Raw genomic sequence first — 55,763 nt, 5'->3', positions numbered from 1 at the left:
GGGGCTCTACCATTGAGCTACACCCGCGAGGTGCCCGGACAGCCTAACGGCCCGCATCCCGGCCCGTGCGCGAGCCACCGGATCGCTAGCGTGCGGGCGTGACCGACACCACGTGGCTGGACGCCACCGCGCAGGCCGAGCTGGTCCGGACCGGGGAGGCAAGCCCCGCGGAGCTGGTCGAGGCCGCGATCGAGCGGATCGAGCGGGTGAACCCGCAGCTCGACGCCGTCGTCCGGGACCGCTTCGAGCAGGCGCGGGTGGACGCGACGGGCGGGCTGCCCCACGGTCCCTTCCGGGGGGTACCGATGCTCCTCAAGGACATCGGGTGCCACGTCGCCGGCGAGTCGACCCACTACGGCACCTCCTTCCTGCGCGACGCCGCGTGGCGCTGGCCGTCGGAGAGCTACCTGGCCCGCCACTTCCGGGCCGCCGGCTTCGTGTTCCTCGGCCGCACCAACGTCCCGGAGTTCGGCACGACGGTCACCACCGAGGCGACGGCGAACGGCCCGGCCCGGAACCCCTACGACGTCTCCCGCTCGACCGGTGGGTCCAGCGGCGGCTCGGCCGCCGCCGTCGCCGCGGGGCTCGTGCCGGTGGCTCACGCCAACGACGGCGGCGGGTCGATCCGCATCCCGGCCAGCGAGTGCGGGCTGGTCGGGCTGAAGCCGACGCGGGCGCGGGTGAGCCAGGGCCCCGACGTCGGGGAGAGCTGGGCCGGGGCCACGATCGACGGCGTCGTCAGCCGGTCGGTCCGCGACACCGCCGCCGTCCTCGACGCCATCGGCCGGCCGATGCCGGGCGACCCCTACGTCGCCCCGCCGCTCGTGCGCCCGCTCGCCGAGGAGGTCGGCGCACCGCTCGGCCGGCTCCGCGTCGCCGTGCTGGACGGCGATCCGGGGGAGGCCTACCTCGACCACCCGCAGTGCCGCGCCGCCGTCGACCACGCAGGGCGGCTGCTGGAGGAGCTCGGCTGCTCCGTCGAGATGGGCACCCCCGACGGCATGTTCGACCCGCGGTTCGGGCGGTTCTTCACCGCGACCATCGCCGGCGACACCGCGCTGACGATCTCCGCACTCGAGCGGGCGCTCGGCCGCCCGGTGCGCGACGACGAGCTCGAGCCCAGGAACGCCGCCTACCGGGCCGCCGGGAAGCGGATGACCGCGGAGGACTACCTGGGCGCTCGGGCCGTCCTCGGCGGATGGACCAGGAGGGTGGCCCGCTTCTGGGCGCCGGCCGACCTCGACGGCCAGGGCTTCGACCTGCTGGTCACGCCGACCGTGGGTGCTCCGCCGCCCGAGCTCGGCTGGTTCACCGCAGGCGGCCCCGAGCAGGAGGGACGGCGGATCAACAGCTTCATCCCCTACACCGCGCAGTTCAACGTCACGGGCCAGCCGGCGATCAGCCTGCCGCTGCACTGGACGGCGGAGGGGCTGCCGGTCGGCGTCCAGCTGGTGGCCGCCTACGGCCGGGAGGACGTGCTCGTCCGCGTCGCCGGGGCGCTGGAGCAGGCCGCCCCGTGGGCCGATCGCCGTCCGGCCGTCTCCGCCTGAGCGCCCGCGCCTAGACTCGGGCGGCCGCGGGGTGTGGCGCAGCTTGGTAGCGCACCTGCTTTGGGAGCAGGGGGCCGCAGGTTCAAATCCTGTCACCCCGACGTCGGGCGATGCGGGGCAGCGATCCCGCCGCCCCGCCGTTCCCCACGACGTCCGTAGACTCGGGGGTCGACCGGCGTCGTCCGATCTGCCCGACGCCCTCCCACTGTCTGTACCGAGGAGCACTGCGCTGTGAAGAGCACCATCGAGGAACTCGGCCCCACGCGGGTCCGGATGGCGATCGAGGTGCCCTGGGGGGACCTGGACCACGCCTTCGGTGAGGTCTACAAGGAGCTCGGCAAGCAGGTCCGGGTCCCGGGCTTCCGCCCGGGCAAGGTCCCCAACCGTGTGCTCGACCAGCGGATCGGGCGCCCCGTCGTCCTGGAGCAGGTCGTCCAGCACGCGATCCCCGAGGTCTACTCCGAGGTCGTCCGCGAGAACCAGGTGCGCGTGCTCGGCCAGCCCGACATCGAGGTCACCCGCCTCGACGACAACGACACCCTCGCCTTCACCGCCGAGGTCGACGTCGCCCCGCAGCTCGAGCTGCCGGCGCTGGAGAGCCTCGCGGTCACCGTCGACGACGTCGAGGTCACCGACGAGGAGATCGACAAGCAGGTCGACGTCATGCGGGAGCGCTTCGGCATGCTCACCGGCGTCGAGCGCGCGGCCCAGGACGGCGACTTCGTCTCCATCGACCTCGAGGCGAAGCTGGGCGACGAGGTGCTCGAGGACGGCTCGACCACCGGCATGTCCTACGAGGTGGGCTCCGGCAACCTCATGGAGGGCCTGGACGACGCCGTGCGCGGCCTGTCCGCCGACGAGACGAAGACCTTCTCCACCGCCCTGCTCTCCGGCCCGAACGCCGGTCAGGACGCCGAGGTCACCGTCACCGTCCGCTCGGTGAAGACCAAGGACCTGCCCGAGCTGGACGACGAGTTCGCCCAGACCGCCAGCGAGTTCGACACCCTCGCCGAGCTGCGCGAGGACGTCCGCACCCGGCTGGCCCGCACCAAGACGCTCAGCCAGGGTGCCCAGGCCCGCGACAAGATCGTCGAGCACCTCATCGAGACGGTCGAGGTGCCCATGCCCGAGAACCTCGTCGAGCGCGAGATCGAGTGGCGCAACCAGGCCTTCCAGCAGGAGCTGCAGCAGGCCGGCATGGACTGGGACAGCTTCCTGCAGATGTCTGGCGGGCAGAGCCGCGAGGAGTACGACGCCGACCAGCGGAAGAACGTCGAGCAGGCGGTCAAGACGCAGTTCATCCTCGACGCGATCGCCGACGCCCGTGAGGTCACCGTCGACAACGAAGACCTCTCCGCGCAGATCATGGCGCAGGCCCAGCGCAGCCGGATGAGCCCGGAGCAGTACGCCCAGCAGCTGCAGCAGGGCGGCAACATCCAGGAGTTCGTCGCCGACGTCCGCCGCACCAAGACGCTGGCGCAGCTGCTGGAGGAGGCGACGATCACCGACGCCTCCGGCAACGTCGTCGACCTCGAGGCGCTCCGTCCGCAGACGGTCCGCCCGGCGCAGACCTCGGACGAGGAGGCCCCGGCCGAGGACGCCTCCACCGACGAGCCGGCAACCGACGAGGCCACCGACCAGGGCACCGACGAGGCCGGGGACGACGCCAAGGCCTGATCCGCCGCACGAACACGACGCCGTCCTGCCCACCCGGGCAGGGCGGCGTCGCGTGCGTTTCTGCGGCCTTTCGCTGCGCCGTCGGCGAACACTGCCCCGACGGGGACTTCGTGGTCGGGGGTCCGCGTTAGGGTCGACAGGACTCAGGCGATCGCCGGGGGGTACCGCCTCCCGGAGGGCCGTTCTGGCCTGCACCACCCAGCAATCCAGCCCACCGAGACCTAGAGCACGGCGAGTCCTACGGAGGTCACCGCACCCGTGAGCACCACCCACCCCCTCGCGAGCGCACCCATGATGCGCGGCGCCAGCGGAATGATGAACCTCGGCGACTCGGTCTACGAGCGGCTGCTGCGCGAGCGCATCATCTTCCTCGGCAGCCAGGTCGACGACGTCATCGCCAACCAGCTGGCCGCGCAGATGCTGCTGCTCTCCGCCGAGGACCCCAAGCAGGACATCCACCTGTACATCAACTCGCCCGGCGGCTCCGTCACCGCGGGCATGGCCATCTACGACACGATGCAGTTCATCGACTGCGACGTCGCCACCTACGGCATGGGCCTGGCCGCATCGATGGGCCAGTTCCTCCTGACGGCCGGCACGTCGGGCAAGCGCTACGCCCTGCCGCACGCGCGGATCCTGATGCACCAGCCGTCGGCCGGCGTCGGCGGGACGGCCTCGGACATCCAGATCCAGGCCGACCTGTTCCGGCGGACCAAGAAGGAGCTCAACGAGCTCCAGGCGCTGCACACCGGTCAGACGCCGGAGCAGATCGAGAAGGACTCCGACCGCGACCGCTGGTTCACGGCGCAGGAGGCCCTCGAGTACGGGTTCGTCGACCACGTGGTGAGCAAGGCCGCCATGACCGACAGCACCAACCCGGTCTCGGACAACTGACGGTTCGGAGGAACTGACCCATGAGCTTCGAGATGCCCTCCAGCCGGTACATCCTGCCCTCCTTCGTGGAGCGCACGAGCTACGGCATGAAGGAGTCCAACCCCTACAACAAGCTCTTCGAGGAGCGCATCATCTTCCTCGGGGTGCAGGTCGACGACGCCTCGGCCAACGACGTGATGGCCCAGCTGATCACGCTGGAGTCCGCCGACCCCGACCGTGACATCACGATCTACATCAACTCGCCCGGTGGCTCGTTCACGTCGCTGATGGCCATCTACGACACCATGATGTTCGTCCGTCCCGACATCCAGACGGTCTGCATGGGCCAGGCCGCCTCGGCGGCCGCCGTCCTGCTCGCGGCCGGGACGCCGGGGAAGCGCCTGGCCCTGCCGTACTCCCGCGTGCTGATCCACCAGCCCTCGGGCGAGTCCGGCGGTCAGGTCTCCGACCTGGAGATCCACGCGGCGGAGATCCAGCGGGTCCGCGTGCAGATGGAGGAGATCCTCGCCCGGCACACGGGTCAGACGATCGACCAGATCCGCACCGACATCGAGCGCGACAAGATCCTCACGGCCCAGGACGCGAAGGCCTACGGGATCGTCGACGAGGTCATCCAGAGCCGGAAGCTGAACGCGCTTCCCGCGGTCTGATCCGGTTCGGCACGGTTCGGGGGCGCGCGTGTCGCGCCCCCGGCCCGTACCGTCTCCGGGGTCGGGATCCGAGGGGCTCACGGGCCTCGCGGGGACAGATGTGGGACGGCGCCGGAACCGGGTGAGTCATTGCCCGGGGACGTCGGCAGTGGGGGTTACGGTCTGCGGACACCCGATCCCCTGGCACGAGAAGCCGGGAGGGCAGCCTCGCGGCAGGGCCGCGGAAGTCGGCCTCGAAACATGAGGCCGATCAGGGGCTGAGCAGTCAGAATCACTACGCAGGCTCCTGTTCCAGGACCGGCGATTCACAGGTGGAGGTCAGCAGGTGGCACGAATCGGTGAGAGCGGTGACCTGCTCAAGTGCTCCTTCTGCGGGAAGAGCCAGAAGCAGGTCAAGAAGCTCATCGCGGGCCCCGGGGTCTACATCTGCGACGAGTGCATCGATCTCTGCAACGAGATCATCGAGGAAGAGCTCTCCGAGTCCTCGGACCTGAAGTTCGACGAGCTGCCGAAGCCGAAGGAGATCCACGACTTCCTCGAGCAGTACGTCATCGGCCAGGACAAGGCCAAGCGCACGCTCTCGGTGGCCGTCTACAACCACTACAAGCGGATCCAGGCCGGCGGTGACCGTCGGGACGAGGGCGTGGAGCTCGCCAAGTCCAACATCCTGCTGATGGGCCCGACCGGGTGCGGCAAGACCCACCTGGCGCAGACCCTCGCGCGGATGCTGAACGTGCCCTTCGCGATCGCCGACGCCACGGCGCTGACCGAGGCGGGCTACGTCGGCGAGGACGTCGAGAACATCCTGCTGAAGCTGATCCAGGCCGCCGACTACGACGTCAAGCGGGCCGAGACCGGCATCATCTACATCGACGAGGTCGACAAGATCGCCCGCAAGAGCGAGAACCCGTCGATCACCCGCGACGTCTCGGGCGAGGGTGTCCAGCAGGCGCTGCTGAAGATCCTCGAGGGGACGACGGCGTCGGTTCCCCCGCAGGGCGGCCGCAAGCACCCGCACCAGGAGTTCATCCAGATCGACACGACGAACGTGCTGTTCATCGTGGGTGGCGCGTTCGCCGGCCTGGAGAAGGTCATCGAGCAGCGGACCAGCAAGCAGGGCATCGGCTTCGCCGCCGAGATCCGCGGCAAGGCCGAGATCGCCGAGGCCAACGCCTTCGCCGAGGTCATGCCCGAGGACCTGCTGAAGTTCGGGATGATCCCGGAGTTCATCGGCCGTCTCCCGGTCATCACCAGCGTGCAGAAGCTGGACCGCGAGGCGCTGATCAACATCCTCACCGAGCCGAAGAACGCCCTGGTGCGCCAGTACCGGAAGCTGTTCGAGCTCGACGGGGTCGACCTGGAGTTCACCGACGACGCCCTCGAGGCGATCGCCGACCAGGCCATCCTCCGTGGCACCGGCGCCCGCGGGCTCCGCGCGATCATGGAGGAGGTGCTCCAGTCGGTCATGTACGACATCCCCAGCCGCGAGGACGTCGCCTCCGTCGTCATCACCAAGGAGGTCGTCCTGGAGCACGTGAACCCGACGATCGTCCCGCGCAAGCCCACCCGCGAGCGCCGCGAGAAGTCCGCCTGACCTGAGCTGCCGCAACGGCCCGTTCCCGATCCGGGGGCGGGCCGTTCCGCGTTCGCGGTCAGTCCGGCTCCCAGCCATGTCCATCATCCGGACATTCCCGGCCGCAGTATGTCCGGTGACGGGACAGCGCTCAGGCGGTGCCGGTAGACGGCGGCAATCTGACGGCGGCAACCCTCGGGATCCCGCCTGATCCGGCGGTAGCTGAACCGCAGGACCAGCCAGCCCAGGGCGGCCAGTGCCGCGTCGCGACGGAGGTCCCGCTCGCGCGCCTGCCGGCTGCCGTGGAAGGCGGCGCCATCGAGCTCCACGCCGAGCTTCACCGCCGGCCACGCGGCGTCGAGGAAGACCGGCCCGTCCGGGAGCAGGACCCGGTGCTGCTGTCGAGGTGCCGGGAGGCCAGGGATCGACAGGACGTGCTGGACGGCGAAGAGCTCCAGTTCGCTCTGGCTGCCCGCCGCGATCAGCCGCAGCAGCTCGAGCAGCTCGGCGCGGCCAGGAAGATTGGGGCGCCGGGACAGCTCGGGAGCGAGCTCCACCGGCCGGACCCGCCGCTCACGGGTCGCGCGGAGCAGCGCGCCGCGGGCCACGCTGTCGAAACCGCGTACCGCTGCGGCGCGGTGGGCGTCCGCCCAGGTGTCGACGAGGGACCGCGCGATCGTCGTCGCGGGCAGCCCCCGCGCGATCACCAGAGCGGGTGGGCGGGGGAGCGGTGGACCCTGAGCCATCGCGACGTCCGCACCCGGCAGTCGCCGCCGACCGTGACGTCCAGCCGGGTCACCTCGTGGTCCACGACCCCGTGCACGGCCAGGGCGCTCATGTGGCTGAGGGGCCCGCCGGCGTATCCGGTGGCGGCGAACGCGCGCACGGTCCAGTCGTCCGCGAGCGCCGGCACCGTCACCCATCCCGGGTGCAGGCGCACCAGCTTCCCGGACGCCAGCCATCGACCGATCGTCCGAGGGGTCACCTGGGTCGACAACGCCGCCGTGGGCGCCGCTCGGGCCGGTCCGAGCAGTTCGAGGAGGTCATGCACCGGCACAGCCTCGGTCGCGACGCCCCGCTCAGGGGCGCATCCGCAGAAAGCTGTGGACAGCCGCCGGAGCGCTGTCCCTCAGCTGGACACTTCGGTAGGGAAGATGTCCGGCTGGGGGACAGTGCCTCCGGCGGGGGCCGAGTCGGGCGGGGGTCAGGCGTCGGGGACGGGGGCCAGGACGACGTCGACGGTGAGCGGGCCGCTGCCGGCCACCACCGAGAGCGTCGCGATGCGACCGGCGTCGGACAGGTCCGACCGCGCGGCCTCCACCAGCGCCACCTGCGCCTCCGGAGCGGTGACCGTCGCCGTCTCGACGTCGGCACGCATTGACTGCTTGGCGTCGGACTTCGCCTTGCGCACCCCGGCGAGCGCCTCCGCCGTCGCCGTCACCACGGCCGGGTTACCGCCGGCCGGCAGCTCGGACGCGACCGGCCACGGAGCGCGGTGCACCGAACCGGACTGCCACCACGACCAGACCTCCTCGGTCACGAACGGCAGCACCGGCGCGAACAGCCGCAGTTGCACCGCGAGCGCCAGGGCCAGCGTGGCCTGAGCCGACTCGGCCCCGGCGTCGGAGCGGTAGGCCCGCGACTTGACCAGCTCGACGTAGTCGTCGCAGAACGACCAGAAGAACGTCTCGGCGACCTCGAGGGCGCGGGTGTAGTTGTAGGCCTCCATCGCCGCCGTCGCCTCGTCCACGACGTCGGCCAGCCCGGCGAGCAGCCCCTGGTCGATCGGCTCGGTGATCCGGTCGGCGGCCGAGGCGAGGTCGACCGAGCCGGCGCCCAGGCCGAGGACGAACTTGCCGACGTTGAGGATCTTCATGGCCAGCCGGCGGCCGACCTTCATCTGCGTCTCGTCGAACGGCGAGTCGGCGCCCGGGCGGGCACCGGCGGCCCGCCAGCGGACGGCGTCCGTCCCGTACCGCTCCAGCACGTCGATCGGCGTCGTCGCGTTGCCCTTGGACTTCGACATCTTCTTGCGGTCGGGGTCGACGACGAACCCGGAGATGGTGGCGTGCGTCCACGGCACGGTGCCGTGCTCGAAGTGCGCGCGGACGACGGTGGAGAACAGCCAGGTCCGGATGATGTCGTGCGCCTGCGGGCGCTGGTCCATCGGGAAGACCTTGGCGAACAGCTCGGGGTCGGTGTCCCAGCCCGAGGACACCTGCGGCGACAGCGAGGACGTCGCCCAGGTGTCCATGACGTCGGGGTCGGCCATGAAGCCGCCGGGCTCGCCGCGCTGCGACTCGTCGAAGCCCTCCGGCACGTCGGACGACGGGTCGACCGGCAGCGACGCCTCGGGCGCGAGCAGCGGCGCCGAGTAGTCCGGCTCGCCCTCGTCGTCCAGCCGGTACCAGACCGGGAACGGGACCCCGAAGAAGCGCTGGCGGCTGATCAGCCAGTCACCGTTGAGCCCCTCGACCCAGTTGTCGTACCGGTGCCGCATGTGCTCGGGGACCCACTGGATCTCCTTGCCGCGGGCGACCAGGGCGTCGCGCAGCTCGGCGTCGCGGCCGCCGTTGCGGATGTACCACTGGCGCGTGGTGACGATCTCCAGCGGGCGCTCGCCCTTCTCGAAGAACTTCACCGGGTGGGTGATCGGCTTCGGGTCGCCCTCCAGGTCGCCGGACTCGCGCAGCAGCTCGACGATCCGCTGCTGGGCGCTGAACACGGTCTTGCCGGCCAGCTCGTCGTAGGGCGAGGCGCCCACGCCGGGCGGGGGGTCGGCCAGCAGCCGGCCGTCCCAGCCGACGATCGCCCGGGTCGGCAGCTGCAGCTCGCGCCACCAGGTGACGTCGTTGAGGTCGCCGAAGGTGCAGATCATCGCGATGCCCGAGCCCTTGTCGATCTCGGCGAGGCGGTGGGCCACGACCGGGACCTCGACGCCGAACAGCGGCGTCCGGACGGTCTTCCCGAACAACGGCTGGTAGCGCTCGTCGTCGGGGTGGGCGACCAGGGCGACGCAGGCCGGCAGCAGCTCGGGGCGGGTGGTCTCGATGTGGACCGGGCCGGTGGGGCCGGCGAAGGCGATCCGGTGATAGGCGCCCGGGCGCTCCCGGTCCTCGAGCTCGGCCTGGGCGACGGCGGTGCGGAAGGTGACGTCCCAGAGGGTCGGCGCCTCCTGCGCGTAGGCCTCACCCCGGGCCAGGTTGTTGAGGAACATCCGCTGGGCGGTCGCGCGGGAGGTCTCCGAGATCGTCCGGTAGACGTTCGACCAGTCGACCGAGAGCCCGACGCGGCGCCAGAGCTTCTCGAACTCGGCCTCGTCCTCCGCGGTGAGCTGCATGCACAGCTCGACGAAGTTGCGCCGGGAGATCGGCAGCTGGTCCTTCGACGGCTTCTCCGGCGGGGTGAACGACGGGTCGTAGGGCAGGGCCGGGTCGCACCGGACGCCGTAGTAGTTCTGCACCCGGCGCTCGGTCGGCAGGCCGTTGTCGTCCCAGCCCATCGGGTAGAAGACGTGCTTGCCGCGCATGCGCTGGTAGCGGGCGACGAAGTCCGTGTGCGTGTAGCTGAAGACGTGACCGACGTGCAGGGAGCCGCTCGCCGTGGGCGGTGGGGTGTCGATGGAGTAGATGCGCTCGCGCGGGGCCTCCATCGCGGCCGCGCGGTCGAAGGCGTACGTGTCGTCGGCGGCCCAGCGGGCGACCCACTTCTCCTCGAGCCCGTCGATCGACGGCTTCTCGGGAACGCCGACGGTGGCTCCCGGGGCAGAGGTGTCCGGGGTCGCGAAGTCGGGGGCCATGGGCCTCAGTCTAGGAACACGGCGGCCGGCGACGGCCCCGGGAGCACCGACGGCGAGGAGCGGAACGGGGCGCGGAGCCGGCCAGGGGTGATGGCTGGCATCCTGAGCAGGATGAGCAGCAGCAGTACCGGTGACATGGCCCGGGTGGAGAGGGAGCTGCTGGCCCGCTGGCCGGAGAGCCGGCTGGAGCCGTCGCTCACCCGCATCACGGCGCTCGTGGACCTCCTCGGGTCCCCCCACCGTGCGATGCCCGTCATCCAGGTCGCGGGCACCAACGGCAAGACGACGACCGCCCGGATGATCGACGAGCTCCTGCGCGGGTTCGGCCTGCGGGTCGGACGGTTCACCAGCCCGCACCTGGAGGAGATCAGGGAGCGGATCGTCCTGGACGGCGAACCGGTGAGCGCCGAGCGGTTCGTCGAGACCTACGACGACATCGCCCCCTACGTGCAGATGGTGGACGCCGCCGGCGAGCACCCGCTGAGCTTCTTCGAGGTGATGGTCGGGATGGCGTACGCGCTGTTCGCCGACACCCCGGTCGACGTCGCGGTCATCGAGGTCGGCATGGGTGGGAGCTGGGACGCGACCAACGTGGCCGACGCGCGGGTCGCCGTCGTCACGCCCGTGGCCCTGGACCACGCCGAGTACCTCGGTCCGGACGTCACGACGATCGCGGGGGAGAAGGCCGGGATCATCAAGGCCGACGCCATCGCGGTGCTCGCCCACCAGGAGCCGGGCGCGCTGGACTCCCTGGTCCGCCGCGCCGTCGAGGTCGAGGCCGTCGTCGCGCGGGAGGGCACCGAGTTCGGCGTCCTGGAGCGCCGGGTGGCCGTGGGCGGTCAGCAGGTCCGCCTGCAGGGTCTGGGCGGCGAGTACGAGGAGGTCTTCCTCCCGCTGTTCGGCGCCCACCAGGCGCAGAACGCCGTCACCGCCCTGGCCGCGGTCGAGGCGTTCCTCGGCGCGGGCGCCGCGACCGGACCGATCGAGCAGGAGACGGTGCGGGCGGCCTTCGCCGGCGTCCGCTCGCCGGGGCGGCTGGAGCGGGTGCGCACGTCGCCGACCGTCCTGGTCGACGCCGCCCACAACCCTGCGGGGATGGCCGCGACCGTCGACGCCCTCAAGGAGTCCTTCGACTTCACCCGGCTGGTCGGGGTGGTGGCCTGCGTGGCGGGCAAGGACGTCAGCGGCATCCTGGCCGCTCTCGAGGACGTCTGCGCCGAGCTCGTCGTGACCCAGAACGGCTCGCCGCGGGCCATGCCGGCCGACGAGCTGGGCGCCCTGGCGGTCGACGTCTTCGGCGCCGACCGGGTGAGCGTCTCGCCGCAGCTCGCCGAGGCGATCTCCGAGGCGATCGAGCTCGCGGAGGCGGGTCCGGACGACGCGCTCGGCGGGTCGGGCGTCCTCGTGACCGGCAGCGTCGTCACCGCCGGCGAGGCCCGCACGCTGCTCGCCCGGCGGGGCGCATGACGGCCCCGGACCCGGTCCGGGCAGGACGGGCGCTCGGCGGTGCGGCCGCGGGCATCCTGGTGCTCGAGGGCCTGGCCACGCTGTTCGTCCCGCGCGGCATCGCCCAGGACGGCGACGGGCTGGCCGGCGGGGAGCTCGCCTACCTGCTGACGCTGGCCGTCGTGCTCGTCCTGGCCGGCGGCATCCAGCGCCGCGAGCGGGGCGTGCTGATCGGGACGGCCCTGCAGATTCCGCTGCTCCTCACCGGCCTGCTGAACAGCGTGATGTGGTTCGTCGCCGGCGCGTTCGTGCTCATCTGGCTGTACCTGCTGCAGATCCGCAAGGAGTTGCTCGGCTCCCCGTTCGGGGCGCCCCGGGCAGCGGTTCCGGACGACGGTGACGGCGGAGCGGCGACCACCCCGTAGGCTGCCGCCCCGTGACTGAACGCACTCTCGTCCTGGTCAAGCCCGACGGCGTCGCCCGTGGTCTCGTGGGCGAGGTGATCACCCGGCTGGAGCGCAAGGGCCTGCGCCTGGTGGCCGCCGAGCTGCGCACCCTGACCCGCGAGGTCGCCGAGACCCACTACGCCGAGCACAGCGAGCGGCCCTTCTTCGCCGACCTCGTCGAGTTCATCACCGGTGGCCCGCTGGTGGCCCTGGTGGTCGAGGGGCCGCGCGCCATCGAGGCGTTCCGCGCGCTCGCCGGCGCCACCGACCCGGTGAAGGCTGCGCCCGGCACCATCCGGGGCGACTTCGCGCTCGAGGTGCAGAACAACATCGTGCACGGCTCGGACTCGCCCGAGTCCGCCGCGCGCGAGGTGAAGCTCTTCTTCCCCGACCTGGGCTGAAAGAGGGCCCCCTCGCCCCCCACCACTCGCACGCTCGTGGCGGGCCCCTACGAGGGGGCCGTCACGAGCGTGGGGTGACTCGTCACAGGTCGATGTCGGCGGGCTCCTCGGGCGAGGTCCAGGCCAGGTGCCAGTAGGTCAGCAGGCCGCCGGCGAACCACAGCAGGAAGCCGAGGCACAGCGCGAGCGCGACGTGCTCGGTGAGGGCGAGGACGGCGACCGCGCCCGTGAACGCCGCGAAGCCCAGGGCCGCGCTCGGCCAGCCCATGGCGCTGTGCGACTGCTCGCCGAGGCGTCGCTGGTGCTCGTCGAGCGACCGGCTGTCGCGGTCGAGGACGCCGCGGATGCCGAGGTTGAGGACCGAGTGCAGCGGGATGAACGCCACCATGCCGGCGGTCCAGGTCACGAAGAACCAGGTCGTCCACCCCTCGTCGGTGGACGCCGCGGCCAGGGTCGCGGCCACGAGCGCGACGAGGAGCGCCGCCTCGGCGATGACCGCGCGCCGGCGCACCCGCGGGTGCCGGGCCCACGCGTAGCGGCCGTCGTCGAAGGTGCGGGCGAGGTAGGTCCGGTCGGGGGAGATGCTCACGACGTCCTCCTGAGGATTTCCTGGCTGATCGAGGGCAGCGGGTCGAGCGAGAACACGGCTTCGACGGGCAGGCCGAAGAAGCGGGCGATCCGCAGCGCGAGCGCCAGCGACGGGCTGTACTCCCCGCGCTCCACGTAGCCGATCGTCTGGGGGTGCACCCCGACGGCGTCCGCGAGTTCCTTCCGGCTCACGCCGCGGTCGGCCCGGAGCACGGCGATGCGGTCGTGGACCTTGTCCGCGTCCGACTTCGGCTGTCGTCCCATGCGATGAACCGTAGCATTATTGCTATGGCCGGCACCATAGCTGTGCATCCGGCGCCAGGCCCGCGGATCGTCGAGTGAGCAGTTGAGGTCGCCGACACGCCGGGACACGCCGAAGCGGACGACCGCAACTGCTCACTCGCGCCCGGAGGGGGCCGGACCGGCGGCGGCTACCCTGAGGTGGTCATGACTGCTGAACTCCGCGCCTCCGCAGGCGAGTCGCTGTACCCCCGCCTCGAGCCCCTGCTGGCTCAGATCCAGAAGCCGATCCAGTACGTCGGCGGTGAACTGAACTCGCAGGTGAAGCCCTGGGAGGACGCCGCCGTCCACTGGGCGCTGATGTACCCCGACGCCTACGAGGTGGGGCTGCCCAACCAGGGGCTGATGATCCTGTACGAGGTGCTGAACGAGCGCCCGGACGCCCTGGCCGAGCGCACCTACTCCGTCTGGCCCGACCTCGCCGCCCTGATGCGCGAGAACGGCGTCCCGCAGTTCACCGTCGACGGCCACCGCTCCGTCAAGGACTTCGACCTCCTCGGCGTCAGCTTCGCCACCGAGCTCGGCTACACCAACCTCCTCGAGGCCCTCGACCTCGCCGGCGTCCCGATCCACGCCGTCGACCGCGACGAGAGCCACCCCGTCGTCGTCGCCGGCGGGCATGCGGCCTTCAACCCTGAGCCGGTCGCCGACTTCGTCGACTGCGCGGTCCTGGGTGACGGCGAGCAGGTCGTCGGCGACATCACCGACGTCGTGAAGGCATGGAAGGCGCAGGGGCGGCCCGGTGGCCGCGTCGAGCTGCTGGCCCGCCTGGCCCGCGTCGAGGGCGTCTACGTCCCCGGCTTCTACGCCGTCACCTACGGGGCCGACGGCGCCATCGCCGAGGTGCTCCGCCTGCGGGACGACGTCCCGGCGAAGGTCGCCAAGCGCACGGTCATGGACCTCGACGAGTGGCCGTACCCGAAGACGCCGATCGTGCCGCTCGCGGAATCGGTCCACGAGCGGATGAGCGTCGAGATCTTCCGGGGCTGCACCCGCGGCTGCCGGTTCTGCCAGGCCGGGATGATCACCCGCCCCGTGCGCGAGCGGACCATCACGGGCATCGGCTCCATGGTCGAGCAGGGCCTCAAGGCGACCGGTTACGAGGAGGTCGGGCTGCTCAGCCTGAGCTCCGCCGACCACTCCGAGATCGGCCAGCTCGCGAAGGAGCTCGCCGACCGCTACGAGGACTCCAAGGTCAGCCTCAGCCTGCCGTCCACCCGCGTCGACGCGTTCAACGTGACGCTGGCCAACGAGCTGTCCCGCAACGGACGGCGATCCGGGCTCACCTTCGCACCCGAGGGCGGGAGCGAGCGGATCCGCCGGGTGATCAACAAGACGGTGTCCAAGGAGGACCTCGTCCGCACGGTCACCACCGCGTACGCCAACGGCTGGACGCAGGTGAAGCTCTACTTCATGTGCGGGCTCCCGACGGAGACCGACGAGGACGTCCTCGAGATCGCCGAGCTCGCGGTGGAGGTCATCCGGGCCGGCCGTGAGGCCAGTGGCCGCAAGGACATCCGCTGCACCGTCTCCATCGGTGGCTTCGTGCCCAAGCCGCACACGCCGTTCCAGTGGGCGAGCCAGGCCAGCGCGGAGACCATCGACCACCGGTTGAGGGTGCTGCGCCAGGCGATCAACGCCGACCGCCGCATCGGCCGCTCCATCGGCCTGCGCTACCACGACGGCAAGCCCGGCGTGATCGAAGGACTGCTCTCCCGCGGCGACCGCCGCGTGGGCCGGGTCATCGAGCGGGTCTGGCGCGAGGGTGGCCGGTTCGACGGCTGGAGCGAGCACTTCTCCTTCGACCGCTGGACGCAGGCGGCCGCCGAGGAGCTGGCGCCGTACGGCGTCGACCTCGACTGGTACACCACCCGCGAGCGCACCGAGCACGAGATCCTCCCGTGGGACCACCTGGACTCCGGTCTGGACAAGGAGTGGCTCTGGGAGGACTGGCAGGAGGCCCTGTCGGAGGAGGAGGTCGCCGACTGCCGGTGGACCCCCTGCTACGACTGCGGCGTCTGCCCCACCATGGGCACGGAGATCCAGATCGGCCCGACCGGGCGCAGCCTGCTGCCGCTCACCGTCGTCTGATGGGCCGCCAGCCCGACGGGCCGCCCCCGCCGCCCACGGTCCAGAAGCTCCGCATCCGCTACGCCAAGCGCGGGCGGCTCCGCTTCGCCAGCCACCGCGACCTCGCCCGGACACTGGAGCGGGCGCTGCGCCGCGCCGGCGTGCCGATGGCGTTCTCGGCCGGCTTCAGCCCGCACCCGAAGATCTCCTACCTCGGTGCCGCCCCCACGGGTGCCGCCAGCGAGGCCGAGTACTGCGAGATCGGGGTGTCGGTGCGCTGCGACCCCGAGGCGGTCCGGGCGGGTCTGGACGCCTCGCTGCCGGAGGAGCTGGCGATCCTGGAGTGCGTGGAGGCGGGGGAGGGGACCGGCTCGCTGGCCGACCGGATCGACACCTCCGTCTGGCGGGTCGAGCTGCCGGGATTGTCCGTGGACGAGCTCCGCCCCGCGCTGGAGGAGTTCCTCGCGCGCGACGTCGTCACCGTCGCGAAGCGGACCAAGAACGGCCTGAAGGACATCGACGCACGCCCGTCGGTCGCCAGTGCGTCGGCGGGCGAGGGGGCCGGTTGTGCCATACTGCACATGGTCGTCCGGCAGGGAACGCCCGCCGTACGACCGGACGACGTGTTGGCCGCCCTGGCTGCCGTCGCCGACCTGCACCCGCCGTTGCCCCCCCGGGCCGTGCGTGAGGCGCAGGGCCGGCTCGACGACACCGGGACCGTGGCCGATCCGCTCGGTCCGGACCGCGCGGCGCGTCTCCTCCGGGAGCACGCAGCGATCTGACCGGTGGATCCCCGGGGCCCGCGCGACGTCGAGCGCCACGGCTGCCAGGCGTGACGCACCCCGATCCGGGCCAGCCGGCCCGGACCACGCAGACCCTCGCACCACCGCACGACCAGCACCACCCGCAGTGCGGCCACCGCCGCGGCAACCGCCGCGCGGCGGCCGACATCAGACTTCCGCAGGACGAGCCACACCCGCCGTACCCCGTGCGACGGCCCGTCCCGCCCAACCCGTGCTCCTGCGCGGCCGCCAGTCATCCGATCGGCGCCCGGGAGCACATGAGGAGACGAGCCCTCGTGGCCGATACCGACAGCACCAGCACCGAGACGACCGACGAGACCGCGACCGGGCCCGGCCCGGACGGCGAGGTCGCCGAGGCCCCCACCGTGTCCGAGGACTCCTCGGTCCCGGAGGACGCGGAGGAGGAGACGGACGAGGCCGTCGCCCCGGAGCCCGCCCCGGAGCCCGTCGCCGAGGAGCCCGTCGCCGAGCCGGAGCCCGAGCACGAGCTCCCGCGCTTCGCGACCGCCTTCAGCTCGCCCGAGCCGACCGCCGTCGTCGCCCGCCCGCGTCGGCGCGCGACCCGCTCGGTCATCGCCGCGGACCCCGATTCCGTCGAGGCGCCGGCACCCGCACCCGCACTCCCCGCGTTCGTCAGCTTCGTGGCCCCCAGCGAGGCCGACGCCCCGCCGCCCCCGCGGCGGCGCAGCCGCCGTCCCGTCGAGGCCGCCGAGCCCGAGGTCGCCGACGAGGTCACCCCGGACGAGGACGAGGCCGGGGTCGAGGCCGGTCCTACGCGGCCGCGCCGCAGCCGCTCCCGCCGCCGTCCGGTGGAGCAGGTGGACCCCGAGGACACCACGGACGACGTCGAGGACGACACCGACGCCGACACCGACGACACCGAGTCCGAGGACACCGAGGACCGCGACGAGGGCGGCACCGGCAGCCGGCGTCGCCGGCGTGGGCGCCGTGGCCGCGGCCGCGGCCGCACCGGTGAGGACGCGGGCGACGAGGACGCCGTCGAGGAGATCTCCGACGCGGAGTCCGACGACGAGGAGGACGCCGAGTCCACCGACGACGCCGGTGAGGCCGACTCCGACGAGGCCGAGGGCGGGTCGAGCACCCGCCGCCGTCGCCGTCGTCGTCGCCGCAGCGGGAGCGGCGGAGGGGGCGAGGCAGCCACCGAGGACGTCGACGACGACGACCGCCCGGAGCGCGCCGGCCGCAACGGCCGGCTCACCAGCGACGACGACGTGCGCGGGGTCGCCGGGTCCACCCGGCTCGAGGCCAAGCGCCAGCGCCGCCGGGACGGCCGGGACACCGGTCGCCGTCGCGCGCCGATCCTGACCGAGAGCGAGTTCCTCGCCCGCCGCGAGGCGGTCGACCGGAAGATGGTCATCCGCCAGCGGGGCGAGCGCACCCAGATCGCCGTCCTCGAGGACGACGTGCTCGTCGAGCACTACGTGACCCAGGCCCAGGCCACATCGTTCGCGGGGAACGTCTACCTCGGCCGCGTGCAGAACGTGCTGCCCTCCATGGAGGCGGCGTTCGTCGACATCGGCAAGGGACGCAACGCCGTCCTCTACGCCGGTGAGGTGAACTGGGACGCCGCCGGCCTGTCGGGCAAGCAGCGCTCCATCGAGACCGCGATGAAGTCCGGCGACAAGGTCCTCGTGCAGGTCACCAAGGACCCGATCGGCCACAAGGGCGCGCGGCTGACCCAGCAGATCAACCTGCCGGGCCGCTTCCTGGTGTTCGTGCCCGGCGGCTCGATGACCGGGATCAGCCGCAAGCTGCCGGACACCGAGCGCCAGCGCCTCAAGGACATCCTCAAGAAGATCGTGCCCGAGGACGCCGGCGTGATCATCCGGACCGCCGCGGAGGGCGCCTCCGAGGAGGAGCTCACCCGCGACGTCAACCGGCTGACCGCGCAGTGGGACGTCATCCAGAAGAAGGCCGAGTCGACGTCGAACGCGCCGACGCTGCTCTACGGCGAGCCCGACCTGGCGATCCGGGTCATCCGCGACGTCTTCAACGAGGACTTCAAGGACCTGGTCGTCCAGGGCGACGACGCCTGGGACACCGTGGAGGCCTACGTCGCGCACGTCTCCCCGGAGCTCACCGGACGGCTGTCCCGGTACACCGGCCAGGGCGACGTCTTCCACGACCTGCGCATCGACGAGCAGCTCGCCAAGGCCCTCGACCGCAAGGTGTGGCTGCCCTCGGGCGGCTCGCTGGTGATCGACCGCACCGAGGCCATGACCGTCGTCGACGTCAACACCGGCAAGTTCGTCGGCTCCGGCGGCAACCTCGAGCAGACCGTCACGCGCAACAACATGGAGGCGGCGGAGGAGATCGTCCGCCAGCTCCGGCTGCGCGACATCGGCGGCATCATCGTCATCGACTTCATCGACATGGTCCTCGAGAGCAACCGCGACCTCGTGCTGCGGCGGCTCACCGAGTGCCTGGGCCGCGACCGCACCAAGCACCAGGTCGCCGAGGTGACCTCGCTGGGCCTGGTCCAGATGACCCGCAAGCGCGTCGGGCAGGGCCTGCTCGAGGTGTTCTCCGAGCCGTGCGACCACTGCCGCGGCCGGGGCATCCTGGTCAGCACCGACCCGGTGGACGAGAAGCGCCGCAGCGGCGGGAACGCCGGCGGCGGCGGGAACGCCGGCGGCAACGGCGGCGGCGGGAACGCCGGCGGCAACGGGGGTGGCGGCAACGGCCGTCGCGACCGTTCCGGCGGGCGTGACACCGCGAAGGAGGCCACCGCCGAGGTCACCGAGACGACCGAGGAGCCGGCGTCGGAGGCTGCCGAGACGGACGCTTCCGAGGGCGGTCGCAGCGGCGGGCGCCGGAACCGCGGTCGGCGCAACCGGGGCCAGTCGGGGGAGGAGCGCGCCGCCGAGGACGCCGCCGTCCTGGCCGGCACCTCCGACGACGACGCTGCCGAGCCCGGCACCGACGAGGCCGAGGTCGCGCAGTTGCACGAGGAGCCGGTCACCGAGGAGGCGACCACCGCGGAGCCGCAGGATGTCGCCGGGGCTGTCTCCGAGGCGGAGCCCGTCGCGGACGCAGAACCGGCTCCGGTGGCCGAGGAGCTCGGCGTCGCGGAGCCGGCCGTGGCCGGACAGCCCGCGGAGACCCCGACCGTCGAGGACGCGCCCGTCCAGGAAGCGCCCGTCGCGGCGTCCGAGCCGGTGACGCGCCCGCGACGCCGCCGGGCGGCCAGCCGGCCGGCGGGCCCGCCCGTCTCCTAGTCGGGGACGGTCGGGACCGCGTTCGACCCGGCGGCGGCGCCTCGGGTACGCTGGTCGGGTTGCACCGCCACCGCGCGGGCGCCTCCGGGCGCCGCCGGGTGAGGCATCGCAGCCCGTCCAGCACCCGGTGATCGCTCCGGTCTGCGCGCCGGAACACAGAGCTAGCAAAGAGCGATACGAGGAGTCAGTGGTGTACGCAGTGGTGAAGGCCGGTGGCAGCCAGCACAAGGTGGCCGTGGGCGACACGTTCACGATCAACCGTCTGGCGGGTGCGGCCGGTGACTCGGTGGCCCTTCCGGCCATCCTGCTGGTCGACGGCGACACCGTCACCAGCGACGCCGCGGCCCTGGCCAAGGTGACCGTGACCGGTGAGATCGTCGAGCACGGCAAGGGCCCGAAGATCCACATCCACAAGTTCAAGAACAAGACCGGCTACCACAAGCGGCAGGGGCACCGTCAGCCCCTGACCAGCGTCGTGGTCCGCGACATCTCGAAGGGCTGACGCCGACATGGCACACAAGAAGGGCGCCTCGTCGTCCCGCAACGGTCGCGACTCGAACGCTCAGCGCCTCGGCGTGAAGCGCTTCGGCGGCCAGGTCGTCAAGGCCGGCGAGATCATCGTCCGCCAGCGCGGCACCCACTTCCACCCGGGCCTGGGCGTCGGCCGCGGCAGCGACGACACGCTGTTCGCGCTCGCCCCGGGCGCGGTGCTCTTCGGCACGCGGCGGGGACGCAAGACCGTCTCCATCGCCGCCGTCGAGGCCTGAGCACTTCAGACACGTCAACGAGCGCACGGGCCGACCGGCCCGTGCGCTCGCTGTCGTTCCACCAGCAGGACCTAGCAGGTAGGAGGCGGCGGGAATGGCCGCTTTCGTCGATCGAGTAGTCGTGCACGTGGCCGCCGGCAACGGCGGGCACGGCGTCTCCTCGGTCCATCGGGAGAAGTTCAAGCCACTCGGCGGCCCCGACGGGGGCAACGGCGGCGACGGCGGGGACATCGTCCTCGAGGTGGACCCGAGCGTGCACACGCTGCTGGACTTCCACCACCGCCCGCACCAGAAGGCCGGCAACGGCCGGCCCGGCGAGGGCAGCAACCGCCACGGCGGCAAGGGCGAGGACCGCGTCCTCAAGGTGCCGGCCGGCACGGTGGTCAGCACCCCCGATGGCCGGGTCATCGCCGACCTCGTCGGCGCCGGCACCCGCGTCGTGCTCGCGAAGGGCGGCAAGGGTGGACTCGGCAACGCCGCTCTCGCCAACGCCCGCCGGAAGGCGCCCGGCTTCGCGCTCCTGGGCGAGGAGGGGGAGGCCTTCGACGCCGTCATCGAGCTGAAGAGCATCGCCGACGTCGGCCTGGTCGGGTTCCCGTCCGCCGGCAAGTCGTCGCTGATCGCCGCCATGTCGTCGGCCCGCCCGAAGATCGCCGACTACCCCTTCACCACGCTGGTGCCCAACCTCGGCGTGATCCGCTCCGGCGACACCGTCTACACCATGGCCGACGTCCCCGGCCTGATCCCCGGCGCCTCCACCGGCAAGGGCCTCGGCGTCCAGTTCCTCCGCCACGTCGAGCGCTGCGCCGTCCTGGTGCACGTCGTCGACATGGCGACGATGGAACCCGGGCGCGACCCCGAGACCGACATCGAGGCGCTCGAGCACGAGCTGACGGAGTACGGCGGCGACGAGCTGGACCTCGTGGGCCGCTTGCAGATCGCCGTCCTCAACAAGATCGACGTCCCCGACGCCCGCGAGCTGGTCGACCTGGTCCGCGCATCGCTGGAGAAGCGCGGCCTGGACGTCTACCCGGTCAGCGCGGCCACCGGCGAGGGGCTCCGCGAGTTCGGCTTCGCCCTCGCCGCCCACGTCGAGCAGCACCGCGCCAGCCTGCCCACCATGGAGCCGGCGCGGGTCACCATCACGCCGAAGGCCGTGGACGACTCGGGCTTCACCGTCGAGCGGGACACCGAGTACACCGACGGCTTCGTCGTGCGCGGCGTGCGGCCGGAGCGCTGGGTCCGGCAGACCGACTTCACCAACGACGAGGCCGTGGGCTTCCTCGCCGACCGGCTCAACCGGCTCGGCGTCGAGGAGCAGCTGGCCAAGGCCGGCGCCGTCGAGGGCGACGCCGTCACCATCGGCGGTGTCACGTTCGACTGGGTGCCCACGCTCCCGGCCGGGACGCTCACCGTCGAGGAGTCCGCCGGTCTGGGCGGTCGCGGCACCGACTCCCGCGTCGACGCACCGCACCGCGTCCGCGCCGAGGAGCGCCTGGCCGCGAAGAAGGCCCGCCGCACGCCCTACGAGCTCAGTGAGGACACCTGGACCGACGCCGATCTGCCGGACGACGTCGAGTGACCGCGCGCCCGCAGATCGCCGGCGCCCGCCGGGTCGTCGTCAAGGTCGGCTCCTCCTCGCTGACCACCCTGCCCGGTGGGCTCGACCCGGCGCGGCTGACCGCGCTCGTCGACGTCCTCGGGGCCGTGCGTGCCGCGGGGCGGGAGGTCGTCCTGGTGTCCTCCGGCGCGATCGCCGCGGGCCTGGCGCCGCTGCGGCTCGACGGCAGGCCCCGTGACCTCGCGACGGCGCAGGCCGCGGCCAGCGTCGGGCAGCTGCGCCTCGTGCAGACCTACGCCGACGCGTTCGCCCGGCACGACATCACCGTCGGACAGGTGCTGCTGACCGCCGACGACCTGACCCGCCGCAGCCACTACCGCAACGCCCACCAGACGATGGAGCGGCTGCTGGCGCTCGGGGCGCTGCCGATCGTCAACGAGAACGACACCGTGGCCACCGAGGAGATCCGGTTCGGCGACAACGACCGGCTCGCGGCGCTGGTGGCCCACGTCGCCCAGGCCGACGCGCTGGTCCTGCTGTCCGACGTGGACGGCGTGTACGACGGCGACCCGCGGATCGGGCCGGCCCAGCTGGTGGACACGGTCACCTCGCCCGCCGACCTCGCCGCGGTCACCCTGGGCACCGCGAAGCGCAACGGCGTCGGCACCGGCGGCATGGCGACCAAGGTGGAGGCCGCCTTCATCGCCGCGCAGGCCGGCGTCCCCGTCGTCGTCACCTCGACGGCGCAGGCGGCCGCGGCACTGGCGGGGGAGCAGGTCGGCACGCTGTTCGGCCCGATGGGCCGGCGTCCCGGCGCCCGGCAGTTCTGGTTGCGCTACGCCAGCCGGCCGCGCGGTCGGGTCCTGCTGGACGAGGGGGCCGTGCGGGCTGTGCGGGAGCGGCACGCCTCGCTGCTCGCCGCCGGCGTCACCGGGGTCACCGGCGAGTTCCTGGCCGACGACCCGGTGGAGCTGGTCGGCCCGGACGGTGTGGTGGTCGCCCGCGGGCTGGTCGCCTACGACGCCCGGGAGATGCCCGCACTCCTGGGTCGCAAGACGGGCGACCTCGCGCCGGAGTACCGGCGCGAGGTCGTGCACCGCGACGAGATGGTGCTGGTCGGGCGCTGACCCGGGCTACGGCAGCACGGCGACGGCGTCGACCTCGACCAGCAGGTCCGGCTCGCCGAGGCCGGCAACGCTGATCAGGGTCACCGGCTTGGTCGGGTCCACACCGAGTCGTTCGGCGGCCCGCCGCACCCCGGCGCCGAGGTCGGCCAGCTTGTCCGGGGTCCAGTCCACGACGTACACGGTCAGCTTGGCGACGTGATCGAACGAGCCGCCGACAGCGGCCAGCGCCGTGGCCACGTTGACGTAGGCCTGCTCCACCTGGGCCGCGAGATCCCCCGTTCCGACCGGGGTGCCGTCGGCCGTGCGCGCGACCTGCCCGGCGAGGTACACCGTCCGGGATCCGCTGGTCACGGCCATCTGGCGGTAGAACTCGGGGGCGGGGATCCCGGGGGGATTGAGCAGCTCGACGGTCATGGTGTTCCTCCTACGAGTAGTGGATGCTTGTTATGTAACACTGTTACGGTACGATGTGCAACATGCCCCGCGTCGCCGCTCCCGCCGTCCGCACCGCCCTCGTCGAGGCGGCGGCCGAGATGCTGGCCGGCCGGGTGGCGGTGACCGCCCGGTCGCTCGCCGACCGGGCCGGCACCTCGACCACCGCCGTCTACACGCACTTCGGTGGCATGCCCGGGCTGTGGCGGGCCGTCCGCCAGGAGGGCTTCACCCGGCTGGCGGGACGGCTCGCGGAGGTGCCCCGCACGGACGACGCCGTGCACGACCTGGCTGCGCTCGGTGCCGCCTACGTCGCCGCCGCGCACGCCAGCCCCTTCCTGTACCGCGCGATGTTCGACGCGGCCGCGGACCTCGAGGACCCGGCCGCTGCGGACGCGTCGTTCTCGCGGCTCGTCGAGGCGGCCGAGCGCGCGCGGCAGGCCGGCCGCTTCTCCGCCGACGCCGACCCCGCCGCGGTGGCGACGAGGTTCTGGGCGGCCGGCCACGGGTTGACCATGCTGGTCCTCACCGACGTGCTCCCGCCGGAGGCGTCCCTGTCGCACGGTCCCGAGCTCGCGGTGGCCGTCTGCGTGGCGGCCGGCGACGACCTCGCGCGCTGCCGGGAATCGGTGCTGCGGGGGTGGGCGCCGACTCTGCCGGGAGGGCCGATCGGACCGCCCGCCCAGGGCTGAGAGAATGCTCGCCGTGACGATCCGCCCCATCCGCGAGCTCGGCGACCCGGTGCTGCGCACCCCGTCCGACGAGGTGACGGCGTTCGACGGCTGGCTGGCGGCCCTCGTGCGGGACCTGGTCGACACCGTCGACCACCCGGGCCGCGCCGGAGTGGCCGCGCCGCAGATCGGCGTCAACGTGCGCGCGTTCTCCTACAACATCGACGGCGTCATCGGGCACATGGTCAACCCGGTCATCGTCGAGCGGTCCGAGGAGATCCAGGACGGCGACGAGGGCTGCCTGTCGGTCCCGGGCATCTGGGCCCCCACGGTCCGCGCCATGCGCTGCGTCGCCGAGGGGTTCGACGTCGACGGGAAGCCGCTGCGGCTCGAGGGTGAAGGCCTCATGGCCCGCTGCCTGCAGCACGAGGTCGACCACCTCGACGGCAGGGTCTTCCTCGACCGGTTGACCGGCGACGCCCGGAAGTCCGCCCTCCGGGCACTCCGCGACCGCTGACCCCCCGGCCTGGGCCCGGGACGACCGGGCCCGTGAGAGGCTCGGCGCCGACGGAGAACCGTTCTCATACCGATCGAGGCCCCATGCGCCCAGTCGCGCCACCCGAGGTGACGGCCGAGCGACCCCTGGTCCGCCCGGACGGCGGGCGGACCGCGCGGACCGGTGTGCGGTCCGGGGACGTCCTCATGGTTCTGCTGGCGCTCTGCATCGCTGCGTACTTCGTGCAGCCGGACTGGTTCTCGGCGCCGGGCGTGCAGGCCTGGGGGACGGTGTTCGCGGCGATCTGCCTGCAGGCGCTGCCGTTCCTCGTCCTCGGCGTGCTGGTCTCCGCTGCGGTCAGCCTGGTGCCGGCCTCCTTCTTCGAGCGGGCACTGCCGCGTTCGGCCGTGCTGGCCGTGCCGGTCGCCGGTGCCGCCGGGGCGGTGCTGCCCGGATGCGAGTGCGCCTCGGTCCCGGTCGCAGGTGGGCTAGTGCGCCGGGGTGTCGCGCCGGCGGCAGCGCTGGCGTTCCTGCTCTCGGCACCGGCGATCAACCCCGTGGTGGTGATCGCCACGGTGGTCGCCTTCCCCGATGAGCCGCTGATGGCGGTGGCCCGTTTCGCTGCCTCGCTGCTGGTCGCCGTGGTCGTGGGCTGGGTGTGGGCCGCGTTCGGCCGCGGGGACTGGCTCCGGCTGCCACAGCGGGCCGCCGACAGCGGCGGCCGGAGTCGTGGGCGGCAGTTCCTCGACGTCGCGCAGCACGACTTCGTGCACGCCGGGGGGTTCCTGGTGCTGGGCGGGGTGGCGGCCGCGACGCTGAACGTCCTCGTGCCGCGGGCCTGGCTGGACGCGGTCGCGGGCGACCCCGTGCTGGCCGTCCTCGTCCTCGCCGCCCTCGCCGTGGTCCTGTCCATCTGCTCGGAGGCGGACGCGTTCGTCGCGGCCAGCCTGACGTCGTTCAGCCTCACGTCCAGGCTCGTCTTCCTCGTCGTCGGCCCGGTGGTCGACCTGAAGCTGATCGCACTGCAGTCGGGCACGTTCGGCCCCCGCTTCGCACTGCGGTTCGCCCCGGTCACCTTCGTGGTCGCCGTCGGCTGCGCCCTGCTGGCGGCCTGGATCCTGCTCGGTGGGCGGTGACATGGAACGGCTGGTCACCCACCTGTTGCTGGTTCTGCTCGGCGGCACGGTCCTGCACGTCTCGCTCACCGACGCCTACCTCGCCTACGTCCAGCCGGGCTTCCGGCCGCTGCTCGTGCTGGCGGGTGCCGCGCTCCTGCTCAGCGGCACCGTGGGCTTCGTCCTCGATCGCCCCCGGGTCTCACCGGTCGGCCGGCACGCGTCGCAGGCACGGGATCACGACCACGACCACCAGCACGGTCACGTCCCCTGGGTCTCCTGGCTGCTCGTGCTGCCCGTCGCGGTGCTCCTGATGGTCGCCCCACCGGCGCTCGGCGTGTTCACGGTCGAACGCCAGTCGCAGCCGCTCGCAGCGGCGACACCCGATCAGGTGCCCGAGGCGGTTCCGGCGGAGGAACTGCAGCTGGTGCGCAGCATGTCGATGCTGGAGTACGGCCAGTGGGCGCTCGCCGACGACCCGGGGCCGCTGACGACCAGCACCGTGCGGCTGCAGGGATTCGTCGTGCCGCGCGGGGACGACGGCTGGTACCTGTCACGCATCCGCATCAACTGCTGCGCCGCCGACGCGGTCCCGGTCTCCGTCGTGGTCGACGGGAACCGCCAGGGCGTCGCGCCGGGGGAGTGGGTCGAGGTGGTCGGGACCTGGTCCCCGCCGGCGGCCCATCCGTCCGACGGGTACCCCGAGCCGGTGATCGAGGCCCGTTCGGTGACTCCGATCCCGGCGCCGGTCAACCCCTACGAGAGCTGACCGCCTCGATCGCGGTCGGCCGCCGGGCGGTCGCTGCCGTCCGGCGGGACGGTGCCCTGGTACCCGATGAGACGGGCGGAGTTGACGGCGACGGCCACGGACGACGCATTGTGCAGCACGGCCGCCAGCACGGGGGAGAGCGCACCGGCGGCCCCGACGAGGAGCCCGGCCCCGTTGACGGCGATGGACATGCCGTAGTTCTGCCGGACGATCTGCAGCGTGCGGCGGCCGAGGTCGCGGAGGTCGAGCAGGTGCCGCAGGTCGTCACCGACCAGCGCGACGTCGGCGGTCTCGACCGCCACGTCGGTCCCCGAGACGCCCATGGCGATCCCGATGTCCGCGCTGGCCAGGGCGGGGGCGTCGTTCGTGCCGTCCCCCACGACGGCGACCGTGTGCCCCTGTGCCTTCAGCGCGGTCACCACGTCCTGCTTGTCCTCGGGCAGCGTCTCCGCGCGCCATTCGGTGATGCCGAGGGAGTGGGCCACGGCGGCCGCCGTCGTCTCGTGGTCTCCGGTGAGCATGACGATGCGCTCGACACCCGTGGCCCGCAGCGCGCGCAGGACCTCCAGCGCCTCGGGGCGCACCTCGTCGCGCAGGCTCACCAACCCGATCAGCTCGCCGTCCACCGCCAGCAGGAGCGGGGTCTCGGTAGCGGCGCGCAACTCGGCGAGCCACGTCAGGGCCTCCTGGCCGACCGGCACCCCCTGGTCGGCCATCAACGCCTCGCTGCCGAGCAGCAGCACCCGCCCGTCGGCCTGGGTGCGCATCCCGAGACCGAGCAGCACCTCGCACTCCTCGTGCGGCGGGATGTAGACGTGCCGCTCCTCGGTGGAGCGGATGACCGCCTGGGCGAGCGGATGCCGGCTGTGCACCTCGGAGCTCGCGGCGTAGCCGAGCACCTTCTCGGGGGTCCAGTCGGGGGAGAAGGAGACAACGTTGGTGACGACGGGACGGCCGACGGTCAGCGTTCCGGTCTTGTCGAAGACCACGGTGTCGACGCGGCCGGCTGCCTCCAGGTGTGCGCCGCCCTTGATCAGCACGCCACGGGAGGCCCCGTTGCCGATCGCCGCGCTCACTGCCGTCGGAGTGGAGAGCCCCACCGCGCACGGGCAGGCCACCAGGAGCATGGTCATCGCGCGGCGGACGTCGCCGGTGACCAGCCAGGTGGCGGTGGCGAGCGCGAAGGAGAGCGGGACGAACCGGCCGGAGAAGGTCTCGCCGACGGTCTGGACCGGGGCGCGGTCGTCCTGGGCCCGTTCGACGCGGGCGATGATCCGGCCGATCGCGGTGTCGGACCCAGTGGCCGTCGCCCGGACGACGATCCGGCCCCGCAGGTTGACCGAGCCGGCGTGCACGAGGGAGCCCGGTCGCACCGACACGGGCAGAGGCTCCCCGGTGATGGCGGCCTGGTCGATCACGCTCTCGCCGTCGACGATCTCGCCGTCGACCGGGAGCGTGGCCTGGTCGTGGATGACGACGAGGTCACCGACACGCAGGCGAGCGAGGTCGACCTGCTGCTCGACGCCGGGATCGCCCGGACGGAGCACCCAGGCCGTCGTCTGGGTACCGGCGAGCAGGGCGGAGATGGCGGCACGGGTGCGGCGCAGGGTCAGGTCCTGCAGCCACTCGCCGATGTTGAGCAGCCAGAGGACGGTCAGCGCGACGACGTTCTCGCGCAGCAGCAGGCTCGCCACGGTGGCAGCGGTGACGAGTGCGTCGGTGCCCGCCGTGCGGCGGCCGGCGAGGGTGCCGACGGCGCCCTTCGCGAACGGGTAGCCGGTGAAGATCGTGACGACCGTCGCCGCGAAGCGGCCGCCGCGCGACAGGACCGGGGGGCGCCGCAGGCCGTACCGGCGGACGCCCAGGAGCACCAGAGCCGCCCCGCCCACACCGATCCGCACGAGGTCGGTGGTGGTGACGTCCGCCGAGCGCGGCGCACGCTCGGCGAGCGCGTCGGCCGGGAGGACGTCGGCGGAGGCGACGGCCGTGAGGATCTGCGCCCGGTCGGCCTCCGCGGTCACCCAGACGACGACCGACCCGGTGACCGGATAGGCGTGCGCAGCCAGAACACCCGGGATCTCGTCGAGGGCGTTCTCGACGTGCACGGCCCGGGACGCCGAGCCGGCGAGAGCGGGCGCCGACAGGCGCAACCGCCCGCCGGCATCCGCGACGATGCCCAGCGGCATCAGTGGGCGTGGTCGTGGCCGCCGGAACGGTCGGCCGGGGGAGGCACCTGCTCGCCCAGGTCGGCGTAGGCCTGTGCCCGGATGTCGCCCGCGCTCAGCCGGGCCTTCTCCATCGCGGCCTCGGCGCGGCGGGACCCGACGATGCCCCACCGGGTCGCGCGGACCGCTGCCTTGCGAGGAAGGCTGCCCGGATCGCCGCGCTCGGCGACGCGGACCACCAGCACCCCGACGACACCGGTCGCCACCGTCGTGGCGGCCTTGCGCAGCAGCCGGCCGGCACCGGCGGTCCGGCGGGTCGTCGACGACGAAAGGTGGTCGGACATGGCTCTCCTCTGCTGGGAGGGTTCGACGAAGGGCCGCCGCCGAGAATCGGACGCTGCGCCGTCGCTGGAACGTTACGCGCGTGCCCGGGCGCTGCCCCTTCCGTGACAACGATAATCGTCCTGCATGGTCGCCCATGATTCCCCCCGGTACGGCGGGAGGCGCGATCGACGGAGGAAGACCCGGAGGGATCTTCCCGCGGAGGACCTGTCCACCTCTCCGCGCCTCGGTGGAGCCGGTGCGCCGAGCTGTCGGTCGCGAACGGGTTCAGTCGGCGACTGGCGGCCTTTCGTGGCGGCCGCGCCTTGTGGCTGCACGGGATGGCTCGGCTCTGCGCGGCAACCCGATCAGCCGGTCGGGAACGTCTGATCCGGCGAAACGGCCAGGTCAGCTCGACGGCCGCTTGCTTCCGGACAGGTCCGTCACATAGCTTGCATGCGAATGATTCTCACTCTCACTCGCCGCGACGGTGAGTGGGACCGTTGAAGGGCCGACCATGCGCACGCGCTCCCGCGCGGCGACGGCACTGACCGGGCTGGCGGCTCTCGCCATCACCCTGGTCCTGCCGGGCGCCGCATCCGCCGCCGATGGGCCACCGCCGCCCAGCGCCGAGAAACGAGTACTGGCGACGGAGCACACCGACGCCATCTCGACCTTCCTCGACGGCACCGAATTCACCCTGGGGACGAAGGCCGATGTAGACGGAGCGCTGGGCAAGCGCTTCGCCGCCGACGAGGTGCTCTTCCACGTCCGTGACGGCCACAGGATGACCCTGCCCGCGGGGTACGAGTTCATCGCGCCCGGCGGGTCGACCATCTGGATGGCCCCGCAGAGCCAGAAGCAGGGCGAGGTCTGGCCCGGGTTCTCCACCGAGAGCGTGCCCCGGGGTGCGGTCACGGGGGACCGGACGACGTTCACGCTGACCGGCATGAGCGGTCCGGGGGACCTGGAGCTGTTCCAGACCGGGTCCTTCGGCCAGCCGCTGCGCGCGTGGTCCTCCGACGAGGACCGGAAGTCCTTCACCCTCGGATACGCGCACGCCCACTACAACTGGGCCTTCACCCAGCCCGGGACGTACACGCTCTCCGTCCGGGCCGACGCGACACTGGCCTCCACCGGAGCTCCGGTCTCGTCCACCGCGGACTACACCTTCGTCGTCGGTGAGCTCGCCCCGGCGACGGCCACCACGACGGACCTGTCGGTGAGCAGCACCGACATCGTTGCGGGCGAGCCGGTCACGCTCGACGCCGCCGTCGAGCCGGCCGGTGCCGTCGGCTGGGTGGAGTTCCTCGACGGAGACACCAGCCTGGGCCACGAGGGGGTGCGCGCCGGCCAGGCCAGCCTGGAGGTGGACTCACTGGGGTTGGGCAACCGCAGCATCACCGCGCGCTTCATCCCCGCGGTGGCGAACGATTTCACCGCCTCCGCCTCCGCGCCGGTGACGGTCACCGTCACCGAGGAGGCCGGGAGCGACGTCTTCGGCATCTCCGGCCTGCGGGAGAGCTACGCCGCCGGAGAGACCATCAGCGCCCGCGCCGTCGGCGTCACCCTCGCCGAGGGACAGCAACTCGCCTGGCTCGTCCGGACGCCCGAGTTCCCCACCGAGTACTACGTGCAGACCAACGACGACATCGTGCGCGGAGACCGCCTCACCCGCGATGCCACGGCCTCCTGGGACGGCCACGAGCTGGCCGTCGTGGTCATCGACGAGAACTGGAAGACGCTGCAGCAGAGCGGCTGGTACCCGATCCGGGTCACCGGCAGCAACGTCGGGACCGGCGTGCCGGTGAGCGTCACCGGCCTCCAGGACAGCTACTGGGGCGGCGACCCGGTCGAGATCGCCGTGACCCACCCGGCGCTGCAGAGCGGCCAGACCCTGCGCTGGGTCACGCGTGGTCTGCCGGGCGCCGTCGAGTGGTACCCGCTCCAGGAGTGGAGCGACCAGCCGATCGGGAGCAACCCCTACACCCTCGCCACCTCGATGTTCGCCTACAGCGAGGCGGCGCTCCAGGTCATCGACGCGGACGGGGTGACGGTCCTCGGCCAGTCCCCGGCGCTGACCGCGACGGTCACCGAGCGCGAGCTGCAGATCGGCGGCCTCCGGTCCGTCTACCGCGTCGGCGAGAACCTCGAGGTCTCCGCCGACCTGTACCCGGCCCGTGACGGCGTCTCTTGGCGCTGGTACCAGGTGGACGAGAACTACGACGTGGTCCCGTTCGAAGGTGCCACCACGCCGGACCTCGGCGTGCCGGTCACCGCCGGTATGGACGGGCAGTACATCTATGCGGAGGCGACGGACACCCGGACCGGTCACCACATCGGCACGGCCACCATCCAGGTACGGGTGACCGACACCCCGGCGGGCGAGCAGTTGCTGCTGCTGGACTCGCTGTCCGGTCACTACCACCAGGGCAACACCGTCCAGCTGCGCGCCAATGCCGATCCGGCGGCGGCTGACAGCGACACCTACCGCTGGTGGTGGAAGCGGCCCGACCAGGCGGCGTTCGTGCAGATCCCCGGCGCTACCGGACCTGCCCACGACGTGCGGGCGCAGCAGGCGCTGGACGGCGCGCTCGTCTACGCCGAACTCCTCTCCGCCGCGGGGGATGTCCTCGCCACCAGTGAGCAGTCGACGATCCACGTCGACGACCACGGCGCCGCTCCCCGCGAGCAGGTCACCGTCAGCGGGGCGGCCGAGCAGTACCAGGCCGGGGGAACCGTCGAGCTGACCGCGTCGGTCGCGCCGGACTCCGTGCTCGACCGGTGGGCCTGGTACGTCCATCCGGCCGGCACAGCAACTCCCGAGCTGATGGCGGGGCAGACGACCGCTCAGCTGTCGATGCCGGCGACCAGCCGGCTCGACGGTGCGACGGTCACCGCGCACCTCGTGTTCGACGACGGCAGGACCCACATCCAGTCGCAGCCGGTCACCCTGAGCGTCGAAGGAACGGACCCGACCGATCCCACGGACCCGACGGATCCGACCGATCCCACGGACCCGACCGATCCCACGGACCCGACGGATCCGACGGACCCGACCGATCCCACGGACCCGACGGATCCGACCGATCCCACGGACCCGACGGACCCGACGGACCCGGCGAAGCCGTCGGCCGAGCCGGCACCGCGGACCGGTGACGAACTCGCCGGGAGTCCTGCGGGCGGCATCCAGCTGCCGAGTACGACCCTCCGGCCGGGCGAGCCGGTGACCATCGCACTCGGCGCCCAGCACGCGGGCGCGTGGGTCGCCGTCTGGTTGTTCAGCTCGCCGACGCTGGTGGGCGGCGACTGGGCCCAGGCCGACGAGAACGGCAACGTCACCGTTCCGGTTCCGACGGACGTGGAGGCCGGGCACCACCGGCTGGCGGCCTTCGGCGCCGACGGCACGCTGGTGGGTTGGACGGCGGTGACCGTCACGGCTGCTGACGGCAGCACGCCGCCCGGCCCGGGCGGCACCACCCCGCCGCCGCCCACCCCTCCGGTCGCGGACACCACTCCGCCGCCGGCGGGGAGCGGTGACGTGTCGAAGCCGGGTGGCCTCGCGTTCACCGGCACGCACGCGGCACAGGCCGGTGCGGTCGGGGTGTTCCTGCTCGGCATGGGGGTCCTGGCTCTGGGCCTCGGCCGACGCCGGAGGGCCGTCGTCCGGTAACGCAGGACCGTACGACCCAGTGGGGTGGCGGCACGCGCACAGCGTGCCGTCACCCCACTGCCATGTGTGGTGGACGGGGTGGCGAGCGACGAGCGCCGTGCCATCGGGTCGGTTCGCACGTCACGGCCCTCGAGTGGCAGGGCAGAGATCCGGCACGGGCGCTGTGCGCGCGTCAGCCCAGATCGGACGCGTGCCGGCTCGCGATCCCGGCGACCTGCGCGGCGTACTCCAGCGAGTTGTTGTAGCTGGTGACGGCGGCCGTCCAGCCCTCCGCTGTCGCCAGCGATCCTCCGCCGCTGCAGAGGTATCGCGCCGCGGCCAGGGCGGCGTCGTCGACGTCCTGGGGGTCGGCCGCGCCGTCGCCGTCGCCGTCGGCTGCCCACCGCTCCCAGGTCGAGGGGATGAACTGCATGGGTCCCACCGCCCGGTCCCATGTCCGGTCGCCGTCCAGCCGGCCGCCGTCCGTGTCGGGGATGCTGGCGACGCCGTCGCCGTCCAGGGGGATGCCGACGATGGCGGGCTTGGCGACGCCGTCAGCTCCCAGGGCGCCGCCGGCGATGGTTCCGTGCACGGACTCGACCTGGCCGATCGCGGCCAGGGTGTTCCAGCCCAGTCCGCAGCCCGGCTCCTCGTCGGCCAGGGCCAGGGCGGCGGTCGCGTAGGCCTGCATCGCCCGGTCGGGCACGCCGGTGCGGGACGCCGCCTCCCGCACCCAGGCCGCGGCCGGGACGCCGGGAGAGGCGTCTGCCGGAGCGCCGGCGGCGGCCTCCGCGTCCGGCAGCACCACCTGGGGTGCCTCGACGGCCGGGCGGCTCCTGCTCTGCGGTCCGCCCTCGGTGAGCAGGACGACGCCCGCTCCCACGGCGACGGCGAGGCCGATGCCTCCGGCCGTCAGCAGCACCGACCTGGCCGGGTCGCGCCCGGCCGGGGTCATCGGCCGGCGTCCAACGCCGGCGATCGCCGGTCCCCGCCCACCACGGTCACGCCGTCGTCGAGACCGGCGTCGTCCGGCTGCCGGCGCGCCGAGCGCCACGTGGCGACCAATCCGTGGCGGGGCGCCAGCGTCCAGGCGAGGAGGAACACCGCGGTGCTGACCAGCACGATCGTCCCGCCGGTGGGGTAGTCGTAGGTCCAGGACAGGTAGAGCCCCACCAGGGCCGACAACCCGCCGATGAGCGGGCCGAGGGTCATCATCACGCCCAGCCGGTCGGTGAGCAGCCGTGCCGTGGCGGCCGGGGTGATCAGCAGGGCCAGGACGAGGATGTTCCCGATCGTCTGGATGGAGATGACCACGGCGAGGGTGACCATCACGTAGAGCACGATGTCGAGCCAGAACACCGACAGGCCCATGGCCCGGGCCATCTCGCGGTCGAGGGTGACCACGACGAACTCCTTGTGCAGGGCGAACGCCAGCCCCAGCACGACGACCGCCGCGACGGCCACGACGACGACGTCGCTGTCCGGGATGCCGGTGATGGACCCGAAGAGGAACTGCTGCAGCGAGCCGGCATAGCCGGGCGCCCGCGAGATGATCACGACGCCCAGCGCGAAGCTGCCCACGAGGAAGACGCCCATCACGGAGTCCTCCTTCAGTCGGCGGTTCTGCGAGAACACGGCGACGAGCACCGCGGTGATGATTCCGGCGACCGCACCGCCGAGCACCAGGCTGCCCTGCAGCACGAAGGCGACCGCGAGGCCCGGGAAGACCGCGTGGGCGACGGCGTCGCCGATGAAGGCCATCCCGCGCAGGACGACGAAGCACCCGACCACGCCGCACACCACGGCGGACATGACCGAGATCAGCAGCGCCTTGGGCAGGAAGCGCAGGTCGGGGTTGAACAGGTCGGTGAGGAACTCCAGGATCGACACGTCACGCCGCCGTCAGGAACGCGAGCAGGGGCGACCGCTCGGACAGCCCGAACGTCCGCACCCACAGCTCGGGGTCGCGCAGCCGGTCAGGCGGGGCATCGGCGACGACGGTGCGGTTGAGCAGCACCAGACGCCCGCAGCGGGCCAGGGCCTCCAGCAGGTCGTGCGTCGTCATCAGCACGGCGGTGCCCTCGCCGGCCAACCGGGTGAAGAGGTCGCTCAGCAGCTCCTGGGTGGGCATGTCGAGGCCGGTGAAGGGCTCGTCGAGCAGCAGCACCGAGGGATGCAGAGCCAGGGCCCGGGCCACGAGGACGCGCTGGCGCTGACCGCCGGAGAGCTCGCCCACCGGTCGGGTGCGCAGGTGGGCCATGCCGACCCGGTCGAGCGCGTCGGCCACGAGCCGCCAGTCGGAGGCGGACGGGCGGCGGAAGAGGCCCTGCCGGCCCACGAGCCCGGTCATCACGGTCTGCTCGATGGAGATGGGGAAGTCCCAGGCGAACTCGTGCCGCTGCGGGACGTACCCGACGCCGGGGGCCCCCGGCCGTGCCCGGCGTCCCTGAACCAGGACGCTGCCGGCGCTGGGCCGGACGAGGGCGAGGACGGTCCGCAGCAGGGTCGTCTTCCCGGCCCCGTTCGGGCCGATGAGACCGACGAACTCCCCGGCCTCCACCGACAGGTCCACGTCGCGCAGGACGGTGCGCCCCCCGAGGGCGACCGAGACGTCCTCGACCTGCAGGACGGTCACGCACCGGCTCCCTGGGTGCGGTCGGCGAGCGCCCGCTTCTTCGACCGGCGGCCGAGGAGCGTGGTGACGGCGAACAGGATCACGAGCGCTGCCGCCGCGACCGCGGTCCCCAGGAGCAGGGTGCCGGTCAGGTCCACCCCGCCGCTGCCGGCCTCGTCAGCGGCGGGCGCCGGCTCCCCGGCGTCGCTGCCCGGACCCGGTACGGGCAGGGGCGAGGCAGCCAGCGCCTCCTCGGCGCTGGTCCCGGTGCCGACGGCGAAGCGGAGCGTGCGGGTGTCGCTCACCCGGTCGCCGTCGACCAGGTCGGCCGTCAGGGTGACCTGGGCGAGGTAGACGCCCGGCTCGGTGAAGACCCAGTTGGCGTGGGTGTGGGTGTTGACGTCGACCCAGAGGTCCTGCGGATCGGGGTTCTCGCTGTCCCAGAGCGGCTCCGGCGCACCGAGGTTCCCCGACTGCAGGTAGACCACCATGCTGCCCGGCCCCTCGACGCCGTCGAGGCGCATCGTCACACCCCGGTCGATCCGCTCCATCACCTCGGGGTCCTGGGTGTTCCAGCCCAGCCAGACCACGTCAGGGTCCTGGGTCTGCGGGAGGACGTGCACCGGCTGACCGGGTTCGGCGTGCAGGAAGTCGTAGGCCGGGTCGTCCGGAACCGTCCGGAGCGCCGCGTCGTCCACCCGGAACACGGTCTGCTCCGTGTGGCGCCACACCGACTCCGCGGCCGAGGAGTCGTCGTGGACCATGAACGTCCACGAGCCGTCGAGGAACAGCGGTCCCATGTCGACGTGGCCGAGCCCGAGTTCGGCGGCCTCCTCGACGACCCGCTCGTCCCCGCTGAGCTGTTGCTCGAGGGCAGGGTCCTCGTCGGTCGCGCCGGCGGCCGGGAGGACGCCGGCCGGGCCGGCGAGCAGGCCCAGCAGGCCGAGGACGAGTAGCGGCCGCCGTCGGCGGCCCCGGAGCGTGGTCATTGGCCTTCTTCCGCGGAGGGTGACGTGAGCGTGAGGCAGTCGTGCAGGGACCGGGCGTTGAAGCGCATCAGCTCGACGTAGTCCCGGACGTCGTCGTCGAAGGTGTCGCCGTAGAGGGCGCACACCTCGACGCCGAGCTCTCCGGCGATCTCCGTCAGGGTCGACGAGCGGGCCGCCAGGTTGGGCTCCAGGAAGACGGCGGGGACGTCGAGGTTGCGGATGGTCTGGGCGAGCCGCCGCCGGTCGGCCAGGCTGGGCTCGGTCGCGGGGTTGGGTGTGACGAACCCGGCGATCTCCAGGCCGTAGGCCCGGGCCAGGTAGGCGAAGGCGTCGTGCGTGGTGATCAGGTGGCGGGACCCGAGCGGGATGTCGGCGAGGATCTCGGTCATCTCGTGGTCGAGCCCGTCGAGCTCCGTGAGGTAGGCCTCGGCGTTGTCCCGGTAGGTCCGGGCCCCCGCGGGGTCGACCTCGGTCAAGGTGTCGCGGATCAGCTCGACGTAGGCCATGGCGTTGCGGACGTCGTGCCACAGGTGCGGATCGATCTCCCCGTGCACGTGCTTGCCCAGGACGGCCTGCGGGAGCTGGTACAGCTGCGTGCCGGGCCTGCCCAGGAACCGGAATCCCGGCCCGGCCGGTACTTCCTGCAGCGCCTTGTTCGGCACGGCGATGACGGTCTCGGCCGGGTCGAGGTCGTGCGCGTGCGTGCCGTGGGATCCGCTCCCCGGGTCGGCATGCACCGTCAGGGCACTGCGGTCGAGATCCACGCTGAGGTCGGCGTGGCCACCGTCCAGCACGGTGGCATCCGCCATGCCGCGGACGCCGTGCGGGTCGATGCCGACGGCGAAGGTGTACGTCGCCTCGCCCACGTCGACCGGCCGGCTCGTCGGATCGGGGGCGAGCCGGGCGCTGAGGGTGAGGCGGTACACCCCCGGTTCGGTGAAGGCCCAGCTCATGTGGCTGTGGGCGTCGGGCGGGAGCACCGCGGTGTCGTCCCGGTAGCCGCTCGCGGCGTCGAACCCGTCGGAGGAGTCGAGGAAGACCTCGGGCTCACCGAACGAGCCGGTCAGGTAGCCGACCAGGTCTCCCGGGCCCTCCATGCCGGTCGCGCTGAGCAGGACGTCCGAGGCCCGGGTCGCGGCGTGCTGCTCACCGGAGCCGGCCACCCGGAGCCCGAGCCAGATGGTGTCCAGGGAGACGTTCTCGACCAGCGAGATGATCTCGGCCGCGTACGCCACGGCTCCCTCGGCCAGGGACACGTTCGGGACCCCCGGCCGGAGGTTGGCGTCCAGTGCCTTCACGATGGCGTGCTGCTCCAGCATCATGTAGTTGCTGAAGGCCACGTCCGCGTAGGCGACGTCGCGGATCCTCCGGAGACTGGGCTCGTAGGAGTGCGGGTCTGCGCCGTCCGGGACCAGCGACGTCACGCGGATGCGGTCGCCGCCGACGTGCGCGGCCAGATCGGCCAGGATCCCGGTCGTCGTGACCACCTGCACCCGATCGTCGTGCGCGCTCAGCCCGGGGGTGGCGCAGCCGGCCACCAGGCCCGCCGCTAACAGGCACGCCGCCGTCCGCGCCGCCCTCTTCCGGGACGAATGCGCAGGCAGGCTGGTCAACGGCACGTCACGAATGATAATCATTACCGACATGAGCTCTGTACAGGTGCCCCGTCGCACGACCGAGGGCACCGTTCCGGTCCACCGTCTCGGCCGGACTCTCGCCGCCCGCCGTCGCACCAGGTCGGTCGCCGCCGGCCTGAGCACGCTCCTCCTCGCGGGCGGGGTCGCCGCCCTGACGGGGGTCGGGGCGGCGCAGGCCGCCGAGACCTGGAACGGCCGACTGGTGCTCGACCAGGGACACGTGGACGCTTTCCACGTCACCCTCGAGGGCGGCGACCTGGCGCTGCGGCTCCGGGAGGACGTCACCGGTGACGACGTCGTCCACGACCCTGCCGACGTCGCGCTCCAGGTGACCGACGCCGGGCAGATCGCCGTTCCCGACGTCCCCGGCTACGAGTTCCTCGGAGAACCCGGCGACACCGTCTGGATGATCCCCGAGATCCAGGACCCCGCCGTGGTGTGGGCGGGCTGGGACACCGAGACCATTCCCCTCGGCGCACTGCAGGGCGACACGACGACGCTCTCGCTGACCGCCGCCCGCGGCCCCGGTGAGGTGCACGTCTTCGACAGCGGGCCCACCGGCGAGGCGCACATCATCTTCGATCCCATCGACGGCCCGAGGAGCACGGCCTTCCGCGCTGGACCCGGCAACCACGCGCACGCCAACTGGACCTTCTCCGCCCCCGGCACCTACGAGCTGGACGTCACCGCCGAGGCCGTGCGTGCCGACGGCGCCTCGTTGCAGGCCATGGACACCTACGTGGTGGTCGTGGGCGCACTGCCCTCCGACGGCGGTGGCACGCCGACCGATCCGACACCCACCGACCCGCCACCGGGTCCGACGCCGACGGACCCGCCACCCGGCCCGGCCCCGACGGATCCGGGCACCGGACAGCCGCAGCAGCCGGCGCCGGGCTGGGGATCGCTGCCGGCCAGCGGGCGGCACGTCCTCGACCGGGGCCACGTGGACATCCGGTCCGAGCTGACCGCCTCCGGGCTGCGGCTCGTCGTCCGTGACGACACCTCGAGCCCGCCCGTCGACCACGCCGCCGGTGCCGCCACGCTCGTCGCCGCGCCTGGTGCGAAGGTCACCAATCCCGTTCTGGAGAAGGTGTTCGGAGCGGGGACGACCACTGCGTGGGTGCTGCCGCAGACGCAGGTCGCGGAGCTCCTGTGGCCGGGCTGGAACGTCGGCTTCGGAGCCGGAACGACGGCCACGGCCGTGCGGTGGGAGCTTCTGGGCACCCGTGGACCGGGTGAGGTGAGCATCTTCCAGTCCCGCCTCGCGGCCGATCCCGTCGTCCTCCTCGGCTCCGTGCCCGGGAGCCCGACCTCGATCGAGTTCCGCGAGCACGCGCACGGCAACTGGGCGTTCAGCGCGGAGGGCGTCTACTGCCTGGACTCCCGGTTCAGCGCCGTGGGCGGCCCCGGTTCGCAGACGGCGACGTTGCTCGTCGCCGTCGGCGCGGTCGACCCGGCGAAGGTGACCGAGCAGATGTGCGGGCGCACACCGGAGCAGATCGCCGGCGCCCCGGCGAGCGGCGCGACACCGCCCCCGGTCGCTCCGCTGGACCCGGGCCTCCCGCCGGTCCCCGTGGGCTCCGTCGGAGGCACCCCGCCGGCGGCCGTCCCCCCGGTCAGCACCACGCCTGCCTGCACCCCGGTCCCGGTCACCCGCCGTTCGGCGGCCGTCGTCGCCTCGTCCGGGCACTTCGACCTCGGGGCACAGGTGGCGAACGGAGCACTGGTCGGGCTGGTGAAGGACGACCGGTCCGGGACGACCTGGCGCGATCCGGCCGGCGTGGTGTTCCACATGTCCGACGCGACCCGTGTCGGAGTTCCGGCCGGAGCCTCGTACACCTTCCTCGGCGCCGCCGGCACCCCCGTCTGGTTGGCCTCGCAGACCCAGCAGGCGGGCGTCCCGTGGCTCGGCTGGAACACCCAGCACCCGACGCTCATGGCCGCGGTCCGCGGCGGGGTGACCTTCTCCCTGGGGAGCGTGTCCGGGCCCGGCCGCGTCGAGGTCTTCTCCACCGATTCCTTCGGCGGCGTCGGGCAGCGGATCTTCAGCAGCGGAGGCGGGCCGAAGTCGCTCACCGTGCCGATGAACACCCATCAGCACGCCAACTGGGCGTTCACCGCCCCGGGCGTGTACCGCGTGCCGATCACCCAGTCGGCGACGCTGAACTCGGGCTCACGGGTGTCGGCCTCCGCCGTCCTGACCTTCTCGGTCGGACCGGGCAACCCGGCGGCCGCAGGGGGGAGCGCCACCGTGACCGACTACGTCGGCCGGACGGCGGACGGCCGGGAGTGCGTTCTCGACGCCGGTCAGCGGGGCGGGTTGCGGAACGCGAGCGCCGGCGCGGCCCTCGATCTGGCCGCCCTGGGCGAGATCGCCCAGCTGCCGGTCGTCGAGGAGCTGGCCGCCGTCTCGTCCGACCGGGACACCGCCCGGTCGGTGCGCGCGCGTGCTCGGGAGGAGGCCACCGCAGCGGCAGCCGCCGAGCGCCCGTGGCCCCTGGTCGCTCTCACCGCCGGTGGCCTGACGGCGCTGGTCGCCGGAGGGACCCTGTGGTTCCGGCGTCGTCCGATGGTCTGACGGGCTCGGCCTGCCCGGCTGGGAGACACGAGGAGTGCGATGAGCGAGGGAGCTGACCGGTCCACGGTCGCCGGGGTTCTCGGCGCCTGGGACGAGGCCGCCGAGGACTTCGGGCGGCTGGCCGAGCACCTCTGGGGGCCGGTCGGCGCCGGCACGGTGGCGGTCACCCGGCCGACCGAGGGCGAGCGGGTCCTCGACGCGTGCTGCGGGACCGGCGCATCGGCGGAGCCCGCCGCGCGGGCGGTCGGTGCTCGCGGACTGGTGGATGCGGTGGACCTGTCGGAGTCCATGGTGGCGATGGCCGCGAGGTCGGCGGCCGGGCTCCCGCAGCTGCGGACGCACGCGGCCGACGTCACGTCCTGGCAGCCCGACGGGTACGACGTCGTGCAGTGCGTGCTGGGGGCGTTCTTCTTCCCCGACATGGACGCCGGCACGGAGTGGCTGGTCCGCCGGGCCCGACCCGGTGGTCGGGTCGCCGTCACGATCTGGGAGCGCGGCGCGCTGGTGCCGGCGGGGGAGGCGCTCGTCGGCGCCGTCGGTGCCGTGCGGGGGCAGCCGATGGAGACGCCGCGCGCGTCCACCCGGGTGCAGGAGCTCGGTGATCGGGTGGCGCTGGGCAGCTGGCTGGCCGACCGGGGGCTGGCCGACGTCGACGTCACCACGGTGCCCCTCGTGCTGCCCATGGATCCGCACGTGTTGTGGCTGCTCGTGCTGGGGTCGGGCTTCCGCGGGATGCTGACCGGCCTGGACGACGAGCAGGTCGGCGCCGTGCGGGCGGGGTACCTGGAACGGCTCGCGGACGGCGCCCCGGTGGATGCGACGACCCTGGTCGCGCTGGGGCGCCGGCCGTAGGTCCGTCGGGGCCGGGCACCCTGCCGGGTCGCGGCGCCGAGGCGTCAGCAGTCCGACGCGGCGCTGGGCACCGGGTACTGCCGGCGGCGGGGTGGGATGCCCGTGATGGCCTCGGTGTAGCGCTCGGCGGCCATGCGAGCGCCCGCCAGACCGCGTGCGGCGGGGCCGATCTCGAGGGCGGCTCGCCCGCCGCTGAGATGGACTGAGGTCCCGCCCCAGGACAGGTCGGGCCCGAGCACCGGCAGGCCCGCGACGACGTCCACCGGCACCTCGTCCAGCAGGCGGGCTGTCACCGGGTCGGCGCGGACGTCCTGGGCGTACCCCGTTCCGAGCCACACGTGGTCGGCGGCGAGTTCCCCGCCGTCGGTCAGGCGGAGGCGGTCAGGCCCGATGCCGGCGACCCGGCCGACCTGCACCCGCACCCGCGAATGGTCGCGCAGGGCCTCGCACACCGGAGCGGGAACCGTCCCCGGCCGGGCATGCCGGACGACCCGCGCGCGATCCTCGTGGGCCAGCCGGAAGAAGTCCGGCAGGTCGGCGCCGAGCCAGCCGGCCTCTACGTCCATCAGCCGAGTCCGCAGCGGTGCGCGCACCAGCAGTACGGCCGCTGCGCCGCGGGCTGCGGCGCGCAGGGCCAGGTGGGCGGCGGTGAGCCCGCCGCCCACGACCACCACGTCGTCCCCGGCGCGGACGGTCGACAGGTCGAGGGCGTCGCTGTGCAGGGCGCCGGCCACCGGTGCGTGCGGGCGGGAACCGCCGGTGGCGAGCACGACGGCGCGCACCCGCAGCCGGTCATCCGTCAGGTGCACGTCCACCCGCCCGTCACTCCTCGGGTGCAGCGCGGCCACGGCCTGCCGGACGTGGGCGGTGTCGAGCTCGGACGCGGCGACGAGCGACCGGCAGAAGTCGGCGAACAGGCCGGCTCCGGGGGCCGCGACGGGTCCGCGGAACTGTGCGGAGCGACCGGCCGCCTCCGCCCACCGCAGCAGCGCGTACGGCTCTGGGTGCGGGTGGTGGACGCACGCCGAGCGCAGGCTGCCCAGTTCCAGCGCGGTGAAGCGAGCCGTCCAGGTGGACAGCCACGGCTGCGGGTCGGCGACGACGATCCGACCGGCGAGGGCAGGATCGGCCGCGAGCAGGTAGCAGGCGGCGGTGAGACCGTGCGGTCCGGCACCGACGACCAGGACCTCCGGTTCGCTCACCTGGCGCGACCGGCAGCGGGCCGCACGAGTCCCTGTCCCGGGCCGGCCAGCTCCAGGGCGAGGCCGGCCGCGGCCAGCTCGGTGCGGAGCTGGTCGTCCGTCGGTGGTGACCACGTCGAGGTGAACCGCTCCCGGCGGATCAGGCGTCCGTCCCGGTGCACCTCGTACTCGCTCACGGCGAGGCCGGCGTGCGGCGGCAGGTGCCGGGCGACGTAGGTCAGGTCACCGATGCGCCGTGCCTCCTCCACGACGGCGGCCGCAGGGTTGCCGGCTACCGGGGCGGTCGTGACGACCCCGGTCGCGGACGGCCGGAGGAGGCCGGCGATGCGGCCGAAGGTCGACCGCCGGTCGGCCGCGCCGAGGTGCCCGAGGACGTGGGCGCAGACGAAGCCGGCGACGGGGGAGGGGCAGTCAGCCAGCGCCTGAGGGAGCGGATCCGCGACGATGCTGACCCGCGCGGAGAGATCCGGGTCGTCGACGACGCGCGCGGTGAGCACCGCGCGCATCGTGCGGGACGGCTCCACGGCGATGATCCGCGCCGGGGTGCACGCGGCCAGCACCCGCGTGCCCACCCCGGATCCCGCGCCCAGGTCGAGCACCGTCGCGTCGGCGTCGAGCTGTGCGAAGGCCTCCGTCAGCGTGGGTCGCAGCCTTTCCCAGGCGTCGTCCATGAAGAGGTCGTGGAACTCGCCCATCTGCTCGTAGTGCTCGCTCATCCGCCGGCCGCCCTCAGCGGCCCTTGCTCGGATAGGGGAGGAGAGCCATCTCGCGGGCGTTCTTGATCGCCCGCGCCACCTGGCGGTGCTGCTTCGGATCCAGACCGGTCACCCGGCGGCTGCGGATCTTCCCGCGGTCGGAGATGAACGAACGGAGGGTGGGGACGTCGTACCAGCTCACGGGTCCGTCCAGCCGGCGCTTCTTCCGGGGACGGACGCCCGCCGGCGTCACCAGCTGCTCTTCCGGACGCCGGGCAGCTCGCCGGCGTGCGCCATCTGGCGGAACCGCACCCGGGACAGTCCGAACTTCCGCAGGTGCCCGCGCGGACGCCCGTCGGCGACGTCCCGGTTGCGCAGCCGGGTGGGACTGGCGTTCCTCGGCAGCCGGTGCAGGGCCTGCTGGGCGGCCTCCCGCTCCTCCCACGTGGCGGCGGTACGGGCCGCTTCCTTCAGCTGGGCGCGGCGCTCGGCGTACCGCGCCACGGTCTCGCGACGCTGCTGGTCGCGGACGATCTTGGATGTCTTGGCCATGTCAGCGTTCCTCCCGGAACTGGACGTGCTTGCGGATGATCGGGTCGTACTTGCGCAGCACGAGTCGGTCGGGGTCGTTGCGCCGGTTCTTGCGCGTCACGTACGTGTAGCCCGTGCCCGCGGTGGACTTCAGCCGGACGATGGGCCGGATGTCGGTGGCGCGGGCCATCAGTCCCGCCGTCCCGCACCGAGCCGGCGGCGGACGTCGGGATCGGTCGCGCGGATCCTCGCCACCACGGCCTCGATGCCCTGGGCGTCGATGGTCTTGATCCCCTTGGCCGAGACGGTGAGCCGGATCCAGCGGTTCTCGCCCGGCAGGAAGAAGCGCTTGCGCTGCAGGTTGGGCTCGAAGCGGCGGGACGTGCGCCGGTGGGAGTGGCTCACGGTCTTTCCGAAGCCGGGCCGGCGTCCGGTCACCTCGCAGTAGGTGGCCACGGCACCTCCAGAAGTCGTCGCCCCGGGCTGTCCGGGGCCGTGCCGACCACCCTAGATGAAAACGGTTCTCGTTAGCGACTAGGGTGGGGTGCATGACGTCCTCCCGCACCCCACTGGTGATCGTCACGGGCCTCGAGGGCCGCCACTGCGGTCGGGTGAGTCGTGATCTGCTCGCCAGGTCGGGGACCGTGGTCGTGCACCACGACGTCGGCCGGCTCGGTGAGGGGGTGGTCCTCCGAACGGTCACCCGGCGCACCCGCGACGGCCTCGTCGAGGATCGGACCGCCGTCGAGCTGGCCCACGGCTGCCTCTCCTGCACGCTCCGGCTGGACCTGCTGCCCCTGCTGCACGAACTCGGCGGCCGGCCCGAGGTCGGCCGGATCGTGCTGCAGCTGGATCCGGCCCTGGAGCCGGAGCACCTCTGCTGGTCGATCGCCCACCTGATCCTCGACGACGTGCCGGTCGAGCCCACCGGCACGGTGGCCGACCGGGTGGACGTCGCCGGAGTGCTCGCCGTCGTCGACGGCCGCAGCTGGCTCGACGACGTCACGGGCGGCGAGGATCTCGCCGACCGTGGGCTCGCCGCGACGCCGGACGACGAGCGCACCCTCGCCCAGGTCGGGCTGGGGCAGGTCGCGTTCGCCGACGCGGTGCTCCTCGCGGGCGGGCCGGTGGACGCGTGGTCGGCGGCCCGGCTCGACGCCGTGCTGGACCGGATGATCTCCGGAGTGCCACGGGCCGACATCGCCGCCGGCGCCGATCACCTGCTCGCGGCCGTGGGGCCGGGGGCCCGCCGGGGCCGGCTCTCGTCCGCGCACGACTCACTGCTGCCCGGGCAGCCCCCGCTCGGGGAGGACGTCGGCGTGAGCGTGATCCGGTTCGAGGCGGCTCGCCCCTTCCACCCGGAGCGGCTGCACGACGCGCTGGACGTCCTGCTCGAAGGCGTGGTGCTCAGCAGAGGGCGGATCTGGCTGGCCAGCCAGCATGACCGTGCACTGTGGCTGGAGTCCGCGGGGCAGGGCATGCGCATGGGCGACGCCGGGCCGTGGCTGGCCACCCTGACGGACGACAGCGGCGCGTGGGACGACGTCGATCCGGAGCGCCAGGTGGCCGCCGCGCTGCGGTGGCACCCGTTGCACGGTGACCGGCACACCGAACTGGCCGTGCTGTCCCACCGGCAGCCCGGTGTCGCGGTCATCACCGCCCTCGACGCCGCGCTGCTCACCGACGAGGAACTGGCCGCGGGACCCGATGCGTGGCGCGCCCTCACCGACCCCTTCGGCTCCTGGCACGAGGACCCGTGCGAGGCCACCCCTGCCCCGGACGACCGGGCAGCCACCACCGACCGAGAGGACCGAGCCTGATGCGCACGGGCATCCACCCCGAGTACCGCACCGTGGTCTTCCGCGATGCGGCGAGCGGCGCGCTCTACCGCACCCGCTCCACGGTCGCCGCGACCGGGACCATCGACGTCGACGGAGAGACGCTGCCGCTCGTCAGCGTCGACATCTCCGCGGCCTCGCACCCCTTCTGGACGGGGAACCAGCGGGTGCTCGACACGGCGGGCCGCGTCGAGCGCTTCAACCAGCGCTACGCCCGGTACCGCGGCGCTCGGGCGACGGAGGGCTGAGTCGTGGCGGTACCGAAGCGCAGGACCTCCCGGTCGCGGACCCGGTCCCGGAAGGCGCAGTGGAAGGCGACGCCCGTCCCCATGGTGCGGATCCGTGTCGACGGGGAGGAACGGCTGGTTCCGGCCCGCCTGCGCAAGGCCTACGAGCGGGGACTCCTCCGGTGACCGACGGACACCCGACTGCTCCGGGGCCGGTGGTGGCGCTCTGCCGGGGAGAGACGTGCGCGTCGTCCGCGGGTGCGGCGGCCGCCGCCGCGTCCCTGGCCGCAGCGGTGCGCGACACCCGGGGAGCGGTCCTGGTCACCACCGGCTGCCTGCGTCGGTGCACGCTGGCCACGGTCGCCGCAGTGGCTCACCGGAGCGGCGTGGGGGAGTGTTCCGGGCCCACGCTGTGGTTGTCCGGAGTGCACCACGCCGAACGGCAGGACGCGCTCTCCGAGTGGATCCGCGCCGGCGGACCGGGCGCGGCCGCCGAGCCCGACGACGGGCTCCCGGCCACGCTCGTCCCGGCGGCCGCCGCGCTGGGTGCCCCGATGCGGTTCGCCCCGGGGGGATGAGGGGCCTCAGGTTCGGGCGGTGCACTCCGCGCAGGTGCCGAAGACCTCGACCTGGTGCTGGACGTCGGAGAAGCCGTGCTCGGTGGCCATGCGCGCCGCCCACCGCTCGACCGGCGGGTCGGCCACCTCCACGGTCCTGCCGCAGGAGCGGCACACGAGGTGGTGGTGGTGGCTGGGTGAGCAGCGGCGGTACGCCGCTTCGCCGTCCGTGCCGCGCAGCATGTCGAGCTGCCCGTCGTCGACGAGGGCCTGCAGTGCGCGGTAGACCGTCGCCAGACCCACCGAGTCGCCCCGCTCCCGGAGCAGGGCGTGCAGGTCCTGAGCGCTCCGGAACCCGTCGAGCTCGTCGAGCAGCGCGACGAGGGCACTGCGCTGCCGCGTGGTGCGACGGCCGGAGACTTCGGTGGACGCCGGCTCGGTCATGGTCACCGCGCCCTTCTGTTCTGGGGAGCGCCCACCGGGTGCTCCCCGTGCTCGTCGTAGTGCACCCCCTCGCCCGTCTGGTGCGGGGCGTGGCGGTGTCCGTCGTGGTCGTAGTCGACGTGGTCGTCGTGGGGCACCGGACGGTGCCCGCACTCGACGCCGTGCTCGTGCGGGTGTGCGTCGTGGACATCGACCTTACGCCGGTGTCGTCGACGAGCCGTCGAGTCCCGCACCGCGACGCCCGCGGAGACGAGCAGGAACAGCGCGATGGCCAGCAGCACGATGGTGCCGCCGGACGGTGTTCCTGAGTAGAAGGACGCGGTCGTGCCCGAGACGCTGACGAGCAGGCCGATCACGCAGGCCAGGAGCACCGTCTGACGGAAGCTGCGGGCGAGCAACTGGGCGATGGCGCTGGGGACGATCATCAACGCGCTGATGAGCAGGAGCCCGACGACCCGCATGGACAGGACGACGGTCGACGCGACGAGCGCGGCCAGCACGATGTTGAGGCCCAGGACCGGGAGGCCGACCGCCCGCGCGTACTCCTCGTCGTCGCTGACCGCGTACAACCGCTGCCCCAGCAGGGCCACCGCGGCGAGCACGACCACGGAGATGCAGGCGAAGACGGCGACGTCCTGGGGGCTCGTGGTCGTGATCGCGCCGAAGAGGTAGGAGTCGAGATTGGTGGCCTGCCCGCGCGGCGCCAGGCTGAGCAGCACCACGCCGCCGGCGATGCCGCCGTAGAAGAGGACGGCGAGAGCGACGTCGCCGCTGGTGCGGCCACGAGCGCGGACCAGTTCGATGAGCACGGCGCCGAGGACCGCGGCCACCAGCGCGGTCCACACCGGGCTCGTCGCCGTGAGGACGCCGACCGCCACGCCGGTCAGTGCGACGTGCCCGAGGCCGTCGCCCAGCAGCGACAGCCGGCGCTGGACGAGGAACACGCCGACGGAAGGCGCGACGAGGCCCACCATGAGCGACGCGAGCAGTGCCCGCTGCATGAAGTCGTAGCTGAGGATGTCCACGTCAGCGCTCTCCGTCGGACGTGCGGCGCGGCCGAGTCGTCACCGTGGGCTGGTCCAGGCGGTAGCCGGACGGCTCCCGGTCCGGCGGGTGGTGGTGGACACCGGGCTCCTCGTGCGCGGACGCCTGGGCGAGCGGACCGTCGTAGGCCACCCGACCGTGATCGACCACGACGGCCCGCGAGAGGACACCGGCCAGCGGCGCGGCCTCGTGGGTCACCACGACCACGGTCGTCCCCGCCGCCGAGATCCGCGTGAGGACCGCGGCCAGCGCCTCCTGGTTCGCAGCGTCCACGCCGGCGGTGGGCTCATCCATGATCAGCAGTTCGGGCTCGGCGGCCAGTGCCCGGGCGACCAGCACCCGCCGCTGCTGCCCGCCCGACAGGGCGGCGACGGCGTGGTCCAGCCGATCGGCCAGGCCGACCGCCGCCACTGCGTCGGTGACGGCGGTGCGGTCGACCGGCCGGAGGCGGCGGAGCAGACCGAGCCGGGCCAGCCGGCCGACGCCGACGATTTCGCGCACCGTGGCCGGAACGGCACCGCTGATCGAGTGCCGCTGCGGCACGTAGCCCACCCTGCCCCGCTCGCGCAGCCCGCCGACCGGCGCGCCGAGCACCTCGACCTCGCCGCCGAGAACCGCGGCCAGGCCGAGCAATCCCCGGGCCAGCGTCGTCTTCCCGGAGCCGTTGGAACCGAGGACGGCGACCGCCTCGCCGGCACCGACCACCAGGTCGACGTCGCGCACGATGGGCACGTCGCCGTAGCCGATCGTGGCGCGCCGGAGCCTGATGGCGGGGGCCCCCGCCGGCGGGGTGTCACTCATGAGCAGGACTGGCCCTCCTGCAGCGTCGCGAGGTTGGCGCGCATGACGGCGAGGTAGTCGTCGCCGGCGGACTCATCGGTCAGGCCTTCGAGGGGATCGAGGACGGCGGTCTGCACCCCGGCCTCGGAGGCGACCGTCTCGGCGATCGACGGGTCGACCAACGTCTCGGTGTAGACGGTGGTGACACCGCGCTCTCGGACGAGGGTGGAGATCTCGGCCAGCTGATCGGCCGACGGTTCGGTGCTGGGGCTCAGCCCGCTGATGCCGACCACCTCGAGACCGTACCGGTCGGCCAGGTAGCCGAAGGCGTCGTGACTGGTGACGAGGGTGTCGACCGTGCATGCGCCGAGGCCCTCGGACATCTCCTGGTCGAGCGACTCCAGGTCCTCCCGCAGCGAGGCGGCGTTCTGCGCGTAGGTCTCCGCCCCGTCGGGGTCGAGATCCGTCAGCTGCTCGGCCAGGGCGTCACCGACGTCGGCCAGTCGGGTCGGGTCCAGCCAGAAGTGAGGGTCCGGGGACTCCTCGCCCTCGGCGTGCTCCTCCTCGGCGTGCTCCTCCTCGGCGTGCTCCTCCTCTGCGTGCTCGTCCTCGGAGTGCTCCTCCTCGCCGTGCTCGTGGTCGTGGTCCCCCGAGGTGAGCGAGAGGTTCGCGGCCTCGGCGGCGTCCCACGAGTGGTCGCCGGCCTGGGACTCGGCGGCCTCGTCCACAGCGGACTGGAAGCCGCTGAGGTAGACCAGCAGATCGGCGTCGGAGACCCCGGCGACGTCCTGGGGGGTCAGTTCGAGGTCGTGCGGCTCGGCGCCCGGGGCGGTGAGCGACGAGACCTCGACCTGGTCGCCACCGACCCGGGAGGCGGCCCACTCCAGCGGATAGAACCCGGCGACCACGGTCAGGCGATCGCCCCCCGTGGAAGCCTCGCCCGCCTCGTCGGAGCCGCCGCAGCCGGCCAGGAGGAGCAGGGATGCAGTGGCAGCCGCGAGTGCGGACCGGCGCGGGACCGAGATGTTCATGAGAACCATTATCTCACGCTTCGTGGTTGCCCGGCCGCGCAGCCGGGATCCGTGGGCCGGACCCCGCCCCCGCGTACGCTCGCGGGCGTGTCCGACGTCTCCTCCCTGCCGCTGATCGGTGCCGCCGCGCTGCGCGCGCGAGCGGCCGCCCGGGTCCTGCGCACCCTGCCGACCGACGTGAAGGACGCCGCCCTGGCCGCGATGGCCGACGCGCTGGTCGAGCGCACCGACGAGGTGCTGGCCGCCAACGCCGCCGACGTCGAGGCCGCCGCCGCCGACGGGACCCCGGAGTCGGTGCTGGACCGGCTGCGTCTGGACGCAGACCGGGTGGCCGGCGTCGCCGCCGCGCTGCGCGAGCTCGTCGCCCTGCCCGACCCCGTCGGTGACGTCGTCCGCGGCTCGCGACTGCCCAACGGGCTGCAGCTGCGCCAGGTCCGGGTGCCGCTCGGCGTCGTCGGCATCGTCTACGAGGCCCGGCCGAACGTCACGGTGGACGCCGCGGGCCTGTGCCTCAAGAGCGGCAACGCGGCGCTGCTGCGCGGCTCGGCCTCGGCCTTCCGCACGAACACGGCGCTGGTCGCCGTCCTCACCGAGACGGCGGAGAAGTCGGGCCTGCCCGCGGGCTCGATCGAGCTGCTGCCCGCCGACCGCGCCTCGGTCGGTGAGCTGCTGAACGCCCGCGGCCTGGTCGACGTGGTGATCCCGCGGGGTGGCGCCTCGCTGATCGAGCGCGTCGTCCGCGAATCCACGGTTCCGGTGATCGAGACCGGCGTCGGCAACTGCCACGTGTACGTCGACGCCTCGGCCGACGCCGCCATGGCCGAGGCGATCGTGCTCAACTCGAAGACCCACCGGGTGAGCGTCTGCAACTCCGCGGAGACGCTGCTCGTCCACCGCGACGTCCCCTTCCTGCCCCGGCTGCTCTCGGCCCTCGCGGACGCCGGGGTGACGCTGCACGGTGACGACGCGGCGCGCGCGGCGCACTCCGCGGTGGTGCCGGCGACCGACGAGGACTGGGCCACCGAGTACCTGTCGATGGACATGGCCGTGCGGGTCGTCGACGACCTGCCCGCCGCCGTCGAGCACATCGCGCAGTGGGGGAGCGGCCACAGCGAGGCCATCGTGGCCGACTCCGCCTCCGCCATCGCCGACTTCACCGCAGGGGTGGACGCCGCCGCCGTGCTGGTCAACGCCTCGACCCGGTTCACCGACGGCGGCGAGTTCGGGTTCGGCGCCGAGATCGGCATCTCCACCCAGAAGCTGCACGCCCGGGGCCCGCTCGGTCTGCCCGAGCTGACCTCCACCACCTACGTCGTGACGGGCAGCGGCCACACCCGCTGACGTCGTCGTCCCCACGAGGAGCCCGATGCCCCGCCCGCCGTCCCAGTCCCCGCAGTTCTCCTCGGTCGCGGACGTCAGCAAGCGCCTCTCGACGGCCGGGTACCTGCCCGACGCCCAGATCGCGACGACGGTCTTCCTGGCCGACCGGCTCGGCAAGCCGCTGCTGGTGGAGGGCCCGGCGGGCACCGGCAAGACGGAGCTGGCCAAGGCACTGGCGACGGCGACGGGCTCGGAGCTGATCCGGCTGCAGTGCTACGAGGGCCTCGACGAGGCGCGGGCGCTGTACGAGTGGAACTACAAGAAGCAGCTGCTGCGGATCCAGGCGTCGCAGGGGGCCTCCGGTGACGCTGCGGACTGGAACACCGTCCACGACGACATCTTCGGCGAGGAGTTCCTGCTCTCCCGCCCACTCCTGACTGCCATCCGGCGCAGCGAGCCGACGGTCCTGCTCATCGACGAGACGGACAAGGCCGACGTCGAGGTCGAGGGTCTGCTGCTGGAGGTCCTGTCGGACTTCCAGGTGACCATCCCCGAGCTCGGCACGATCACCGCCACCCGCCGGCCGATGGTCGTGCTCACCTCCAACGCCACCCGTGAGCTGTCCGAGGCGCTCAAGCGGCGCTGCCTCTACCTGGCACTGGACTACCCGAGCGCCGAGCGGGAGCGGGAGATCGTGCTGTCCCGCGTGCCCGACCTGGCCCCAGGGCTGGCCGAGCAACTCGTGCGCACCGTGCGGGCGATGCGGGCGCTGGAGCTGAAGAAGTCGCCGTCGATCTCGGAGACGCTGGACTGGGCGCAGACGCTGCTGGAGCTCGGGCTGGACACGCTCGACGAGCCGGCGGTGCGCTCGACGCTGGGCGTGGTGCTCAAGCACGCGAGCGACCAGGACCGGGCCGCCGCCGAGCTCCGGCTGAACTGATGACGGACGTCCCGACCACGGCCGAGCCCGGGGGCCTCGCCGGCCACCTGGACGGCTTCGTCCGGGCGGTCCGGGAGGCGGGGATCCCGGTCGGGATCAGCCAGGCCGTGGACGCCGCGGAGATCCTCACCGTCGTCGACCTGCTGGAGCGGGAGCAGCTGCGGCACGGGCTGGCGGCCGTGCTGCTGCAGCGGGCGGCCCAGCGCCCCACGTACGACGTGCTCTTCGACCTGTGGTGGCCGCTGACGGACCGGCCGCGACCGGCCGTGGACGGGGACGGTGCGGACGGAGACACCGCGGACGGCGACGCCGACGGGGAGCCGGGGGAGTCCACGCTGGACGTCCCGGGAGGCGACGACGTCGACCTGGCCGCCCTCATGCGGGAGCGCCTGGCGCAGCTGCTGCTGGAGGGCGACGAGGAGGCACTGCGGCGGTTCGCCCGCGAGGCGGTCGAGATGCTCGGGCGCGGGCAGCCCTCGCCGTCGGGCCAGTCGTTCTTCAGCTACCGGGTGCTGCGGGCGCTCTCCCCGGACACGCTGGTCGCCCAGCTGCTGGCCGGGCTGCTCGCCGAGGGCGACCGCGGCGGTCTCGCCGAGCAGGTCGCCCGCCAGACGATCCGGGAGCGGCTGACCGCGCTGCGGTCCGCGATCGAGTCCGAGGTGCGCCGGCGGACGGCGGCGGAGAAGGGACGGGACAAGGTCGCGAAGAACGCCGTCCGGCCGCTCGCCGACCAGGTCGACTTCCTACGGGCCCAGTCCGGCGACCTGGCCGAGCTCCGCCGGGCGGTGGCGCCGCTGGCCCGCCGGCTGGCGGTGCGGCTCTCGGCGCGGCGCCGGCTCGGCCGCGAGGGCCGGCTCGACTTCCGCAAGACCGTGCGGGCATCGCTGGGCACCGGCGGCGTGCCGGTGGTGACCCACCACCGTCCGCGCACGGTGCACAAGCCCGAGCTGGTGGTGCTGTGTGACGTCAGCGGGTCGGTGGCCGGGTTCAGCCACTTCACCCTGATGCTGACCCAGGCCCTGCGCGAGCACTTCACGGGTGTGCGGGCCTTCGCGTTCGTCGACTCGACCGACGAGGTGACCCGCTTCTTCCGCCCGGGTGCCGACGTCGTCGACGCCGTCCAGCGGATCGGGCGGGAGGCCGACGTCGTCGGCTTCGACGGGCACAGCGACTACGGCACGGCCTTCGAGGTGTTCGCCGACCGCTGGGCGTCGGCCGTCGGACCGAAGACGTCGCTGCTGGTGCTCGGCGACGGACGGACGAACTACCGGCAGCCCGGTCTGCCGGTGCTCGCCGACCTCGTGCGTCGCTCCCGGTCGGCCCACTGGCTGAACCCCGAGCCCCGACGGCTCTGGGGGAGCGGTGACTCCGCCGCCCACCGGTACGGCGAGGTCATCGACATGGTGGAGTGCCGGAACGCGGCGCAGCTGGCGGAGTTCGTCACCACCCTCTGAGGAGACTCCCGGTCCGCCTGGGCGGCGCGGCGTCCCGGTCATTCCCCGCCTGTCGATCCGTCCCTTCGTCGCTCGGTCCGCATGTCGGCACGGGCCGGTCGCGGTCACTGTGCCGACGACCACAAAAGGACACGCCGACGGCCCGTAACCCATGGCCGGCTGAGCCGTTGGTCAGCGCGGTGCCGGGAACGCAGCGGCGCCACACCGTCCGTGCCTCGACGCACGGTCCGGACTGCGACCGGCTGCACGGGGGAGCCGGTCGTGGCGCCTTCGCGGTCCCCTCTCCCCTGGCGGGACCGCGGAGGCGCCGGCCGGGGCCGGTCCTGACGGGGCCGGCTCCGGTGGGCCCGGATAGGCTCGTGCGGTGGCAGGCGGCCGGGTCGGGATCATGGGTGGGACCTTCGATCCCATCCACCACGGGCACCTCGTGGCCGCCAGCGAGGTCGCCGGTCTGTTCGGTCTCGACGAGGTGATCTTCGTGCCGACCGGTCAGCCGTGGCAGAAGAGCGACCGCGAGGTCAGCCCACCCGAGGACCGCTACCTCATGACGGTCATCGCGACGGCCTCCAATCCACGGTTCTCGGTGAGCCGGGTGGACATCGACCGGGGCGGCCCGACCTACACCATCGACACCCTCACCGACCTGCGCCAGCAACGGCCGGAGGCCGAGCTGTTCTTCATCACCGGTGCCGACGCCCTGGCCCAGATCGTCAGCTGGCGGGACAACCAGCAGCTGTTCGACCTGGCCCACTTCGTCGGCGTGACCCGCCCGGGCTTCCACCTCGCCGATGCCCACCTGCCCGAGGGCGTGGTCAGCCTGGTCGAGGTGCCCGCCCTGGCGATCAGCTCGACCGACTGCCGCGATCGGGTCGACCGCGGGATGCCGGTCTGGTACCTGGTGCCCGACGGCGTGGTCCAGTACATCGAGAAGCGGGGCCTCTACCGCGAGGTTCCGCGTCGGGTCGGCGCAGACGGCGCCCGCACCCTTTCCGCCCAGCCCCCTCACGACCACCTCCAGGAGGTACCCCGATGACCGCCTCGGCCGAGGCGCGGGACACCGCGCTGCTCGCCGCTCAGGCGGCTGCGGACAAGCTCGCCACCGACGTCTCCATCGTCGACGTGAGCGACCGGCTCGCCATCACCGACGCCTTCGTGCTCGCCTCCGCGCCCAACGAGCGCCAGGTGCAGTCGATCGTGGACGAGGTGGAGGAGCGACTCCGCGAGCACGGCATCAAGCCCGTCCGACGCGAGGGGGTCGCCGAGTCGCGCTGGGTCCTGCTCGACTTCGTCGACGTCGTGGTGCACGTCCAGCACGCCGAGGAGCGCGCCTACTACGCCCTCGAGCGCCTGTGGAAGGACTGCCCGGTGATCCCCTTCACCGACGGAGCCCAGCCGACCGCGACCGCGGGTGCCCCGGACGCCGGTGCCCCGGACGCCGGTGCCGCGGACGGCGGGGGCGACGAGGACTCGTCACCGGACGAGGAGTCGGCCGGCCGGTGACAGTCGGACCGCTGGCGGAGCTGCCCGTCTCCCGACTGATCCTCTGGCGGCACGGGCGTACCGCCTGGAACGCCGCGGGCCGCTTCCAGGGCCAGCTGGACCCTCCGCTGGACGCGACCGGGCGGAGACAGGCCGCAGCGGCCGCCCCCCACGTCGCCGCGGATCTGTCCCCGGAGGACACCGTGGTCGTCTCCAGCGATCTCGACCGGGCCGAGCAGACCGCCCAGGCGCTGACCGGGCTCCTCGGAGTGCGGCTGCGGCTGGACGAGCGCCTGCGCGAACACGGCATGGGGTCGTGGGAAGGACTCACCCGCGACGAGGTGGCCGACCGGTTCCCCGATCAGTACGCCGCCTGGATGGCCGGTCGCCCGGTGATCGGACGGGGCGGTGAGGAACCGGGTGCGGTGGCCGACAGGGCCGTGGCGGCCCTCGCCGACCTCCCGCCGGCCGCCGTGGCGGTCGTCGTGACCCACGGGGGGACCTCGGGCCGGTTGATCGAGCGGCTGCTCGGTCTCACCCCGGATCACCGTCGCGTCCTCGGTCCGCTGGGGAACTGCGCCTGGAGCGAACTGGCGGTGCAGGGAGGCCGGTGGCGGTTGCTGCGCCACAACAGCTCCGTGCTCCGGCAGCCGGACCGTCGCCTGGAGGGCGCCGGCCCGGCACTGCCCGAGGACGACGTCGCGACCCAGGACGGCGCCCCGGCCGCGGACGCCGACGCGGTCTAGCACCGGGGGACCCGCACAGCCGCGCTGCGTCGGCGCCCGACAGCGGCGGGCTAGCCTCGCCGGGTGTCCGTCGCCGTAGTCACCGATTCGACGGCCTACCTCCCCGACGAGCTGGTCGAGGGCTACGGCATCCACGTCGTGCCGCTGTACGTCGTGCTCGCCGGCCGATCGGGCCGCGAGGGTGCCGACGTCGGACCGGAGGAGGTGGCCCGGACCCTCGCGGTGCGGGGTCAGCGGGTCTCGACGTCCCGCCCGACGCCCGGCGACTTCGTGGCCGCCTACCGCCGGGCGCT

Annotated in this window: 56 protein-coding genes and 2 tRNA genes (2 of these 58 only partly in view); 34 read left to right on the top strand and 24 right to left on the bottom strand. The window is 73.1% G+C overall.

The window, feature by feature from the left end:
• Nucleotides 1-27: transfer RNA gene (locus tag CRP30_RS16940), tRNA-Gly, on the bottom strand (it extends 44 nt beyond the left edge of the window).
• A gap of 71 nt (nt 28-98) precedes the next feature.
• On the opposite strand from CRP30_RS16940, the gene CRP30_RS16935 reads away from it, so the two are divergent.
• The 6 genes from CRP30_RS16935 to clpX all read left to right on the top strand — a co-directional run bounded on the left by CRP30_RS16935 (nt 99) and on the right by clpX (nt 6,365).
• Nucleotides 99-1,550, top strand: coding sequence for an amidase (locus CRP30_RS16935; protein WP_200814818.1), 1,452 nt, complete (start codon nt 99-101; stop codon nt 1,548-1,550).
• Between the two features lie 27 nt (nt 1,551-1,577).
• Nucleotides 1,578-1,651 (top strand) — tRNA-Pro (locus tag CRP30_RS16930).
• A 130-nt stretch (nt 1,652-1,781) separates the two neighbouring features.
• Nucleotides 1,782-3,227, top strand: coding sequence for a trigger factor (gene tig, locus CRP30_RS16925; protein ID WP_097185176.1), 1,446 nt, complete (start codon nt 1,782-1,784; stop codon nt 3,225-3,227).
• Nucleotides 3,228-3,485: 258 nt separating this feature from the next.
• On the top strand, nt 3,486-4,121 hold the full coding sequence (locus CRP30_RS16920; protein WP_439647026.1) for an ATP-dependent Clp protease proteolytic subunit: 636 nt from the start codon (nt 3,486-3,488) through the stop codon (nt 4,119-4,121).
• 20 nt (nt 4,122-4,141) lie between these two features.
• The gene (locus tag CRP30_RS16915) at nt 4,142-4,771 is read left to right on the top strand and encodes an ATP-dependent Clp protease proteolytic subunit (RefSeq protein WP_097185175.1); all 630 of its coding nucleotides are present in this window, start codon (nt 4,142-4,144) and stop codon (nt 4,769-4,771) included.
• A gap of 325 nt (nt 4,772-5,096) precedes the next feature.
• Nucleotides 5,097-6,365: an ATP-dependent Clp protease ATP-binding subunit ClpX gene (gene clpX / locus CRP30_RS16910; protein ID WP_097185174.1), complete on the top strand. Its 1,269-nt coding sequence runs from the start codon at nt 5,097-5,099 to the stop codon at nt 6,363-6,365.
• 83 nt (nt 6,366-6,448) lie between these two features.
• Here the strand turns inward: clpX and CRP30_RS16905 are convergent, their stop codons facing one another.
• The 3 genes from CRP30_RS16905 to valS form a co-directional block, all read right to left on the bottom strand.
• A complete protein-coding gene (locus CRP30_RS16905; RefSeq protein WP_159961766.1) occupies nt 6,449-7,090 on the bottom strand; it encodes an endonuclease domain-containing protein in 642 nt (213 codons plus the stop codon).
• Complete coding sequence (locus CRP30_RS22550; RefSeq protein WP_159961764.1) at nt 7,048-7,395, bottom strand: hypothetical protein; 348 nt, start codon at nt 7,393-7,395, stop codon at nt 7,048-7,050. The genes CRP30_RS16905 and CRP30_RS22550 overlap by 43 nt, the downstream gene beginning before the upstream one ends.
• 153 nt (nt 7,396-7,548) lie before the next feature.
• Nucleotides 7,549-10,143: a valine--tRNA ligase gene (valS, locus tag CRP30_RS16900; protein WP_097185172.1), complete on the bottom strand. Its 2,595-nt coding sequence runs from the start codon at nt 10,141-10,143 to the stop codon at nt 7,549-7,551.
• A gap of 111 nt (nt 10,144-10,254) precedes the next feature.
• Here valS and CRP30_RS16895 point away from each other — a divergent pair, with 111 nt between their 5' ends.
• The 3 genes from CRP30_RS16895 to ndk are packed head-to-tail and all read left to right on the top strand — an operon-like array spanning nt 10,255 to nt 12,436.
• The gene (locus CRP30_RS16895; protein ID WP_097185367.1) at nt 10,255-11,610 is read left to right on the top strand and encodes a bifunctional folylpolyglutamate synthase/dihydrofolate synthase; all 1,356 of its coding nucleotides are present in this window, start codon (nt 10,255-10,257) and stop codon (nt 11,608-11,610) included.
• A complete protein-coding gene (locus CRP30_RS16890; protein ID WP_097185171.1) occupies nt 11,607-12,014 on the top strand; it encodes a DUF4233 domain-containing protein in 408 nt (135 codons plus the stop codon). The genes CRP30_RS16895 and CRP30_RS16890 overlap by 4 nt, the downstream gene beginning before the upstream one ends.
• Before the next feature lie 11 nt (nt 12,015-12,025).
• Nucleotides 12,026-12,436, top strand: coding sequence for a nucleoside-diphosphate kinase (gene ndk, locus CRP30_RS16885; RefSeq protein ID WP_097185170.1), 411 nt, complete (start codon nt 12,026-12,028; stop codon nt 12,434-12,436).
• Between the two features lie 82 nt (nt 12,437-12,518).
• Here ndk and CRP30_RS16880 read toward each other — a convergent pair whose 3' ends face one another.
• Together CRP30_RS16880 and CRP30_RS16875 are read right to left on the bottom strand one after the other, a co-directional pair.
• Nucleotides 12,519-13,025 (bottom strand): hypothetical protein, encoded by a 507-nt coding sequence (locus CRP30_RS16880; RefSeq protein WP_097185169.1) that lies wholly within the window; start codon nt 13,023-13,025, stop codon nt 12,519-12,521.
• The gene (locus CRP30_RS16875; RefSeq protein ID WP_097185168.1) at nt 13,022-13,288 is read right to left on the bottom strand and encodes a helix-turn-helix transcriptional regulator; all 267 of its coding nucleotides are present in this window, start codon (nt 13,286-13,288) and stop codon (nt 13,022-13,024) included. Before CRP30_RS16875 ends, CRP30_RS16880 begins: the two co-directional genes overlap by 4 nt.
• Nucleotides 13,289-13,471: 183 nt before the next feature.
• Here CRP30_RS16875 and CRP30_RS16870 point away from each other — a divergent pair, with 183 nt between their 5' ends.
• The 7 genes from CRP30_RS16870 (at nt 13,472) to proB (ending at nt 22,891) form a co-directional block, all read left to right on the top strand.
• Nucleotides 13,472-15,415: a TIGR03960 family B12-binding radical SAM protein gene (locus CRP30_RS16870; RefSeq protein WP_097185366.1), complete on the top strand. Its 1,944-nt coding sequence runs from the start codon at nt 13,472-13,474 to the stop codon at nt 15,413-15,415.
• On the top strand, nt 15,415-16,176 hold the full coding sequence (locus tag CRP30_RS16865) for a TIGR03936 family radical SAM-associated protein (RefSeq protein WP_097185167.1): 762 nt from the start codon (nt 15,415-15,417) through the stop codon (nt 16,174-16,176). Before CRP30_RS16870 ends, CRP30_RS16865 begins: the two co-directional genes overlap by 1 nt.
• 296 nt (nt 16,177-16,472) lie before the next feature.
• The gene (locus tag CRP30_RS16860) at nt 16,473-19,436 is read left to right on the top strand and encodes an Rne/Rng family ribonuclease (RefSeq protein ID WP_235003493.1); all 2,964 of its coding nucleotides are present in this window, start codon (nt 16,473-16,475) and stop codon (nt 19,434-19,436) included.
• A 190-nt stretch (nt 19,437-19,626) separates the two neighbouring features.
• Nucleotides 19,627-19,938 (top strand): 50S ribosomal protein L21, encoded by a 312-nt coding sequence (gene rplU / locus CRP30_RS16855; RefSeq protein ID WP_097185165.1) that lies wholly within the window; start codon nt 19,627-19,629, stop codon nt 19,936-19,938.
• Between the two features lie 7 nt (nt 19,939-19,945).
• Nucleotides 19,946-20,203, top strand: a complete 258-nt coding sequence (gene rpmA, locus CRP30_RS16850) for a 50S ribosomal protein L27 (RefSeq protein WP_097185164.1) — start codon at nt 19,946-19,948, stop codon at nt 20,201-20,203.
• A 94-nt stretch (nt 20,204-20,297) separates the two neighbouring features.
• Entirely contained in the window at nt 20,298-21,785 is a 1,488-nt protein-coding gene (obgE, locus tag CRP30_RS16845; RefSeq protein ID WP_097185163.1) for a GTPase ObgE, read from the top strand.
• Nucleotides 21,782-22,891 carry a glutamate 5-kinase gene (proB, locus tag CRP30_RS16840; protein ID WP_097185162.1) on the top strand — a complete coding sequence of 370 codons (1,110 nt, stop codon included), beginning with the start codon at nt 21,782-21,784 and terminating at the stop codon, nt 22,889-22,891. Before obgE ends, proB begins: the two co-directional genes overlap by 4 nt.
• A gap of 6 nt (nt 22,892-22,897) precedes the next feature.
• On the opposite strand, the gene CRP30_RS16835 is transcribed toward proB, so the two are convergent.
• On the bottom strand, nt 22,898-23,305 hold the full coding sequence (locus CRP30_RS16835; RefSeq protein WP_097185161.1) for a RidA family protein: 408 nt from the start codon (nt 23,303-23,305) through the stop codon (nt 22,898-22,900).
• 62 nt (nt 23,306-23,367) lie between these two features.
• Here CRP30_RS16835 and CRP30_RS16830 point away from each other — a divergent pair, with 62 nt between their 5' ends.
• The 4 genes from CRP30_RS16830 to CRP30_RS16815 all read left to right on the top strand — a co-directional run bounded on the left by CRP30_RS16830 (nt 23,368) and on the right by CRP30_RS16815 (nt 26,374).
• The gene (locus CRP30_RS16830; protein ID WP_097185365.1) at nt 23,368-24,015 is read left to right on the top strand and encodes a TetR/AcrR family transcriptional regulator; all 648 of its coding nucleotides are present in this window, start codon (nt 23,368-23,370) and stop codon (nt 24,013-24,015) included.
• A gap of 4 nt (nt 24,016-24,019) precedes the next feature.
• Nucleotides 24,020-24,511 (top strand): peptide deformylase, encoded by a 492-nt coding sequence (gene def, locus CRP30_RS16825; protein ID WP_255407364.1) that lies wholly within the window; start codon nt 24,020-24,022, stop codon nt 24,509-24,511.
• A gap of 83 nt (nt 24,512-24,594) precedes the next feature.
• Nucleotides 24,595-25,626, top strand: a complete 1,032-nt coding sequence (locus tag CRP30_RS16820) for a permease (protein WP_097185160.1) — start codon at nt 24,595-24,597, stop codon at nt 25,624-25,626.
• Between the two features lies 1 nt (nt 25,627).
• Nucleotides 25,628-26,374: a TIGR03943 family putative permease subunit gene (locus tag CRP30_RS16815; RefSeq protein ID WP_143278486.1), complete on the top strand. Its 747-nt coding sequence runs from the start codon at nt 25,628-25,630 to the stop codon at nt 26,372-26,374.
• Here CRP30_RS16815 and CRP30_RS16810 read toward each other — a convergent pair.
• Together CRP30_RS16810 and CRP30_RS16805 are read right to left on the bottom strand one after the other, a co-directional pair.
• Nucleotides 26,362-28,560 (bottom strand): heavy metal translocating P-type ATPase, encoded by a 2,199-nt coding sequence (locus CRP30_RS16810; protein ID WP_097185158.1) that lies wholly within the window; start codon nt 28,558-28,560, stop codon nt 26,362-26,364. The genes CRP30_RS16815 and CRP30_RS16810 overlap by 13 nt on opposite strands.
• Nucleotides 28,560-28,883: a DUF1490 family protein gene (locus tag CRP30_RS16805; protein WP_097185157.1), complete on the bottom strand. Its 324-nt coding sequence runs from the start codon at nt 28,881-28,883 to the stop codon at nt 28,560-28,562. The genes CRP30_RS16810 and CRP30_RS16805 overlap by 1 nt, the downstream gene beginning before the upstream one ends.
• A 494-nt stretch (nt 28,884-29,377) precedes the next feature.
• Between CRP30_RS16805 and CRP30_RS16800 the strand changes: the two genes are divergently transcribed.
• Complete coding sequence (locus CRP30_RS16800) at nt 29,378-32,533, top strand: choice-of-anchor M domain-containing protein (RefSeq protein WP_097185156.1); 3,156 nt, start codon at nt 29,378-29,380, stop codon at nt 32,531-32,533.
• Nucleotides 32,534-32,705: 172 nt separating this feature from the next.
• Here CRP30_RS16800 and CRP30_RS16795 read toward each other — a convergent pair whose 3' ends face one another.
• From CRP30_RS16795 to CRP30_RS16775, 5 genes are read right to left on the bottom strand one after another with little or no spacing between them, the layout of a single operon-like run.
• On the bottom strand, nt 32,706-33,467 hold the full coding sequence (locus tag CRP30_RS16795; protein WP_097185155.1) for a lytic murein transglycosylase: 762 nt from the start codon (nt 33,465-33,467) through the stop codon (nt 32,706-32,708).
• Nucleotides 33,464-34,402, bottom strand: a complete 939-nt coding sequence (locus tag CRP30_RS16790; protein ID WP_097185154.1) for an anchored repeat-type ABC transporter permease subunit — start codon at nt 34,400-34,402, stop codon at nt 33,464-33,466. The genes CRP30_RS16795 and CRP30_RS16790 overlap by 4 nt, the downstream gene beginning before the upstream one ends.
• Nucleotide 34,403: 1 nt before the next feature.
• Nucleotides 34,404-35,147 carry an anchored repeat-type ABC transporter ATP-binding subunit gene (locus tag CRP30_RS16785; protein ID WP_097185153.1) on the bottom strand — a complete coding sequence of 248 codons (744 nt, stop codon included), beginning with the start codon at nt 35,145-35,147 and terminating at the stop codon, nt 34,404-34,406.
• Entirely contained in the window at nt 35,144-36,115 is a 972-nt protein-coding gene (locus CRP30_RS16780) for a choice-of-anchor M domain-containing protein (RefSeq protein WP_097185152.1), read from the bottom strand. The genes CRP30_RS16785 and CRP30_RS16780 overlap by 4 nt, the downstream gene beginning before the upstream one ends.
• Nucleotides 36,112-37,734 carry an anchored repeat ABC transporter, substrate-binding protein gene (locus CRP30_RS16775; RefSeq protein WP_200814817.1) on the bottom strand — a complete coding sequence of 541 codons (1,623 nt, stop codon included), beginning with the start codon at nt 37,732-37,734 and terminating at the stop codon, nt 36,112-36,114. Before CRP30_RS16775 ends, CRP30_RS16780 begins: the two co-directional genes overlap by 4 nt.
• A gap of 25 nt (nt 37,735-37,759) precedes the next feature.
• Between CRP30_RS16775 and CRP30_RS16770 the strand changes: the two genes are divergently transcribed.
• Complete coding sequence (locus tag CRP30_RS16770; protein ID WP_159961762.1) at nt 37,760-40,330, top strand: TIGR03773 family transporter-associated surface protein; 2,571 nt, start codon at nt 37,760-37,762, stop codon at nt 40,328-40,330.
• Between the two features lie 39 nt (nt 40,331-40,369).
• Entirely contained in the window at nt 40,370-41,182 is an 813-nt protein-coding gene (locus CRP30_RS16765) for a class I SAM-dependent methyltransferase (protein ID WP_097185150.1), read from the top strand.
• A 44-nt stretch (nt 41,183-41,226) separates the two neighbouring features.
• On the opposite strand, the gene CRP30_RS16760 is transcribed toward CRP30_RS16765, so the two are convergent.
• From CRP30_RS16760 to rpmB, 6 genes are read right to left on the bottom strand one after another with little or no spacing between them, the layout of a single operon-like run.
• Nucleotides 41,227-42,384 (bottom strand): FAD/NAD(P)-binding protein, encoded by a 1,158-nt coding sequence (locus CRP30_RS16760; RefSeq protein WP_159961760.1) that lies wholly within the window; start codon nt 42,382-42,384, stop codon nt 41,227-41,229.
• On the bottom strand, nt 42,381-43,100 hold the full coding sequence (locus CRP30_RS16755) for a class I SAM-dependent methyltransferase (RefSeq protein ID WP_097185148.1): 720 nt from the start codon (nt 43,098-43,100) through the stop codon (nt 42,381-42,383). The genes CRP30_RS16760 and CRP30_RS16755 overlap by 4 nt, the downstream gene beginning before the upstream one ends.
• A 13-nt stretch (nt 43,101-43,113) precedes the next feature.
• Nucleotides 43,114-43,332 (bottom strand): 30S ribosomal protein S18, encoded by a 219-nt coding sequence (rpsR, locus tag CRP30_RS16750; RefSeq protein ID WP_439647025.1) that lies wholly within the window; start codon nt 43,330-43,332, stop codon nt 43,114-43,116.
• Entirely contained in the window at nt 43,329-43,631 is a 303-nt protein-coding gene (gene rpsN / locus CRP30_RS16745) for a 30S ribosomal protein S14 (RefSeq protein WP_097185147.1), read from the bottom strand. The genes rpsR and rpsN overlap by 4 nt, the downstream gene beginning before the upstream one ends.
• 1 nt (nt 43,632) lies before the next feature.
• Nucleotides 43,633-43,800 carry a 50S ribosomal protein L33 gene (gene rpmG, locus CRP30_RS16740; RefSeq protein WP_097185146.1) on the bottom strand — a complete coding sequence of 56 codons (168 nt, stop codon included), beginning with the start codon at nt 43,798-43,800 and terminating at the stop codon, nt 43,633-43,635.
• A complete protein-coding gene (gene rpmB / locus CRP30_RS16735; protein WP_097185145.1) occupies nt 43,800-44,066 on the bottom strand; it encodes a 50S ribosomal protein L28 in 267 nt (88 codons plus the stop codon). Before rpmB ends, rpmG begins: the two co-directional genes overlap by 1 nt.
• Nucleotides 44,067-44,158: 92 nt before the next feature.
• Here rpmB and mrf point away from each other — a divergent pair, with 92 nt between their 5' ends.
• Genes mrf through CRP30_RS16715 form a run of 4 tightly spaced genes read left to right on the top strand, consistent with a single transcriptional unit; the run spans nt 44,159 to nt 46,253 of the window.
• Nucleotides 44,159-45,430, top strand: a complete 1,272-nt coding sequence (gene mrf, locus CRP30_RS16730) for a ribosome hibernation factor-recruiting GTPase MRF (protein ID WP_097185144.1) — start codon at nt 44,159-44,161, stop codon at nt 45,428-45,430.
• On the top strand, nt 45,430-45,696 hold the full coding sequence (locus CRP30_RS16725; protein ID WP_097185143.1) for a type B 50S ribosomal protein L31: 267 nt from the start codon (nt 45,430-45,432) through the stop codon (nt 45,694-45,696). The genes mrf and CRP30_RS16725 overlap by 1 nt, the downstream gene beginning before the upstream one ends.
• Before the next feature lie 3 nt (nt 45,697-45,699).
• Nucleotides 45,700-45,861, top strand: coding sequence for a 50S ribosomal protein L32 (rpmF, locus tag CRP30_RS16720; RefSeq protein ID WP_097185142.1), 162 nt, complete (start codon nt 45,700-45,702; stop codon nt 45,859-45,861).
• Nucleotides 45,858-46,253, top strand: a complete 396-nt coding sequence (locus CRP30_RS16715) for a hypothetical protein (RefSeq protein WP_143278485.1) — start codon at nt 45,858-45,860, stop codon at nt 46,251-46,253. The genes rpmF and CRP30_RS16715 overlap by 4 nt, the downstream gene beginning before the upstream one ends.
• Before the next feature lie 6 nt (nt 46,254-46,259).
• Here CRP30_RS16715 and CRP30_RS16710 read toward each other — a convergent pair whose 3' ends face one another.
• From CRP30_RS16710 to CRP30_RS16695, 4 genes are read right to left on the bottom strand one after another with little or no spacing between them, the layout of a single operon-like run.
• On the bottom strand, nt 46,260-46,676 hold the full coding sequence (locus tag CRP30_RS16710) for a Fur family transcriptional regulator (protein WP_097185140.1): 417 nt from the start codon (nt 46,674-46,676) through the stop codon (nt 46,260-46,262).
• Nucleotides 46,677-46,678: 2 nt separating this feature from the next.
• Nucleotides 46,679-47,701 (bottom strand): metal ABC transporter permease, encoded by a 1,023-nt coding sequence (locus tag CRP30_RS16705; protein WP_097185139.1) that lies wholly within the window; start codon nt 47,699-47,701, stop codon nt 46,679-46,681.
• 1 nt (nt 47,702) lies between these two features.
• Entirely contained in the window at nt 47,703-48,521 is an 819-nt protein-coding gene (locus tag CRP30_RS16700; protein WP_097185138.1) for a metal ABC transporter ATP-binding protein, read from the bottom strand.
• Nucleotides 48,518-49,531 carry a metal ABC transporter substrate-binding protein gene (locus tag CRP30_RS16695; RefSeq protein ID WP_097185137.1) on the bottom strand — a complete coding sequence of 338 codons (1,014 nt, stop codon included), beginning with the start codon at nt 49,529-49,531 and terminating at the stop codon, nt 48,518-48,520. Before CRP30_RS16695 ends, CRP30_RS16700 begins: the two co-directional genes overlap by 4 nt.
• 87 nt (nt 49,532-49,618) lie before the next feature.
• Here CRP30_RS16695 and CRP30_RS16690 point away from each other — a divergent pair, with 87 nt between their 5' ends.
• From CRP30_RS16690 to CRP30_RS16660, 7 genes are all read left to right on the top strand, one after another.
• Nucleotides 49,619-50,872 (top strand): glutamate-5-semialdehyde dehydrogenase, encoded by a 1,254-nt coding sequence (locus CRP30_RS16690; protein WP_097185136.1) that lies wholly within the window; start codon nt 49,619-49,621, stop codon nt 50,870-50,872.
• A gap of 25 nt (nt 50,873-50,897) precedes the next feature.
• Nucleotides 50,898-51,791: an AAA family ATPase gene (locus CRP30_RS16685; protein ID WP_097185135.1), complete on the top strand. Its 894-nt coding sequence runs from the start codon at nt 50,898-50,900 to the stop codon at nt 51,789-51,791.
• The gene (locus CRP30_RS16680; protein ID WP_097185134.1) at nt 51,791-53,245 is read left to right on the top strand and encodes a vWA domain-containing protein; all 1,455 of its coding nucleotides are present in this window, start codon (nt 51,791-51,793) and stop codon (nt 53,243-53,245) included. Before CRP30_RS16685 ends, CRP30_RS16680 begins: the two co-directional genes overlap by 1 nt.
• Nucleotides 53,246-53,609: 364 nt before the next feature.
• Complete coding sequence (gene nadD / locus CRP30_RS16675) at nt 53,610-54,278, top strand: nicotinate-nucleotide adenylyltransferase (protein WP_235003492.1); 669 nt, start codon at nt 53,610-53,612, stop codon at nt 54,276-54,278.
• Nucleotides 54,275-54,745 carry a ribosome silencing factor gene (gene rsfS / locus CRP30_RS16670; RefSeq protein WP_097185133.1) on the top strand — a complete coding sequence of 157 codons (471 nt, stop codon included), beginning with the start codon at nt 54,275-54,277 and terminating at the stop codon, nt 54,743-54,745. The genes nadD and rsfS overlap by 4 nt, the downstream gene beginning before the upstream one ends.
• Nucleotides 54,742-55,470 carry a histidine phosphatase family protein gene (locus tag CRP30_RS16665; protein WP_097185132.1) on the top strand — a complete coding sequence of 243 codons (729 nt, stop codon included), beginning with the start codon at nt 54,742-54,744 and terminating at the stop codon, nt 55,468-55,470. Before rsfS ends, CRP30_RS16665 begins: the two co-directional genes overlap by 4 nt.
• Nucleotides 55,471-55,533: 63 nt before the next feature.
• Nucleotides 55,534-55,763: the beginning of a DegV family protein gene (locus CRP30_RS16660; RefSeq protein WP_097185131.1), read on the top strand. The gene runs 661 nt beyond the window's last position; the window shows 230 of its 891 coding nt (coding positions 1-230); its start codon is at nt 55,534-55,536; its stop codon lies off the right edge, out of view.

Source organism: Blastococcus haudaquaticus (genome assembly GCF_900230285.1).
Lineage (GTDB): Bacteria > Actinomycetota > Actinomycetes > Mycobacteriales > Geodermatophilaceae > Blastococcus_B > Blastococcus_B haudaquaticus.
This window is presented reverse-complemented; position numbering and strand designations above follow the sequence as displayed.

Bases quoted from the DNA above. Each gene is read 5' to 3' on its own strand.
- mrf (WP_097185144.1), top strand. From the start codon at position 44,159: ATGACGTCCTCCCGCACCCCACTGGTGATCGTCACGGGCCTCGAGGGC.
- CRP30_RS16710 (WP_097185140.1), bottom strand. From the start codon at position 46,676: ATGACCGAGCCGGCGTCCACCGAAGTCTCCGGCCGTCGCACCACGCGG.
- CRP30_RS16915 (WP_097185175.1), top strand. From the start codon at position 4,142: ATGAGCTTCGAGATGCCCTCCAGCCGGTACATCCTGCCCTCCTTCGTG.
- CRP30_RS16725 (WP_097185143.1), top strand. From the start codon at position 45,430: ATGCGCACGGGCATCCACCCCGAGTACCGCACCGTGGTCTTCCGCGAT.
- CRP30_RS16685 (WP_097185135.1), top strand. From the start codon at position 50,898: ATGCCCCGCCCGCCGTCCCAGTCCCCGCAGTTCTCCTCGGTCGCGGAC.
- def (WP_255407364.1), top strand. From the start codon at position 24,020: ATGCTCGCCGTGACGATCCGCCCCATCCGCGAGCTCGGCGACCCGGTG.
- CRP30_RS16895 (WP_097185367.1), top strand. From the start codon at position 10,255: ATGAGCAGCAGCAGTACCGGTGACATGGCCCGGGTGGAGAGGGAGCTG.
- rpmG (WP_097185146.1), bottom strand. From the start codon at position 43,800: ATGGCCCGCGCCACCGACATCCGGCCCATCGTCCGGCTGAAGTCCACC.
- CRP30_RS16905 (WP_159961766.1), bottom strand. From the start codon at position 7,090: ATGGCTCAGGGTCCACCGCTCCCCCGCCCACCCGCTCTGGTGATCGCG.
- CRP30_RS16780 (WP_097185152.1), bottom strand. From the start codon at position 36,115: ATGACCACGCTCCGGGGCCGCCGACGGCGGCCGCTACTCGTCCTCGGC.
- CRP30_RS16810 (WP_097185158.1), bottom strand. From the start codon at position 28,560: ATGCCGCTGGGCATCGTCGCGGATGCCGGCGGGCGGTTGCGCCTGTCG.
- CRP30_RS16770 (WP_159961762.1), top strand. From the start codon at position 37,760: ATGAGCTCTGTACAGGTGCCCCGTCGCACGACCGAGGGCACCGTTCCG.
- CRP30_RS16795 (WP_097185155.1), bottom strand. From the start codon at position 33,467: ATGACCCCGGCCGGGCGCGACCCGGCCAGGTCGGTGCTGCTGACGGCC.
- CRP30_RS16830 (WP_097185365.1), top strand. From the start codon at position 23,368: ATGCCCCGCGTCGCCGCTCCCGCCGTCCGCACCGCCCTCGTCGAGGCG.
- CRP30_RS16865 (WP_097185167.1), top strand. From the start codon at position 15,415: ATGGGCCGCCAGCCCGACGGGCCGCCCCCGCCGCCCACGGTCCAGAAG.
- CRP30_RS16875 (WP_097185168.1), bottom strand. From the start codon at position 13,288: ATGGGACGACAGCCGAAGTCGGACGCGGACAAGGTCCACGACCGCATC.
- CRP30_RS16700 (WP_097185138.1), bottom strand. From the start codon at position 48,521: ATGAGTGACACCCCGCCGGCGGGGGCCCCCGCCATCAGGCTCCGGCGC.
- CRP30_RS16815 (WP_143278486.1), top strand. From the start codon at position 25,628: ATGGAACGGCTGGTCACCCACCTGTTGCTGGTTCTGCTCGGCGGCACG.
- CRP30_RS16755 (WP_097185148.1), bottom strand. From the start codon at position 43,100: ATGAGCGAGCACTACGAGCAGATGGGCGAGTTCCACGACCTCTTCATG.
- CRP30_RS16680 (WP_097185134.1), top strand. From the start codon at position 51,791: ATGACGGACGTCCCGACCACGGCCGAGCCCGGGGGCCTCGCCGGCCAC.
- CRP30_RS16805 (WP_097185157.1), bottom strand. From the start codon at position 28,883: ATGTCCGACCACCTTTCGTCGTCGACGACCCGCCGGACCGCCGGTGCC.
- CRP30_RS16835 (WP_097185161.1), bottom strand. From the start codon at position 23,305: ATGACCGTCGAGCTGCTCAATCCCCCCGGGATCCCCGCCCCCGAGTTC.
- valS (WP_097185172.1), bottom strand. From the start codon at position 10,143: ATGGCCCCCGACTTCGCGACCCCGGACACCTCTGCCCCGGGAGCCACC.
- CRP30_RS16765 (WP_097185150.1), top strand. From the start codon at position 40,370: ATGAGCGAGGGAGCTGACCGGTCCACGGTCGCCGGGGTTCTCGGCGCC.
- CRP30_RS16890 (WP_097185171.1), top strand. From the start codon at position 11,607: ATGACGGCCCCGGACCCGGTCCGGGCAGGACGGGCGCTCGGCGGTGCG.
- obgE (WP_097185163.1), top strand. From the start codon at position 20,298: ATGGCCGCTTTCGTCGATCGAGTAGTCGTGCACGTGGCCGCCGGCAAC.
- CRP30_RS16800 (WP_097185156.1), top strand. From the start codon at position 29,378: ATGCGCACGCGCTCCCGCGCGGCGACGGCACTGACCGGGCTGGCGGCT.
- CRP30_RS16820 (WP_097185160.1), top strand. From the start codon at position 24,595: ATGCGCCCAGTCGCGCCACCCGAGGTGACGGCCGAGCGACCCCTGGTC.
- rpmA (WP_097185164.1), top strand. From the start codon at position 19,946: ATGGCACACAAGAAGGGCGCCTCGTCGTCCCGCAACGGTCGCGACTCG.
- CRP30_RS16870 (WP_097185366.1), top strand. From the start codon at position 13,472: ATGACTGCTGAACTCCGCGCCTCCGCAGGCGAGTCGCTGTACCCCCGC.
- rpsN (WP_097185147.1), bottom strand. From the start codon at position 43,631: ATGGCCAAGACATCCAAGATCGTCCGCGACCAGCAGCGTCGCGAGACC.
- CRP30_RS16695 (WP_097185137.1), bottom strand. From the start codon at position 49,531: ATGAACATCTCGGTCCCGCGCCGGTCCGCACTCGCGGCTGCCACTGCA.
- rsfS (WP_097185133.1), top strand. From the start codon at position 54,275: ATGACCGCCTCGGCCGAGGCGCGGGACACCGCGCTGCTCGCCGCTCAG.